The sequence below is a fragment of the Rhizobium sp. SU303 genome, assembly GCF_021052345.1.
GTDB classification, from domain to species: Bacteria; Pseudomonadota; Alphaproteobacteria; order Rhizobiales; family Rhizobiaceae; genus Rhizobium; species Rhizobium laguerreae.
The window spans coordinates 170359-227103 of sequence record NZ_CP088099.1; the positions used below are offsets into that span (position 1 = coordinate 170359).

Here is a 56745-nt window from a genome sequence, read left to right on the forward strand (position 1 = left end):
GGGCGTGACGAGGTGGCAAGCAGCCTTTCGGCCCGCCTCGATGGTGACGAGTTCGGGCGTCTCGACGCGGCAGCGCTCGATCGCATGGCCGCAGCGGGGATGAAAGGCGCAGCCGGCAGGCCGGGCAGCGGGATTCGGCGGTTCTCCCTGCAGGATGATACGGTCGCGCAGCGCCGTGCCGGGGACAGGAACGCTGGAGACCAGTGCCTGCGTATAGGGATGCAACGGGCTGCGGAAAATATCCTCCGAGGCTGCTTCCTCGACGATCCGGCCGAGATACATCACCGCGACGCGATCGGCGATGTTGCGCACGACCTTCAGATCATGGCTGATGAAGGCCATGGCGATGCCGCGCTTTTCCTGCAGGTCGCGCAACAGGTTGATCACCTGCGCCTGGATCGAGACGTCGAGAGCCGAGACCGGCTCGTCGCAGACCAGAAGCTCCGGATTGGTGGCGATGGCGCGTGCAATGACGACGCGCTGGCGCTGGCCGCCCGAAAGCTCGTGCGGATAACGCTCCGCCTGATCGCGCCGAAGACCGACGGCGACGAGCAGTTCATCGACACGTTCGCGCCGCCCCTCCTCGCTTCCGACGGCATGGATGGCAAGCGGTTCGCCGATCTGAGCGCCGATCGAGATCCGCCGGTCAAGGGCTGCCAGCGGATCCTGGAAGACGAGTTGCATGCGCGCCCTCAGGCTACGCCAGCGCGGCGTTCTGAGTGCCGGCATCGTCTCCCCGTCGAAGCGGACGCTGCCTTCGGTCGGAGCTTCGAGCCCGAGCAGCAGCCGGCCCATCGTCGATTTTCCTGAGCCGGATTCACCAACGATGCCGAGCGTCGTCTTCGGCGCGACCGACAGCGAAACGCCGTCGACCGCCCGGACATGGCTCGGCTTTCCGAAGACGCCGCGGTGCATCGTATAGGTCTTGACGAGGTCGTTCGCTTCGATCAGCTGGTGTTCGCTCATGCCCATGCCACTCCCTGCTGGACCTGCATGAGGTTCGGCTTCGATGCGGTCGCGCCGTCGCCGAGCGGATGGAAGCAGGCGGTTGCACGGTCGTCGTCAAGTGCGACGAGCGGCGGCACCTTGTTATGACAGAGTTCCGAGGCATGGCCGCAACGCGGCGCAAAGGCGCAGCCGCCAGGCATCCGGCCGGGCTGCGGCACGGTGCCGGGGATCGGTACCAGCCGGTCGCGGCCGGCATCGATACGCGGAATGGCATCGAATAGTCCGCGCGTATAGGGATGGCGCGGCGACCGGAACAACGATTCCGTCGGGCATTTCTCGACGATGTTGCCGGCATACATGACGCAGACTCGTTCGCAGATCTGCGACACCGCGCCGAGATCATGACTGATGAAGACGATCGCCATGCCGGTTTCCTCGCGGATCGAAATCAGGAGATCGAGGATCTGCGCCTGGATCGTCGCGTCCAGCGCCGTCGTCGGCTCATCGGCGATCAGCAGATCAGGATTGCCGGCGAGCGCCATGGCGATCATCAGCCGCTGGTTCTGGCCACCGGAAAATTCATGCGGAAAATTGTAAAAACGACGCACGGCGTCGGGAATGCCGACCATTTCCATCAGGCGGACGGCCTCGTTGCGGGCGGCCCTGCCGGTCAGGCCGCGGTGCAGTTCAACGGCTTCGGCGATCTGGCGCCCGGCGCGGATGACCGGGTTGAGCGAGCTCGACGGATCCTGGAAGATCATGGCGATGCGGCCGCCGCGAATGCTTTCGAGCTTCGTGCGCGACGCGCCGATCAGCTGATCGCTGCCGAGACGCACGCTGCCTGAGACGGAAGCCTTTCCAGGCAGAAGCCCGAGTGCCGCCAGCCAGGTGACCGACTTGCCGCAGCCGGATTCGCCGACGAGACCCACCGCCTCGCCCTTCTCGATCGCCAGATCGACGCCGTGCAGGACTTCGACACCGCTGAAAGCGACCTTCAAATTGGAAATTTCGACCAATGGCATTTCAGCCTCTCCTTCTTGCAACCCCGCCGGCCGCCAGATCCGAACGAGAGCATGATGTTGTCCGAAAACCGCTCACACTTTTCGGCATCATGCTCGTGCCTGCCGGGCTTGCCTGGTTTCCGGATAGCCGGTGCACCAAATGGCAGCGAGCCGGAGTTTCCCCCGGCTCGCTGATGTCGTCAGGTCTTGATCAGGACCAGTTGCCCTGGCGGAAGTCCATGGCGAAGGCCGATGCGGCCTTCCAATTGATCGACTTCGACTTGGCGGTGAACACGGCGTTCTGGTGGAGAACGGTATAGGCGGGGTCTTCGCGCTCGCAGATCTGCAGCATGCGGGCGAAAGCGTCGTGACGCTTGGCGCGATCGGTGCTGGTCTCGAGGAAGGTCGACAACGTGTTCATTTCGGCGTTGGTCCACTCGCCGACCTGCTGCTGCTGGCCGTTCGGACCGTGCTGGGCGACGATCGAGGAAACCGGATCGGGGAAGCTTGCGGAGTTCGACCAGTCGCGGACGGCGCGCGTCGGCGTCTTTTCGAGGATCTGCTGCCAGTTTTCCTTCATCTCGATCTGCACGTTGAGGCCGACCTGCGCCCACATTTCGACGAGGATCTGCGCCGTCGGGGTCTGGTTGGTATAGTAGTTGTTCAGCAGGCGATACGGGATCGGGTCGCCCTTGTAGTTGGCTTCCTTGAGGAGCTGGCGGGCGAGATCAGGATTGTATTCCGGCACGGTCCAATCCTTGACCAGCATGTCGCCATAGAAATCCCACTGCAGGCCGGCCGGAACGCGGGTGCGGCCCGCCCAGAGCGAGTCGACGATCGCCTGTCGGTCGATGGCATGCGTGAAGGCGCGGCGCACCAGCGGGTTACCGAGCTGAGCATGGGTCTTATCGAACACGGTCAGCCGGTGGTTGGTGATGATGCCGCCCTGGACTTCGAAGGCAGCGTTCTTTTCGATGCCTTCGATCTGGTCCGGCGGGATGTCGCTGGCGAGGTGATATTCGCCGGACAGCAGGCCATTGACGCGCGAGGCGACTTCCGGAACTTCGACGAAGCGGATCTGCTTCACCGGAGGACGGCCGCCCCAATATTCGTCATGCGCTTCGTAGATCAGGTAGGTGTCCGGCTTGAACTCGGCGACGCGGTAGGGACCGGTCGTGATCGGTGCGCGGGCCCAGTCGAGATAGCTCCTGGCCTCATCCCAGCCGCGGCGATTGGCGATGGCGCTGGCGGCAACGGAGATGCGGCCTTCCATCGTCACGTCAGGCGAACCGTTGACGAAGCGGACGGTATATTTGTCGACGATTTCGATGCCGAGCAGGGCTGGCCAGATACGGCGGGCGACGGCCGGAATTTCGACCGGCAGTTCCTTGCTTTCGCGGCCGAGCGGGTTCTTTTCGGTGACGAAGATCGTCTTGCCGGTGCTCGGCTGCGTATCGCCGAACATGCGTTCCTTGCTGAAGGAGAAGGCGACGTCTTCGGCAGTCATCTCATCGCCATTGTGGAATTTGACGCCCTGGCGCAGTTTCAGCTCGACTGTCTTGTCGTCGATACGGCGCCATTCGGTGGCGAGTGACGGAACGGCCGAGAGGTTGCCGAGCCAGTCGAGGCCGATCAGGCTTTCCCACAGCGACGAATTGAAGATGCGCTGGCCGACATTCGACTGTTCGCGCAACGTATCCAGCGTGTTCGAGTTCGAGATCTTCTGGACGGCGATGGTGATCGAAGGACGGTTGTCGGCCTGGGCGATGGAAAAGCGCGGCAGGATCAGCGAGCTGGCGACGCCGGTGGCAAGGCCGAGAGCACCGCGACGGGTGAAGGTGACCATGGGAATATCTCCTTGGGTTCTCTGGTAAGTCGGATCAATGGCTGCGTTCGATCAGGCCTTCGGGACCGGAGCGATAATGGGTCAGGGTTCTGTCGGCATGTTTCAGGCGCCAGGAGAGCGCCTTCTGCGCATAGTTCCGCACGAGCGCGGCATAGGCCGGATCGTCGGCGAGATTGGTGAATTCGTTCGGATCGTGCTGCAGATCGAAGAACAGCGGCGGCAGCGCTGCGAAATGAGCGTATTTGTATCGCTCGTCCCGGATGACGCAGAGGCTGCAATCATTCATGCCGAGGCCGAGAAAACTTTGCGGCTCGGAATAATAGACGTCGCGGAAGTCGTATTCGTAGTGCAGCTCAGTGCGCCAATCCTGCGGCCGGCCCTCGCTCAGGAAAGGCAGCAGCGACAGGCCGTCACAGGCGTGTGGGATCTTGCCGCCGAGCCAGTCGAGAATGGTCGGCATGACGTCGATGCTCTCGGTGAAGCCGCTTTCGATCGCGCCGGCGCGGGCATTTTCGCCGGCGTCCTTGATGACGAGCGGAATGCGGAAGCTCGGATCGTTGTAGCCGATCTTGCCGAGCAGGTGATGATCGCCGAGCTGCTCGCCGTGGTCGCTGGTGAAGATGATCAGCGTATCGTCCCACTGTCCGGTGTCGTCGAGATAGTCGAAGACTCGACCAAGGCAATCGTCGACCTCGGTGATCAGGCCGCAATAGGTCGCGCGCATCTGGCGCAGTTCCGCTTCGTCGAGCGTTGCGCCCGACCCTTCGGCGCCTTGGAAGAAGGAGCCGCGGCGGATGCTGTCGACATAGAATTTCATCAGCGGATGTTGTGCAGCCTCGATATCCGGGCTGGCCGCGCGGATCGGCGCCGGCATGTCTTCCGGCCGGTACATGGCGTGATAGGGAGCGGAGGCGACGAAGGGCGGATGCGGCCGGTAATAACCGAGATGCAGGAAGAAGGGCTTGCCGTCGCGACCCTTGAGATAGGTCAGCGCCCGCTCGGTGAAGAAGGTCGAGTCCGAAAATTCCTTAGGGATGCGTGACGGACGGTCGGTGGCGCCGGCAACGGCGTCCCCGCCCTCGGGCAGCCAGATATCAGGACGATGCTCCGGCAGCTCAAAGCCGTTCTGTGCCACCCAGCCGAAATAACCCTCCATATTGGGCTCGAAGGCGCCGACCGAATGGAAACCGTCCATCATGTCGCCGAGCACCGTGAAGCGCGGATCGTTCGACGAAGTGGTGCGCGGATCCGGCACCGTCGTCGTATAGCCGATCAGCGCCGGATCGTAGCCGACGCCGCGCAACGCCTTGCCGAGGTTGAGGTGGCGCTGGTCGAGCGGCACCGTGTTCTGCACGGCGCGATGGTTCATCAGATAGAGGCCGGTAAGCAGGCTCGCGCGGGCCGGACCGCAGGGAACGCAGGTCGTCACATGGTTCCTGAAGGTCACGCCCTCGCGGCAGAGCCGGTCGAGATTAGGCGTCTTCAGGAAATCGTTTTTCCCGTCGTCACGCAGAACGTGCGGAACGAAATCGGCTCGCCATTGGTCAACGACGATGAGTAGAACGTTTTTCTTTCGCATGGAGCCCCACTTGTGCGGGGCTGTTTGAACCGCGATTATTTCAGCGCGATGACCACTTTTTCAAAGTTCTATGACATTGAACGGATCGTGGGTTTCTTCGCTTTTATTCCGGAACGCCGCAAAACTGTAATATTTGCGACACAAAAGCCGTTCAACGCGTATGAGGCAATTCCTCCGGCGCCCCGCTATCGGTTTTCTCCATCTTGCGGCCCATGAAAGTTGCTTTCCCGCGCCGAAACAGCCGACGCTGCCTGATTGAATTTTCGGCGCGAGAAATTAGATCATCTCCATGAGCGGATCGCGAGCAGGCTCGGGGAAAGACTGGTTGACGGCGGGCAGGCTGGATCTGCCGGCGGGCGGTGGCGCGTTCGCGATTTCCCGGCTGGCCGTCGGCCTATTCCTGGTTGATCAGGATCGGCATCGGATCGCGGTCGGCTCCGATCGCAAGCGGGTCGTGCCGCTGCGTGCCGGTGACGGCTGGATTCTGCCAGCCGGTTCATCAGGCACCTGCGAATATGACGATGCGCTCTCGTTTCTGAGAGTGGATCTGTCGGATGCCTTGCTCGACGATGTCGGTTTCGAGAAAGCCGACTTCAATCCCGTCGTCGGTAGCCTCGATCCGCTGCTGGTTCAGTTCGTCCGCCACGCCGCCTCTCTGCGGGATGTGCCGCAATCCCTCTATCGCGATACGATGAACCTTGCGGTTGCAGCCCATCTGGCCCAGCTGCTCTCGCCTGCCCCGCTGTCATCCATTGGGGTCGAGGACCGGCGGCTGCGCCGTGCACTGGCATATATCCACGACAATCTCGCCGAGGATCTTTCCCTTGACGACATGGCTTCCGAAGCGGCAATGAGCCGGTTCCATTTCGTGCGCATCTTCACCGCTGCGCTCGGCACGTCGCCGCTACAATATGTCATCCGGGAGCGAATGGAACGGGCCAAGGTGCTGCTCAGGACCACGGGCGTTCCGGTTGCCGCCGTCGCCATCCGCGTGGGTTATGACGACGTGTCCCGCTTCGGTCGGCATTTCAGGCGCAGTACAGGGCTCACGCCGGCAGCGTTTCGCAGACGATAGCGCTCCGACCCAGAATGCCAATAAACACATAGCAAATGCCAAGAATCGCTCCGGCGCCTGCGCGCCGATGCTGCGAAACTCCTCCTCGTATCTGAATGAAACCGGCGATGACGGCGAGGAGACCTTCGATGAGACTATCTACCCTTTCTGCAATTGGCGTGGCCTTGCTGCATTCGACGGCCTTTGCGGCCGGCATCGAGACGCGTTCCGTCTCCTTCCAGAATGATGGAGTGACGCTTGCCGGCATGCTCTATCTCCCGGCCGACTACAAGGCCGACGAAAAACGCCCCGGCGTTCTGGTGACCGGCGCCTGGACCTCGATCAAGGAGCAGATGTCCGGCCTTTACGCAGAAGAGATGGCCGAGCGCGGCTTCGTCGCCCTCGCCTTCGATTTCCGCGGCTGGGGCCAGTCCGGCGGCAATATCCGCTTCAAGGAGGATCCGGCGGCCAAGACCGACGATATCGTAGCGGCGGCCGACTACATGACGACGCTGCCGGAAATCGACGCCGGCAAGATCGCCGGCCTCGGCATCTGCGCCTCCGCCGGCTATATGGCGGCGGCGGCCTCGGGCAATCCCGATTTCACCGCCATATCGCTGGTGGCGCCGTGGCTGCATGACAAAGCGATCGTCGAGCAGGTCTATGGCGGTGCGGACGGCGTCTCCAGGTTGATCACCTCATCCCGCGAGGCTGAGGAAGCCGAGCGTAGCGGCCAGCCCCGGGTGATCGTCGCCGCAAGCACCGACGACAGCACGGCGCTGATGTACCAGATTCCCTACTATACCGAACCCACTCGCGGCCTCATCCCGCAATATGACAACAAGTTCAATCTCGCCTCCTGGGAGCCGTGGCTGACCTATGATTCGGTTGCGACCGGTGACCGGCTTGACAAGCCGACACTGATCGTCCACTCGGAAGCAGCGGCCATCCCCCAAGGCGCACGTGCCTTTTTCGCGCGCCTGCGCGGCGACGCCTCCGAGATCTGGCTCGACGGTGTTACCCAATTCGATTTCTACGACAATCCCGAGGATGTCACGCGGGCGACCGATGCCGCGGCTGCGCATTTCGAACGGATCAACAAAGGCTCCTGATACCTGACAAGGAGATGACCATGAAAACCCTCATGCTCACAGCTGCCGCCGGCGTCTTGCTGGCGTCATTCACCGCCAGTGCCGAATCGATCGGTGCCGACGACCGCGCGGCCATCATCGATACCATTACCGACATTGCCGCTGGCGCCGACCGCCACGAGTGGGACCGCGTGCGCGGCGCCTTCGCCGACACGGTGACGCTGGATTATACCGGCCTCTGGGGCGGCGAGCCGACCACCCAGCCGGCCGAAGCCGTCATCCGGCAATGGTCTGCCTTTCTGCCGGGCTTCGATCGCACGCTGCATCTCGTCAGCAACCACGCCATCATCGAAAGTGCCGGCCCGACAGCGGTGGCCGAGGCCGATTTCCAGGCAGTCCATCGGATCGGCGCGGAGAGCTGGGTACTGATGGGACATTATCGATATGACCTCACCAAGATCGACGGCACCTGGAAAGTCTCCCGGCTGGTGATGACGCCCGCCCACGAGACCGGCGACCGGGCTCTGGTCAACAGGGCCGCGGAACGCGCCGGGCAGCCGGGCTGATCCGGCCTGCCACTCTCATTCCAATATACCTTCAAGGAGATCCGCATGCGCAGACCATCGCTCGTTCGAGCACTCTTCGTTTCAGTCGCACTCTTTTCCGGAGGAACCGTCATAGCCGCAAGCCCGGAAGAAAACCGCAAGGTCATCACCGACTACTACGCCGCCTACGGCAGCGGCGACATGAGCCGTGTCGCCGCGTTCTTCGCCGACGATATCGAATGGCACATTCCCGGCCATCATCCGCTGGCCGGCGTCAAACGCGGCAAGGAAGAAGTGGCGGCATTCTTCCAGCAGCTGGGCAAGGCCGGTTTCGGCGCCGAGCTGATCGCGTTGACGGCCGACGAGTACTGGGTGATCGACATGCATCGCGGCTGGTCGGGACGAGACGGCCTGGCCAATGTCGACACCATCTGGGTGCTCGCCTTCCGCATCGAGAACGGCAAGATCAAAGAGGCGCGCAACTTCTCCTATGATCAGGCGGCCGCCGACACCTTCTTCTGGCAGGCCTACCCGCTGAAACCCCTGCCCGACCGGCTGCTCGAATGAGCTTATACCAGGTGATTCGTCGACGCGTCGAAGAGATGGATCTGGCCCGGATCGATCGAAAGTCCGATCATGTCTCCCGCTTTGACCCTGTCGCGCCGCGTCTCGACGATCGTCAGCTCCGGCTCCGTCGCCGCGACGATGAAGGTTGACGAGCCGGTCGATTCGACGAAGGCGATCGGTACATCGAAGCTGCCATGCCCGGGCTCGACGACGCCGATATGCTCCGGCCGGATGCCCGCGACGAGCTTACGTCCGGGCTCGATGGCGCGGGTGATTGCAAGCGTCTGCTTCACTGCGCCGAAATCCAGGATGAGGCTCTTGCCGCCTTCCGCGGCAATCGCGGGAATGAAATTCATGGCCGGCGAACCAATGAAACCGGCGACGAACCGGTTCGCCGGCCGGTCGTAGAGATCAAGCGGCGCGCCCTGCTGTTCGATGATGCCGTCGCGCATCACCACCACATGGTCGGCCATCGTCATCGCTTCGACCTGGTCGTGCGTGACGTAGACGAAGGTTGCGTGCAGCCGGTCGTGCAGCGACCGGATTTCCTTGCGCATGTGGACGCGCAGCGCCGCATCGAGGTTGGACAGCGGCTCGTCGAACAGAAAGGCCTTGGGGTGGCGGATGATGGCGCGGCTCATGGCGACGCGCTGGCGCTGGCCGCCGGAAAGCTCGCGCGGATAGCGCTTCAGGAGATGCGAAAGACCTGTCGTCGCCGCCACGTCCTCGGCGGCCTTCTTGGCCTCGGCCTTGGCGATGCCGCGGATGCGCAGGCTGTAGGTCAGGTTCTCCTCGACCGTCATATGTGGATAGAGCGCATAGGACTGGAACACCATGGCGACGTCGCGCTTGCGCGGCGGCACGCCGTTCATCAGCTCGCCGGCGATCCTGAGATCGCCCGACGAAATGCTTTCGAGGCCGGCAAGCGAGCGCAGCAGCGTGGACTTGCCGCAGCCGGACGGGCCGACGAGCGCAACGAAAGTGCCCTTGGCGATCGAGAGGTCGATATTCTTCAGGGCGTGGAAGGCGCCGTAATATTTGTTGACGCCTCTGAGCTCGATCTGTGTGGTCATTTGAGGGCTCCAGAGGTGAGGCCGGATACGATGCGGCGCTGCAAGAGAACGAAGATGGCAAGGATCGGCGTCACATACATCGTGGCGTAGGCCATGATGTTGTTCCACTCGTTGGTGTTCGGCCCCATGAAGGAATTGAGGCCGACGCTTGCCGGCTGAAGCTCGGCCGCCTGGATCATCGACTTTGAATAGACGAATTCGCCGAAGGCCTGCATGAAGATCAGGATGGCGCTGACCAGGATACCGTTGCGAGCGAGCGGCAGCACGATATTGAAAAAGGCGCCGACGCGCGAATTGCCGTCGACGAGTGCTGCCTCCTCCAGTTCCTGGGGAACGCTCATGAAGGTGGCGCGCACCAGGATGACGAAAAAGGGCATGCTCTTTGCCGCGACCGCAATGATGACGGCAAGGCGCGGAGTGGAAAGCAGGCCGATCTGCGAGAAGCCGACGAAGATCGGCGTGATCATCAGCGAGGCCGGTAGGACCTGCAGCATCAGGATCAGGAACAGGCCGATATCCACCCAGACGTTGCGGTATCTGGCGAGCACATAGGCGCAGCCGACGCCGAGCACGGTGATCAGCGCCATGGAACCCAGAGCGATGACCAGTGAGTTCCAGAGGTAGCGGCCCATGTCGCGGCTTTCCCAGACATAGGTATAGGTGCCCCATTGGGGTGCTGCCGGCCAGAAGCTCGGCGGCGTCGCGAACATCTCCGAGCCGCTTTTCAGCGCGGTGATGTACATCCAGTAGAGCGGGAAGAGATAGATCGCCGCCATGACGATCGATATTGCGAGCATCAGCCGGTCGCGGTTCGTCGTATTCATCCGCGCACCTCGTGGCGTGTGGACCGGACATAGACGACGGATGCGAACATGACGAAGACGATCATGATGACGGAGATCGTTGCGCCCTTGGCGAAATCGTATTGGCGGAAGGAGAGATCCCAGGCCCAATATTGCGTGACGTTCGACGAGTTGTTCGGCCCGCCTGAGGTGATGGCGGCGAAAAGATCGAACTGCTGCAGCGTGAAGATCAGGCCGAGCGCGATGATGGCGCCGATGGTCGAGCGCATCATCGGCAGCGTGATCGTCCAGAAGCGCTGCCAGACATTGGCGCCGTCGAGTTCGGCCGCTTCGTAGAGGTCGGCCGGAATGCCTGCAAGACCGACGGAAAGCAGGATCATGTTGAACGAGGTGCCGAGCCAGACATTGGCGATGATGACGGCATAGAGCGAATAATGCGGGTCCGAGCGCCAGAAGATGTTGCCGGAGATGATGCCGCTTTCCTTCAGAATGAAATTCAACACGCCGAAATCGCCGGAGAGAATCCAGTTCCAGATGGCGCCGACGACAAGGCCGGGCATCACCCAGGAGACCAGAAACAGGCCGCGCATCCATGAGGCGCCGGGAAAATTGACCCAGAAGAACAGCGCCAGGCCGAAGCCGATCAGGAACTGGCCGGCGATGGAGCCAACGACGAAGATGACGGTGTTGTAGAGGATCGGCAGCGTTTCCGGCTGCGCGAAGAGGTCGGTGTAATTCTTGAAGCCGACGAAGGGACGCGAGAAGGTCCCGAGGCTGAACATGTCGACCTCTTGGAAGCTCATCACGACATTGTAGATCAGCGGCAGCCCCGCCATCAGGAACAGAAAACCGAGCGGGAAAGCGACCAGCACGATATCGAAACCGCGGCCGTCCCTGACGCTCATCAGGATCCTCTTCATGGGTCCTCCGATACTCCGAACGGGGCCGCCTGGCGCATGATGCGGAAGACGGCCCCTGCCGGGAGGAAATGGTTGGATGGCTGTTGAGCCATCGGTGGATCCCCTTCTCCCCAGCGGGGAGAAGGTGGCGGCAGCCGGATGAGGGGCAGCGAACTCGGCGTCTGCTGTTCTTCACTTGCGTTCAGAACATTCATCGCTGTCGCTCCTCACACCCTCATCTGCCCTTTGGGCATCTTCTCCCGCTGGGGAGAAGAGGGAGCAAGAGGCTGGCTCGACGCCAACTAGCCTAATACTGCCTTGATCTTGTCGGCTGCCTGGTCGAGCGCGTCTTTCGGGCTCATCTGGCCGGTCAGTGCTGCCTGGATAGCGTCCTGGATCGCCTTGGAGATCTTCGGCCATTGCGGATGCGGGCCGCGCGGCTTGGCGTATTTCAGCTGTTCAAGGAAGACCTTGAGGGCGGCATCCTTCAGCGGCTGGCCGGTTTCCGGGATCGAAATGTCGGAGCGCGCCGGAAGCTGGCCGAAATTCTTGAACATCTTGTCGTCTTGCGAGGCGAAATATTCGAGCGCCTTGAAGGCTTCGGCCGGATGTTTGCTGGTGGAGAAGATCGCCCAGTTGAAGTCGCCCATGGCCGAGGAGCGTTCAGCGCCTTCCTTGGGAACCGGAAGCAATGTGACGCCCCAGTCGAACTTCGCTTCCTGGCTCATGCGGTCGAGCTCCCACGGACCCGAGATCGCCATTGCCGCATTGCCCGAGTTGAAGGTGCCGGTCGAATCCCACTGGCCGCGCGTCAGCGTATCCGGAGAAGCGAGCTTCTCGTCCATGATCGTCTTCCAGACCTCAAGCGCCTTCACCGCGCCTTCGGCATTGATGTTCTCATAGCTGCCGCCGCCCATCTGAGCCCAGGGAAGGAACTGGAAGGTGCCTTCCTCATTGGCCTTGGCCGAGAAGGCGAGACCGTAGACGTTCTTGGCAGGGTCGGTCAGCTTGCGCGCATCCTCGACGAGCTCGTCCCAGGTCTGCGGTGGCTTGTTCGGATCGAGGCCCTTCGCCTTGAACATGTCCTTGTTGTAGTAGAGCGCGATCGTGTTCGTCGCCTTCGGCACGCCAAAATACTTGCCGTCCCACTCCACGGATTTCAGCGGTCCGGGGAAATAGTTTGCCGGCTTGATGACCGTCGACTTGGAGATCATGTCGGTGAGGTCGAGGAAGGCGCCGCGCGACGAGAACAGCGCATGCTCCGGATTGTCGACGGCGATGATGTCGGGCGCCTGGCCGGTTGCATAGGCGCGCATGGCCTCGGTGACGACGTCGTCGAACTGGATCAGCCGGTATTCGATCTTGATGCCGTTGTTCTGGGCGTTGAACTCCTTGACGAGGTTCGGCGCCGGCTGGATGTCCCTGTCCAGCGACCAGAGCGTCAGCGTGACGTCTTCGGCCCTGGCCGAAAGGCCGGTGAGCGAGATGCCTGCAAGCGCCAGAGCGCCCAGAATTGCATATTTGCGGATAGCCATGGTTCTCCTCCTTTGTGGTTATCCCCGTTTCCGGCAATTCCTCTTTGCCGGCCACGATATCATCAGACCGGATCGACGACGAATTCGCCGCCCCGGGCATGCTTGAGGTGGTTGAGCGCATAGACCTGGCCGGTCATTTCAAGCGCGTCGCGATAGACCGGGTCGTGCCAGCCTTCGATATCGATGGAGCCCGACCAGCCGGCAAGGCGCAGCTCGGAAATGATGTCGGTCCAGTTGCTGTCGCCGAAGCCCGGCGTGCGCATGAAGACGAACTTCTCCTTGCCGAAGATGCCGTGTTCCTTGATAACCTCCCAGCGGATGGTCGCGTCCTTGCCGTGGACGTGGAAGAACTTATGCGCCCATTTGCGGATCTGCGGCAAAGGGTCGATCAGATAGACCATCTGATGGCACGGCTCCCACTCCAGCCCGATATTATCGTCAGGCGTCTCGTTGAACATCAGTTCCCAGGCGTCGGGATTATGCGCGATATTCCAGTCGCCGGTCGCCCAGTTGCCGTCCATGGCGCAATTCTCGAAAGCGATCTTGATGCCCTTGTCGGCGGCGCGCTTGGCAAGCTCGCTCCAGATCTGCTTGTAGCGAGGCAGGCTGTCGGTCAGCGGCTTGCCGCGGATGCGGCCGGTGAAGCCGGCAACGCAGGTGGCGCCGAAGTGATGAGCATTGTCGATGCAGTCCTTCCAGCCCTGCAGCGTCTCGAGGTCGATCGCGGTCTCTTCCAGCGGATTGCCGAACATGCCGAGCGTCGAGATGGTGATGTCGCGGTCGCCGATCGCATCGAGGCAGCGCTTGCCGAGTTCGGCAAGGTCCTGGCCCTTGGTCGTCTGCCAGAAGAAGGGTTCGAAGCTTTCGAAGCCCATGCCGGCGATCTCGCCGATGCGGGTTGCGGCATCGCCCTTGTTGCCGCTGACCATGGTGCCGATACGAATGGATTTTGCAGGGTTGCTCACGTCACGTCATCCTATGCTGAAATTTCGACGCGCCTGCCCGTCTTGGCGCTTTCGATCGCGCCGAAGACCATGGCAAGGCTTCGGATATTGTCGGAATTGACCGTCTCGGGCCGTTTGCCGGTGCCGATCGCCGCGATGAAGTCGGCGATGACGCTGGCGTGACCATGGGTCTCCTCGTCATGCTCCGGACCCGGAACGTTTACGGCAGCGTGCCCACGCAAAAGGCCGGGCTCTTCACCGGCGATGGTCGCCTTGAAACTCTCTTCCCCATTCCAGGTGAGCATTCCCTTCGAGCCGACGAGGCGCCACTGGCTTTCCCAGCTGGTGCGCTCGCCCTCGGCGCACCAGGAGCCGCGATAGGTGAAGACGATGTCGTCGGAAAATTCGAAGATGGCATTGGCCGAGGCGCCGTGCCGGTACCACGAACCCTTCGGATTGCGCTCGACGCAATAGACGGCAAGCGGCTTCCTGTCGGCGACGTAGCGGGCCGCATCGAAAGTGTGGATCGCCATGTCGAGAAGCAGGACGTTGTCCATCTCTTCGCGGAAGCCGCCGAAATGCGGCGCCAGGAAGAAGTCGCAATGGATGCCGGTGAGTTCGCCGATCGCGCCGCTTTCGACGAAGCGGCGAAGGCGCCTGACGCCTGATATGAAGCGGCGGTTCTGGATGACGGCGTGGATGCGGCCGGTCTCGGCGGCAAGATCGACCAGCGCGGCACCCTCGGCAAGCGAGGCCGCCATCGGCTTTTCGCTGAGCACATGGCAGCCGGCCTTGAGTGCGGTGGAAACGACGTCGTAGCGCGCAGCCGGAATGACGATGTCGAAGACCAGGTCGGCCTTCGTGGCCGCGATGACGTCGGACAGGTCCGAACCGATGACGGCGCCATCAAGGCCGAATTCCGCGGCAAGCTTTTCCGCCGTCTCCCGGTTCAGGTCGACGAGGCCGACGATGGTGATGGAGTCGGCCAGCAGAGGATTGGAAGCGATGGCGCGCAACCAACCTTTGGACATAGCTCCGCACCCGCACAGAATGGCACTGAATTTCACGATTTCCTCCAGGGGAACGGTGTCAACTCTCCTCGTGACACGCACTCCGTAAACGTTTACGACTGTAGGCGAAAACATTTTGCGGTGTCAATAGACGCCAAATGGGAAACTACGGGCCCAGATCCGGACGGATCTGAATTATAGAAAAGGAGCATGATGTCGTCCGAAAACCGTGCACACTTTTCGGCATCATGCTCCGGGGAAAATCGTCAGCGATGAAGGGGATTCGCCAGCTTGCCGAACACTTGAATATCTCGATCGGCACGGTCTCCCGCGCGCTGAACGGCAAGCCCGATGTCAATCAGGAAACCCGCCGGCGCGTGCTGGCGGCGGCCGAGGAACTCGGCTATGTCGCCAACCAGTCTGGACGGAGCCTGAGGCAGGGGGAGACGAAGGTCATCGGGTTGATGATCGAATCCAGCAAGGAGACGGTCGAGAACGCCGACAACTTCTTCCTCGGTGTCACCAGCGGCCTGCAGAGCGTCTTTGCCCGCCACAAGCTCGACCTCCTCATGTTGCCCTGCCCGAGCGACGAGGACCCGCACGAATATCTGAAGCGGATGGTGGCGCGGCGCATCGTCGATGCGATGATCATCTCGGACACGCAGCGCGTCGACCGGCGCATCGACTTTCTCTCACGGGCGAAGATTCCCTTCGTCGCGCTCGGCCGCAGCCTTTCGGCCAGCAATTTTCCATGGATCGATCTCGATTTCGAGGGCGTGGCCGACCATGCCGTCGAGCGGCTGATCGCGCTGGGCCACCGCCGGATCGCGATCACCGCGCCGTCGAGCGAGGCCAACCTCGGCTATCTCTTTATCGAAAGCTATCGCCGGGCGCTCGAGCGGCACGATATTCCTTTCGATCCGTCGCTCGTCATCCGCGTCAGGTCGAGCGAACAGGGCGGATATCAGGCGGCCCATGAGTTGCTGCTGCTCGAAGAGCGGCCGACGGCGGTGATCCTGATCTACGAGCTGATGGCGATCGGCCTTTACCGCCGCCTGATGGAATCGGGCGTCATGCCCGGCCGCGACCTTGCGGTGATCGGCTTCCGCGACGCTCCGCGCGCACGGTTCCTGCAGCCGTCGCTGAGCTGCTTCCGCATCTCGCTCTACGATCTCGGTGTAGCGCTCGGCCGGATGCTTCTCGCCAACATGCCGGTCTATCGGGAGTTCTATCCAGGCGATGGGGGCAACATCATCTGGCCCCTTGAACTGATGCCGGGCGAAAGCGATGCGTTCGATCCCAAGACGGGCGAAAAGGAGTTTGAGCCCGCGCGGTTGAGCTTCGACAACAGGACCGTCGAGTTCTGATGGAATTCCTCCTCGATACGATTGCGTTTCCGCCGCACGAAGAGTCGAGCGGCCGGTAGCGATGCCTCATGTGCCAGCAGGAAAGAACCGGTTCTCCGGCCGCGGCAATCCGAGATGTTCGCGCAGCGTCGTGCCCTGATATTCGCTGCGGAACAGACCGCGGCGCTGCAGCTCGGGAACCAGCCGGTCGGTGACGTCGAGGAGACCCTGCGGCAGATAGGGGAAGACGACGTTGAAACCATCCGAGCCTTCCTCATCAAGCCAGCGTTCCATCTCGTCGGCGATGCTTGCCGGCGTGCCGACGAAGGCAAGGCCGGCATAGCCGCCATAGCGCTGCGCCAGCTGGCGCACCGTCAGATTTTCCTCCGCCGCAAGCTTCAGCACCTGGGCGCGGCCGGTCTTGCTGGCATTGGTGTCGGGAATGTCTGATGGCAGCGGCGCGTCGGGATCGAAGCCGGACGCGTCATGGCCGAGCTCGATCGAAAGCGAAGCGATGGCGCTGTCGTAATGCACCAGGCTGTCGAGTGTGGCGCGTTTGGCGCGTGCCTCGTCGATGCTGTCGCCGACGATGATGAAGGCGGCGGGCAGGATCTTCAGATGGTCACGGTTGCGGCCGAGGGCTTCCATGCGACCCTTGATATCGGCATAGAGCGCCCTGCCCGCGGCGAGATCGCGCGGCGAACAGAAGACCATCTCGGCGGTCTCAGCGGCAAGCTGGCGGCCGGGGTCCGACTGGCCGGCCTGGACGATGACGGGCCAGCCCTGCGGTGGCCGGGCGATATTGAGCGGCCCGCGCACGCTCAGTTCCTCGCCCTTGTGGCCGAGCACATGCATCTTGTCCGGATCGAAGAACAGGCCGCTTTCCCGGTCGCGGATAAAGGCATCGTCGGCGAAGCTGTCCCAGAGCCCCGTCACCACATCGTAGAACTCGCGGGCGCGATGATAACGCTCGCCATGCTCCATATGTTCGTCGAGGCCGAAATTGAGCGCGGCGTCGGGGTTGGACGTCGTGACGATGTTCCAGCCGGCGCGGCCGCCGCTGATATGGTCGAGCGAGGCGAAACGCCGGGCGATGTGATAGGGCTCGTCGAAGGTGGTGGACGCTGTCGCGACGAGGCCGATGCGCTCCGTCACCGCCGCCAACGCCGACAGTAGCGTGAAGGGCTCGAAGGAGGTCACGGTGTGGCTGCGCCTCAGCGCCTCGACCGGCATGTTGAGCACGGCAAGGTGATCGGCCATGAAGAAGGCGTCGAATTTCGCCCGCTCCAGCGCCTGCGCGAAGGACTTCAGATGGGCGAAATTGAAATTGGCGTCAGGATAAGAACCGGGATAGCGCCAGGCACCGGTATGCAGGCTAACGGGACGCATGAAGGCGCCGAGGCGCAACTGCCGTGGGGTCATGACTTTCCTCATGGATCGGGCAAGGCGGCCGCCTGCCCCGCATTGGGCGTTCTGTCTGAAGCCGCTGAGCGACGCATCGGATATCGGTTACGTAGGAACTCGACGAATTCAAATCGAGGCCGACTCCGCTAATTTCCGGTAGGGATTTCGGCGTTTCTCCGGCCACGTTTTCGCAGAACCGCTCGACTGAGACACTAATCGCGGCAGCCAGAAGCCGATAAGCAAACACTTTTTATTTTCTACCACATCTATAGAATTTGTACTCTTATCTCGGCGCGCGATTTCTTTCACCGATAGGGCCGTCAGAAATGGAGACATCGATGAACACCGTGCTGAGGCAAGCAGACCAGATCCGGCCCGTGGCCGACCGTATCGGCAGCGACGAGGAGGCGATCGCGACTGCCCGTAGACTGGCGGCCCAATTTGCCGCACGCGCCGCCGAGCGCGATGCCGACAGGATCCTGCCTTTTAGCGAACTCGATCTTCTCGCCCAGTCCGGCCTTCTGGCGATCACCGTGCCGGCGCAATATGGCGGCCTCGACGTCTCCAACGCCGTGCTTGCCGAGATCACCGCGATCCTGTCGGAGGCGGATGGCTCGATCGGTCAGATCCCGCAAAACCATTTCTATATTCTCGAGGCGCTTAGAACCGACGGCGGCGAGGAGCAGCAGCGTTATTTCTTCGGCCGGGTGCTGGCCGGCGATCGTTTCGGCAATGCGTTATCCGAGCGCGGCACCAAGACGGTCGGCCACTACAATACGCGCATCACCCGCGACGGCCCGGGTTACCGGATCAACGGCCGCAAATTCTATTCGACCGGCGTCCTCTTCGCCGACTGGATCACCATCTTCGCGCTCGATCCGGAGGATCGGCTGACCATGGCCTTCGTGCCGAAGGGCACCGAAGGCGTCGAGATCGTCGACGACTGGGACGGCTTTGGCCAGCGCACCACCGGCAGCGGCACGACGATCCTCGACAATGTCTATGTCAGCGCCGATTCCGTGGTCTTCCATCACAAGGGCTTCGAGCGGCCGACGACGATTGGCTCCGTTGGTCAGATCATCCATGCCGGCGTCGATCTCGGTATCGCACGGGCGGCCTTTGCCGAAACGCTGGATTTCGTCAGGACGAAATCGCGCCCCTGGATGGATAGCGGCCTTGAGCGTGCCTCAGACGATCCGCTGACGATCGCCAAGGTCGGCCAGATCGCCATTCGGCTGGAAGCCGCAACGGCTCTCGTGGAGCGCGCCGGGCACAAGGTCGATGCCGCGCAGGTCGAGACGACGGAGGAAAAGGTGATCGCGGCGACGCTTGCGGTTGCCGCTGCGAAGGTGCTGACGACCGAAGTGGCTCTCGAGGCCTCGAACACGCTTTTCGAGCTTGCCGGAACCTCGTCGGTACAAACAGGTCTCAATCTCGACCGCCACTGGCGCAATGCCCGCACCCATACGCTGCACGATCCCGTGCGTTGGAAATATCACGTTGTCGGCAACTACCATTTGAACGGCGTAACGCCGCCGAAGAACGGCGCTCTCTGAAATCTCACCTCTCCAACCGAAAACCCCACCGCCGGTGCTGGCAGTGGGGTTTTTGCGTTCGATGAAAGATGGCCGCTCAGCTATAGAGGCTGACCTCCGGTATCTTGTCGTTCAGCACGAATTCGCCGACTTCCCTCGCCTTGTAGAAGACCGGGTCGTGCAGCGTATGAGTGCGGACATTGCGCCAGAACCGATCGAAACGGTATTTGTCGGCCGTCGATCGAGCGCCCGTCAGCTCGAAGACGCGCGAGGTGATGTCGAGCGAGACATGGGTAGCGTGGACCTTGGCGGCATAGGCTTCCGCCGCCGCCTCGCCGCGCTCACGCGCGGTGACGTCGCGGCCGCGGGCAAGGCTTGCCTGCACGGCGGCTGCGGCACTGTCGGCAAGGGCCGCCGAAGCCTTCAGCGCGGCGGTGAATTCGCCGACGCGTTCGAGGATATAGGGATCATCGGCCGCCCGCTCGACACCGGAGGTGATCCACGGCCGGGTCGTGTTGCGGACGTAATCGACCGCCGCCTTGAGCGCGCCTTCCGCGGTACCGAGATAGAAATTGACGAAGACCAGTTGGATGAACGGCGTATTGAAAGTCGACAGCACCGGCGGCGCCACGTCGGGTGTGGCCGGTGCGCCGACGAAATCCTCCTCGTAAACGGGGAAATCATGAAATTCGACGCTGCCGCTGTCGGACAGGCGCTGGCCGATATTGTCCCAGTCGTCATTGGCGACGTAACCTTGACGATTGGTCGGCACGGCGAAACCGGCGATCTTGTCGTCGAGCGTCGCGTTGGCATTGATATAGTCGGAGACCCGAGCCGCCGTGGAGAAGGACTTGCGTCCGTTCAGCACATAGCCGTTGCCGCGACGGGTGAGCACCAGCCCGGGATCGCGCGGATTGACGGCCGCCCCCCAATAGAGGTTCCTGGCGACCGTATCGCTGCCCAGTGCGTGGGCGCGCGACGCATCGAGGGCCCAATAGATGTACTGGCTATTGACGTAGTGGTAGCCGAGCAGCTGGCCGATCGAGCTCTCGCCACGGGCGAGAATGCGCACCAGCCTCAGCCCGTCGACCCAATCGAGGCCACCGCCGCCGATTTGCGTGGGATGCAGCGCATTGAGCAGCCCGGCATTCTTCAATTTTACGATCTCGGCGAGCGGCGGACGGCCTTCGCGGTCGAGGTCGGCGGCGCGCCGCGACAGGTCGGCAGAGATCTCCCCGGCACGGGCAAAGAGGTCTTCGCGCGTCGGGTTGCGGCTGGCCGCAAAGATGACATTGGATTGGCTCATGGGCGGAACTCCAATTCTCCAAAAAGATGATCCGGCGGAAGCCGCAGAGGCTTCCGCCGGAAGGATCGAAGTGCGTAGTCTCAGAACAGCTTGTCCGGGATCCAGCTGGCGGTCGCAGCATCGCTCGTGCTGAAGGCCGGGATCTTTTCGGCCAGTTCCTCGATCGTCTTGACGCCGGCTGCGCGCAGGCTTTCCTGCGTCAGAAGCGTCGGCTTCACGGTGATTTGGTGGGGAACCGTCTGCCCGGCGATTTCGAGTGCTGCGGCGCGAATGGAGACGGCGCCGACGACGGCCGGATTGGTCGCGACGGTCGCAACCCAAGGGCTGCCTTCCTCGGTGATTTCCTGGATATCGGCCGTCGAGACGTCGGCCGAATAGATCTTGAGCTTGTTTGCAATGCCGAGGTCGTTGGCGGCAAGCTTCACGCCGCGGGCGAATTCGTCATAGGGGGCGAAGACGACTGAAATATCGGGATTGGCGGTCAGCACGGCCTTCGCCTGGTCGGCGGTCGAGGTCGCCGTCGTGTCGCTGACATTGCCGAAGCGGGCCTTTTCGACCACGCCTTTATTGTCCGACTTGAACTTGTCCCAGACCTCGTTGCGGCGGTCGAGCGGCGCAAAGCCGGCGACATAGACATAACCGGCGTTGAAGCTGTTGCCGTTGTCCTTCACCACCTGTTCAAGCGCCAATGATGCGAGTTCGTGATCGCTCTGCTCCACCTGCGGGATCTTGGGGTTGTTAAGGTTGACGTCGAAGGCCACGACCTTGATGCCCTTGTCGAGCGCCTGCTGCACGACGTCGCCGAGCGATTCCGGCAGACCGTGGTCGATGACGATGCCGGAGACGCCGAGATTGATCGCCTGCAGGATCTGCTCGCGCTGCTCGGCGGCATCCTGCCGGCCGGGGAAGATGCGCAGGTCGATAGCCAGCGCCTTGGCCTGGGCTTCAGCCCCCGCCTGGTAGGCCTGGAAGAAATCACCGGCCGAGATGTAGCTGATCAGAGCCACCTTGACGCCACCCTTGTCGAAGGGGGCCGGAGCGCCGGACAGGCCGTCGGCTTTTGCGCCTTGAATGAAAATGAACGGAATGACGGCGGCAGACAGTGCGAGCCGTGCGAGGGATTTCATCGTCGCGTTCCTTTTAGCAATCGGGAGCGTCGTCTGACAGGTCTGACAGCCCTTGCGACACGTCGGATTATTTAGATATAATCTCTATGTTTTTAGTAGAGTAAATGATCCGATTTTACGGGCTGCAGGAGATTCTTTGTTTCCCGAGGACAGTTTGTGAGGGAAAGGCGTGCCTGGAGTTCGACCGCCCGGACGGGGCACACTCCGGCTTCGAATGCAGTCCTGGACACTATCGATGCCGCTTCTTCACATTGAAAATATCACCCGCAGTTTTGGGTCGACGCGGGCGCTTGCCGGCGCTGATTTTTCTATGGAACGCGGCGAGATCGTGGCGGTGATGGGCGCAAACGGCGCGGGCAAATCGACGCTGGTCAAGATCCTTTCCGGCGTGCTTCCGGCCGATGGCGGCATGGTCAGCCTCGATGGCCGCGTCTTTGCGCCGCGCAGCCCGGCCGAAGCGGCAAGGGCCGGTGTCGTCACGGTGCATCAGTCGACGGATCTCGTCGGCGCGGCCGGTCTGACGGTTGCCGATGCCCTGCTGCTCAACCGGTTTGCCGATCGCAGCACACCCTTCTTCGTCTCGCGCGCCGGCATTCGCCGTGCCGCGCAGTCCATGCTCGACGCCGCCGGCTTCACCCTGCCGCTCGACCGCGATTTCGGCGAACTCGCCAGCGCCGACCGGCAACTGGTGGCGATTGCGCGGGCGCTTGCCAACCGCGCCGATCTCCTCATTCTCGACGAGCCGACGGCGAGCCTCTCCGGAGAGGAAAGCCGCCGCCTCTTCGATATTCTGCTGAGGCTTCGCAAGCGCGGACTGGCGATCCTCTATATCTCGCACCGTACCGCCGATCTCGAAGCCATCGCCGACCGCGCGCTCGTCATGCGCGGCGGCCGCGTCGTCGGCACCTTCTCACGGCCGATCGATTTTTCGAGCGCCATCGAGACGATGATCGGCCGCAGACTGGATGCGGCTCGGCCGGATGCGCGGCCTGCGACCGGACCAGTGATTTTCAAGATGCGCGATGCCCGCCTGCTCTCGGAAGCGGCCTCCTTCGATCTGTCATTGCATGAGGGCGAGGTGGTGGCGGTGACCGGTGTGCTCGGCGCCGGCAAGAGCCGGCTGCTGTCGGCGATCTTCGGCGTGACGGCGCTTGCCGGTGGTGCGATGTTCCTCGGCGGTCGGCCCTACCGGCCAAAAGGTCCGGCCGAAGCGATTGCATCAGGTGTCGCGATGGCGGCCGAAGACCGTCATCGTTCCTCGCTGATGCCACCGGCATGGCCCGGCCATTCGCTGTCGGCGACGATCAGCCTGCCGCATCTTGGCAAATGGTATCCGCGCGGTTTCCTTGTCGGCGGCCGTGAACGACGCGAGGCCGAACAGGCGATCACTCGTCTCGGCATCAAGGCCGCAAGTCCGCTCGCCTCGGTCTGGTCATTGTCCGGCGGCAACCAGCAGAAGGCGGTGATCGCCCGCTGGGAGGTGGAACCGAGCCGTTTGCTGCTGCTCGACGAACCTTTCCAGGGTGTCGACGTCGGCGCCCGTCATGACATCATCCGGGCAATCCGCGCCCGCAGCGACCGGGCGACGCTGATTGCGACCTCCGACCCGGAGGAGGCCTATGAGGTGGCCGACCGCATCCTCGTCATCGACCGCCACGTGTTGAAGCCCGCGGCAGGCGGAATTGCCTCTCCTTCCGCTATTCAGGGAATATCCGCATGACGACGATCGATGACGACACTCTTCCACAGACAAGCGCCCGGCCAAAGGCATCGCCGCAAGCCGATAGCGGTCTTCTTGCAGCACTCGGGGCGTTCCTCCGGGCAGGCGCAGTGTTCATCCTGTTGGCACTGCTCGTCGTCGGTTTCACCGTCGCCGAGCCCGCTTTCATCAATATCGCCAATCTGATGAGCATCCTGCAGGCGGTGTCCGTCGTCGCCATTCTCGGCGCCGGCGTCACCGTCACGCTGGCGGTCGGCGGTTTCGACCTGTCGATCGGCGCAGTCGCCGCATCGAGCGTGATGGCGGCGAGTTACGCGATGATCGTCTGGCATCTTGATGCCTATGCGACGGTGCCGCTGGTGCTCGCCTTCGGCGCCCTGATCGGTCTCGTCAACGCCTTCCTCATCGTCCGCCTGAAGGTGCCGGATCTGTTGGCGACGCTGGCGATGATGTTCCTGCTTTCCGGCCTGCAGCTGATCCCGACCGCCGGCCGGTCGATTTCGGCCGGCCTCACCCTGCCCGACGGCTCGAAGGCGACCGGCGCTTACGACCCCGCCTTTTTGCTGATCGGCCGCTACAGCATCCTCGGCACCCTGCCCGTTTCCGTGGTGCTGATGGCGGTGGTCGCCATCGCACTCTTCATTCTCACCGAACGCACCCGCATCGGCCGGCTGCTGTTTGCGACCGGCGGCAACGAGGTCGCGACCAGGCTTGCCGGCGCCTCGACGGTGCGGCTGAAGACGCTCGCCTATGTGCTATCGGGCACGCTGGCATCGCTCGGCGGCATTGTCATCGCCGCCCGCGTCGGGCGTGGTGATATCTCGTCCGGCGGCTCGCTGCTGATGGATTCGGTCGCCGCAGCACTGATCGGCTTTGCCGTCTTCAACCTGCGCCGCCCAAACGTGCTCGGCACCATTGCCGGCGCGGTCTTCGTCGGTGTGCTGCTGAACGGCCTCACCATGCTGAACGCCCCTTATTACACCCAGGATTTCGTCAAGGGTGCCGTACTCGTCGGCGCGTTGGCGCTGACCTACGGCCTCGGCCGCAGCAATCCCTAATTCCAAGGAAGAAAACATGACCCGCGAAATCAGGCTGAACGCCTTCGACATGAATTGCGTCGGACACCAGTCGCCGGGGCTCTGGCGCCATCCGCGCGACAAGTCCTCAACCTACAAGGATCTCGACTACTGGGTGCATCTGGCAAAGACGCTGGAGCGCGGCAGGTTCGACGGGCTGTTCATCGCCGACGTGCTCGGCGTCTACGATGTGCTGAACGGCAATGTCGATGCGGCACTTCGCCATTCGGCGCAGGTACCGGTCAACGATCCGCTGCAGCTCATTCCAACCATGGCCTACGAGACCGAACATCTCGGCTTCGGCCTGACGGCGTCGCTCTCCTTCGAGCACCCCTACACCTTCGCCCGCCGCATCTCGACGCTCGACCATCTGACCAAGGGGCGTGTCGGCTGGAATATCGTCACCTCCTACCTCAACAGTGGCGCGCTCAATATCGGCCAGCCGGCGCAGACTAAGCATGACGACCGCTACGACCTCGCCGAGGAATATCTCGAGGTCTGCTACAAGCTCTGGGAGGGAAGCTGGGAGGACGGCGCCGTCGTCCGCGACCGGGAAAGCGGTATCTTCACCCATCCTGATAAGGTCCACCCGATCCGCCATTCCGGCAAGCATTTCAACGTGCCCGGCATTCACTTGAGCGAACCCTCGCCACAGCGCACGCCGGTGCTCTACCAGGCCGGCGCCTCCAGCCGCGGCAAGGATTTCGCCGGCGCCCATGCCGAATGCATCTTCGTCGCATCCCCGTCGAAGCCCGTGCTGAAGCGTTACGTCGCCAATGTCCGCGAGGCGGCCGAACGCGTCGGCCGCAACCCGCGCGAAATCCTCGCCTTCAACCTGCAGACCGTGATCCTCGGCGAAACGGATGCGGAGGCACAGCGGAAGTTCAACGAATACCGCAAATACGCCTCCTTCGAGGGTGCGCTGACGCTGATTTCCGGCTGGACCGGCATCGATTTCGGCCAGTTCGGGCCGGACGAGGTGCTGCGCCACCGCCATACCAATGCGGTGCAATCGGCCGTCGAAACCTTCACCACCATCGATCCCACCAAGGAATGGACGGTGCGCGAAATGGCCGATTGGGTCGGCATCGGCGGTTTCGGCCCTGTTTTCGTCGGCTCACCGCAAACAGTCGCCGATCTGATGCAGGAATGGATCGAGGACACCGATGTCGACGGCTTCAATCTTGCCTATGCCGTGACGCCCGAGAGTTTCGAGGATGCCGTCAATCTGCTGGTGCCGGAACTGCAAAAGCGCGGCGTCTACAAGACGGAATATGCCAGGGGCACTCTGCGGGAAAAACTCGGGGGAGCGGGGCCGCGGCTCGTCGCGCCGCATCCGGGTGCCGCTTATCGCAATCTCTTCGGCGCGCCCGCGCGTGTTGCGGCCAACGGCTGAGCGAATAATGGCTGGGTGACAAAAAATATCTCGCCCAGCCCGACCATTCGAATCTAACCTCTATGACAATTGGCATTTCGCCCTGAATATGGGCACTAGAATTTCACCGATCAGGAGGGGTCATGACCGTACCATCTATCTCGCGGCGCACGCTGATGAAAGGCACTGCCCTGCTGCTTGCCTCGACGGCCCTCGCCCGGCAGGCACTTGCGCAGACCGCGTCTGGCGGCGGCCGGCTGATCGTTGCGGCCGATTCCGAGCCGAAGAACCTCAACCCTGCCATCGTCGCCTCGAACGGTGTCTTCTTCGTCGCAAGCAAGGTGATCGAGCCGCTCGCCGAAGCGTCGTTCGACGGCAAGGACGGGCTTTCACCGCGCCTCGCCACCTCCTGGGAGGGCTCGGATGACGGCCTCTCGGTCACCTTCAAACTGCGCGACGGCGTCACCTGGCACGATGGCAAGCCGTTTACCTCAGTCGATGTCGCCTTCTCCGCGCTTAACATCTGGAAGCCGCTGCAGAATCTCGGCCGCCTGGTTTTCGCCAATCTCGAAGCCGTTGATACGCCCGATGATTACACCGCCATCTTCCGCTTCTCCAAGCCGACGCCGTTCCAGCTGATCCGCAACGCACTGCCTGTCGTCACCAGCGTCGTTGCCAAGCACATCTTCGACGGTACCGATATCGCCACTAATCCGGCCAACAACACGCTTGTCGGCACCGGCCCGTTCAAATTCGCCGAACACAAGCCCGGCGAATATTACCGGCTGACGCGCAATGAAAACTATTGGGACAAGGAGCAGCCGAAACTCGACGAGATTGTCTTCCGCGTGCTGCCCGATCGCGAGTCGGCGGGTGCAGCACTCGAAGCAGACGAAATCCAGCTCGCCGCCTTCTCGGCGGTGCCGCTGGCCGATCTCGACCGGATTTCGAAGGTCGACGGCATCAACGTGATCTCGAAGGGCTATGAGGCTTTGACCTACCAGCTCGTCGTCGAGATCAATCATCGTCGCAAGGAATTGGCCGATCTCAGGGTCCGTCAGGCGATCGCCCAGGCGATCGACAAGAAATTCGTGGTCGACACGATCTTCCTCGGTTACGCCGCGGCCTCGACCGGCCCGGTGCCGAAGAATGCCCCGGAGTTCTATACGCCCGATGTCGCGACCTATGCGTTCGACCCTGCGGCCGCCAACGATATTCTCGACAAGGCAGGTTACAGCCAAGGGCCAGACGGCAACCGCTTTACGCTGAAGCTTCGTCCCGCGCCCTATTTCAACGAGACCCGGCAGTTCGGCGATTACCTTCGCCAGGTGCTCGCGGTGATCGGCATCAATGCGGAGATCGTCAATGCCGATGCGGCCGCGCACCAGAAGGCTGTTTATACCGACCACGACTTCGACCTCGCTGTCGGTCCCCCGGTCTTTCGCGGTGATCCGGCGATCTCCACCACCATTCTCGTCCAGTCCGGCACGCCAGCCGGCGTGCCCTTCTCCAATCAGGGCGGCTACGTCAATCCGGAGCTCGACAAGATCATCAAGCAGGCATCGGAGACTGTCGAGACGGCGGCGCGCACCGATCTCTACCGCAAGTTCCAGCAGCTCGTCGCAGCCGACCTGCCGCTGATCAACATTGCGGAATGGGGGTTCATCACCGTTGCGCGCGATACCGTGCAAAACGTCGCGGACAATCCGCGCTGGGCCGTCTCAAACTGGGGCGATACCGCGCTGCAATCGTGATAGAATCGGCGGCAATTCTCTTTCAGAGGCCCTGTCCGGCGTGAGACGTGCAATCATCCTCCTGAGGCGCAGGGCGATCAGCAGCATTCCGGTGCTGCTGATCGTGGTGATCTTCACCTTTTTCCTGCTTGAATCCGCCTCGGGCGATGCTGTCGACGCCTATCTCGGCTCGATCGGCGGTGGCGATGCCGCACTTAGGCAGTCGCTGCGCGAGAGCTACGGCCTCGACCAATCGATGTTCGCGCGCCTCTGGCTCTATCTTTCCTCACTCGCACGCTTCGATCTCGGCTGGTCGGTCGCCTTCGGCCGGCCGGTCGGTGCGCTCATTGCCGAACGTTTGCCCAATACGTTGCTGCTGATGGGCAGCGCCACCGCACTCTCCTTCGGCCTCGGCTCGGCGCTCGGCATTCTTGCCGGCGCGCGGCCGGCCAGCATGCGCGATCGGCTGCTGTCGATCGGCTCGCTGATCGTCTATGCCATTCCGAGCTTCTGGCTTGGGCTGGTCCTGAGCATCGCCTTTTCGGTGAAGCTACGCTGGTTTCCGATCGCCGGCGTCGAGACGATCGCTTCCGGCAAGACAGGATTTTCGCGCGCGCTCGATATCGCCGATCATCTGGTTCTGCCGGTCGGCGCTCTGGCGCTGATCTATCTCGCCTTGTTCCTGCGGGTGATGCGCAGCGGCATGGCCGAGGCCTGGAAGCTCGATTTCGTGCTCTTCGCCCGGGCCAAGGGCCTGTCGCGGAGCCGGATCGTGCTGCGCCATGTCGCGCGCAACGCGCTGCTGCCCCTCGTCACCATGCTCGGGCTGCAATCGGCGGCCATGCTCGGCGGTAGCGTGGTGATCGAGAGCATCTTTGCAATCCCGGGCTTCGGGCGACTGGCGCAGGAGGCGGTCAACGGCCGCGACGCGCCGTTGTTGATGGGCATCATCGTCACCAGCGCCGTCCTGGTCATTTCGGTCAATTTCCTCGTCGATCTCGTCTATGCCGCACTCGACCCGCGCATCGGCGCATCGGAGGGCGGCGCATGAGCTGGCTGCGGCGCCTGCTACGCACGCCGGAAGGTGCGGCCGGATTTGCGATCCTTCTCGTCCTGCTTTTGGCCGGGCTGCTCGCTCCCGTTATTTCGCCGGGCGATCCGCTGAAAATTGCCGGCCGCGCCCTGCTGGCGCCGTTCACCGATCCGGCTTTTCCGCTCGGCACCGACCGTCTCGGCCGCGACGTCCTGGCGGGCCTGCTCTATGGTGCCAGAACCTCGCTTGCCGTCGGCCTGGCGGCAGCGTTTGCGGCCATGGTGCTTGGGCTCTGCGTCGGCCTTGCGGCCGGTTTTGCCGGCGGGCTCGTCGACGAGGCGCTGATGCGAGTGGTCGACGCCTTCCAGATCGTGCCGGCTTTCCTGCTCGCCCTCGCTTTCGTCAGCACTATCGGCGTGTCGACGCCGGTTGTCGTCCTTGCCATCGCACTCGGGACCTGGGCCGATCCGGCGCGGGTGACGAGAGCGCAGGTGCTTGCGATCCGCGAGCAGGATTATGTCGCCTCGGCAAGGGTGATCGGCATGCATCCGGCCGAGATCGCATTCCGCGAAATCCTGCCGAATGCATTGCCGCCGGTGCTGGCGCTTTCGGCCACCATCGTCGCCGGTGCGATCCTCACCGAGGCAGCGCTTTCATTCCTGGGTCTCGGCAATCCCAATATCGCCACCTGGGGTTCGATGATCGCAGAGGGCCGCAGCGTGTTGCGGTCGGCATCCTATCTCTCGGTCATACCGGGTGCGGCACTCGCAGTGACCGTGCTTGGCGTCCATCTCTTCAGCGAGGGTCTCGGCAAGGCGCTCGGCGATAACGGTGCGAGGGCGGCATGAGCGTTTTCTGCAGCCTGCGGCAACTTTCAGTGACCTACGGGCGCGGCGCTGCCGCCGCACTCGACGGCGTCGATCTCGATATTGCAGCCGGCGAAAGGCTGGCGATCATCGGCGAAAGTGGTTCCGGCAAGAGCACGCTTGCCCGCGCGCTTGCCGGTCTGCTGCCGGAGGGAACGAAGGTCGGCGGCGAGATACTTTGGCCCGGCCTTGGTCATCCGCCTCGCCCAGGCCGCGACTTTGGCTTCGTCTTCCAGGATCCGGGCTCCAGCCTCAATCCCGTTTTGACGATCGGCGAGCAGATCGCCGAGGGCGCCAGGCGCCATCTCGGCCTCAGCTGGAGACAGGCCTATGCCAGGGCCGAGGAATTGCTTGAGCGGGTACGGATACCGCAGCCTGACAAGGCGATGCGGGCCTTTCCGCATCAGCTCTCCGGCGGCCAGCGTCAACGCGTGGCGATTGCGGCGGCCATTGCCGCGAAACCCGCTCTGCTGATCGCCGACGAGGCGACCAGCGCGCTCGACGTCGTCGTCCAGGCCGAGATCGTCCGCCTGCTCGACGGGCTGGTGCGCGAGGATGGCATGACGCTGCTCTTCATCACCCACGACATCGCGCTGGCCTCAGGCTTCGTCGATCGCATCGCCGTTTTCCGCAATGCGAGGCTGGTCGAAACAGGTCCCGTCCGTTCGGTGCTTTCGGCGCCTGAGAGCGACTATACCGCCGCTCTCATCGCCAGCCATCGCGATCTCGCGACGCCGCCGCTGATCGCGGAGGTGCCGTCATGAACGACAGGCTGCTTTCCATCGAAAACCTGTCGAAAGGTTTTTCGTCTGCGGGACGGCGGATTGCTGCTCTCGATAATGTGTCGCTCACCATAGCGGCGGGGGAAACGCTCGGTCTCGTCGGCGCCTCAGGCAGTGGAAAATCGACGCTATCGCGCATCCTGCTGCGGCTTGTTGCTGCCGATGCCGGCTCGATTCGCTTCGAGGGAGAGGATTGGCTGGCGCTGAATGGTGCGCCTTTGCGGCGCCGGCGGGCGCGTATGCAGATGGTGTTTCAGGATCCGCTCGCCGCCTTCAATCCGCTGGCGAGCGTCGGTGCAGTGCTCGACGATCCGCTTCGCATCCACGGCATCGCCGGCAAGGATCGGCGCCCCGGCGAGATCATCATGCTACTCGAGCGTGTCGGCCTCACCGCAGATCATGCCGCCCGTCCGGTGCGGGCACTCTCCGGCGGTCAGCGGCAGCGTGTAGCGATTGCGCGGGCGATTGCGACGCGGCCCTCGCTGCTGGTGCTCGATGAAGCGGTCTCGGCGCTTGATGTGACCGTGCGCGGCAGGATACTGGAGCTTCTGGTCGATCTGCAGAAAGAACAGGGCATTGCCTGTCTGTTCATTTCGCACGATCTTGCCGTGGTCCGCGCTGTCTCCCACCGCATCGCCGTCATGGATGGCGGACGGATCGTCGAGACCGGACCGGCAGCGGCGGTCGTTGCCGCGCCGCAATCGGCCGCCGCCCGCGCACTCGTTGCCGCCGTCCCCCGTCTCGTGACCGATCCTTGCTGAAGGAAGTGCCCATGTCCGATCTTGGTTGGAATCCACTGCATGGCGTGCCCTCCTATCCCGCGGAGCGCTACGCCGTCCTTGCCGACAGGATCGGCGGTATCTTGCGCAGCCGCAACGACATATTGCTGGTGCAGGCAGAAGCGGTGGTGGCGCTGGAGGCGGCGGCGGTCAGCCTTGCGCGCCCCGGCCTTTCAGCACTCAATATCATCACCAGCCCCTATGGCGGCTGGTTCGGGCAATGGCTGCGGCGAGGTGGCGCGACGGTACAGGATGTTGTCGCCGAACCGGGCCTGCCGATCGAGATCGAATCCGTTGCAAAAGCGCTCGACGCCGGTCCTCACATCGATGTGCTGGCGCTGGTTCATGCCGAATCCGCAAGCGGCATTCTCAACCCCCTGCCCGAAATACTGGCGCTTGCCCGGGCTCGCAACATCGTCACAGTTGTCGACGCAGTCGCCTTGGTTGGTGGCCATGAACTCAACGTCGACGATCTCGGCATCGACATCGCGGTGGCCGGCCCGCAGAAAGCGCTCGGCGGCCCGGCCGGCGTGTCCGCGCTCTCGGTCAGCCCTGGCGCCTGGGATCTGATCCTAAGGGATGGCGCACCGCGCGATTCGATCTTGTCACTGGCCGATCTGAAGACATGGGTCGATGGCGGCAGACCTGGCCTGCCGGGAACGCCGGCGCCGCTGGAATTCTTCGCACTGGAGGCGGCGCTCGACCGGATCGAGGCCGAGGGCATGGAGAATATCGTCGCCCGCCATGTGCTTGCGGCATCGGCGACACGGGCGGGGCTTGCCGCACTCGGAGCGCGGGCCTGGGTGCCGGCAGCAAAGGCTTCGAACCTAGTGACGGCGGTACCGGTGCCGGAGGCGCTGGCGCCTGCCGCGCTGATCGCAACCGCCGGGCAACTCGGGGTCGAGCTGAGCGAAGGCGTTGGAACCGCACCGGCCCGTCTCGTGCGGCTGAACCATACTGGTCCGCGCGCCGCATTCCAGACGGTGCTCTCGAATGTTGTGGCGTATGGCGCGGCCCTCAGGCAGGCCGGCCATCCCTCGGACATAGCAGCCGCTTCGGAGGCGATATCCGCAGCCTACCGCTCCTGAGAGGATGCTCTCAGGAGCGGGAAAGCATCGGCAATCCGCTTTCAGGGCGCCCTTGCTTACGCCGTCTGCCGGGTGCGCCAGCTGTCGGCATAGGCCTCGCGCGCATCGCGAGCATAAGGAACCGGCGCGACCTTGACGCGGATCTCAAGCTGCCTGTGACGTTCGACGGTGGTCTTGCGGGTCCCGCCATCCGGCTCGCCCCAGACGAGGGTCAGCACGTCGCCCACCTCTACATCAGGCTCGACCGTACCGAGCGAAAGCATGGTGCGTTCGTTGTGGCTGTAGCCTGAGAACATCGACAGGCCGATCGTCCTGCCGTTCTTCAGCACCTTGTCGTAGTTGGACGAAGCATAGTTCGACAGCGGCAGGTCGATATACTTGTAGTTATCGGCGGACGGGTCGAACAGCGACTGGAAGACTTTGGCGACATCGTCCTGGTTCCAGGCAAATGTCACCTTCCTGCGATGCGGCTTGTCGGCAATCTTTTCCAGCGCCGCGCGGCCGATGAAGTCGTGATCGAACCTGACGAACGGGCCATAGCCGAGTTCGTACGGGGTCAGATAATAGTCGTCGATATTGTCGGAGACGAAGCTGCCGCCGATCGAGCCGGTCGCTTCATAGCTGTCGGCGCCCAGCCATTCGCGGTAGGGTTTCATGCGCTCGTCGGTATACACTGCCGGTAGCGGCGACGGAATCCAGCCGGATTCCAGCGTGTTCGTCGCATAGGCACGGGCACCGACCTGGCGCAGGCCGAATTCTTCGCCCGCTTCCAGGATGACGTTGCGGATCTCGTCACCTTCTTCATAGGGTCCGAAAATCTCGAGGCCGGGGGCGCCTGACATGCCGTGGCGCAGCGTGCGCACGCGGCGCTCGCCGATGTTCATCGTATCCATGTTGAAAAACTTGACGTCGGCGAGCGGACCGCCGTTGACCTTTTCGAGGATCTTCCAGGCGTTTGGTCCCTGTATCTGGTAGCGGTACCGCCGGCGCACGACCGGTTTGCCGCCAGGGCGTGACGGTGACCGGTCGTCGCGGTCGAGCTTCACGTCGTAGCCGCCGGTCTGCCCGTGGAATTCTACCCAGTTGATCGTCGGTGCGCGGCCGACGATGAGATACTGGCTTTCGGCCAGATGGAAAAGAATGACATCGCCGATGACATGGCCGCTATGGCTGACCGGCACGAACTGCTTGGCGCGATTGACCGGGAAATTGGCAAAGCTGTTGATGCCGAGATGCGAGATGAGCTTCAGCGCATCCGGCCCCTCGATCATCAGTTCGGCCATATGGTGCGACTGGTCGAAGAGCACGGCGGTTTCGCGCCAGGCGCGCTGCTCGCCGCGCCAGTTGCTGAATTCCGGCGGTACGACGGGATAGATATAGGCGCCGATCTGCGAATTGCGCAACATATCCACCGTGTTGCCGGCGGCATTCAGCTTCTGCTCGAGGCTCTGTTTCGTCATGATATTCCTCCCATTGAAAAGATGCTTGTCGAGGCCTTGCAGCCGGTTTCGTCAGCGATCCACCTGCTGCTCTGCCCAGCGGATGGATTGGGCCGGATCGCCGAAGGTGAAGAAATGCACGCCGCTGATGCCGAGATCCGGTTCGGCCGTCTGTGCTGCGGCAATCTCCATCAGCAACTCTTCCGGCGTTTCGCCCGAAAGTACGTTGCGGGCGATCTCGCTTCTTTCGCGCAGCGCCCGCAAGGATGCGCCGACGCCGCAGCGAAGGGCATATTTGAGAAGCTTTGTGCGGCTGGCCGGCCCGGCGATGCCGACGCTCAGCGGCGCCGTCACACCCCGTTCGCGAAGCCGCCTTGCAAAGTTCAGGAGCGGTTTCGGATCGAACAGGAACTGGCTCACCAATAACACATCGAGCCCCGCACGTGCAGCCGCATCGACCTTTGCCGTCAGTGCCGCATCGAGGACGGCGCTGGCGATCCGGGGATGCCCTTCCGGGTAGCAGGCGATGGCGATACGGCCGATGCCGTATGTCTGGAAGAGCCCCGTGTTGATTAGGTCCAGGCTGGAGCCGAAGGCGCCGGCGGCATCGTCCCGATCACCGCCGAGGACGAGCGCATTGCGGACGCCGGCCTCTTCAGAAAGCCGGGCAAGCATGGTGTCGAGTTCCAGGCGGTTGCTGATGTTGCGGGCGACGATGTGGGGAACCGGCACGAAACCGGCATCTCTCAAACCCGCCGAGGCCCTTACCAGAAGGCCGATGTCCTCCTTCGGAAGATGGGCGACGAATACCTCGCAACCCTGCGGCAGGGTCGCCGTTATGCTCTCCAGCGACTGGAGGTCGCGCGACGTCACCTCGATGGAATAATGCGAGAGTAGATCGGCAAGCGGCGCCTTCTCCCGGCTCTCGCTTTGCGGCGCAATCATCATAAGCCTCTCTCCTCATCATGCGGAAATCTTATGTGTCCATGCTGTATACAATGATAGGCCAAAAATTATGCCGCCATCAAGTGACATAACGAATGTCGCGGAAAAATACCAAAAGTTAGCCTTATTAATAACTGTTTAGATATGAAATGACGTGGCATTGATCATGTAATAATCACTTGACAGGCGTTGGTATACACGTCGTACTCTTTTCGAAAAGGAATGGGGAATGTCGTCCGCGAGACCTGAAGGCCGGAGCGCCCGAATAGGCCGCGGACCCCAAATTCGGGATGGAACGGGAGATGGTTGCGGAAAAGGGAACCGTGGATCGCAAGCGCGACAGCCAGGCCTTGAAAGGCCTTCTTGGCGTGCGTGATCTCGTGCTTGGCGGCGGGGTCTCGCCGGGCGAACGTCTTTCGGAAGTTTGGCTCGCCGAAAAGCTCGGCATTTCGCGCACACCGCTGCGCGCTGCGCTTGCGCGTCTCGAACAGGAAGGCCTGCTCGAGCAGATCCCTTCCGGCGGTTACGCCGTGCGCGGTTTTACTACCGCGGATGTTTTCGACGCCATCGAGCTGCGTGGTGTGCTTGAAGGCACGGCAGCGCGTCTCGCCGCCGAACGCGGTGTCACGCCAGCCAAGCTCAAGGCGATCAAGGGTCTGATCCTCGAGCTCGACAAATGCTTTCGCGATCGGCCGGAGGACATGCTGTTTGCCCAGTATGTCGAGCTCAATGCGGAATTCCATTCCATGCTCGCCGGCCTTGCGGGCAGCGAGATGATGCGGCGCGAGGTGGAACGGGCGACGCAGCTGCCCTTTGCCTCGCCGAGCGCGTTTCTGGAAAAGCAGGAGGACGTGCTCGCCTTCCGCCTGTCGCTCGTGCATGCGCAGCGTCAGCACCGTGACATCGTTTCGGCGATCGAGATGCGCGAAGGCACCCGCGCCGAGGCGCTGGCGCGGGAACATGCGCGCCTTGCGCGGCACAATCTGGAATTCGTCATGGAAGAGGATCGCAGTCTGATCACCCGCGTTCCGGGATTGACGCTGATATCGACGTGAGACGCGGCCGGCGATCGAGGGCGAGGAGGCCCTCCGACTGACCGACGAGAATGCCGATGGAGAAAGAGGAGGCCGGCGGATCGCGCAGATCGCCGGTAAAAGGAGGAGAAAGCCGTGATTGCCAGAAGAAGTCTGATCGCCCTCTCTGCGGGGCTTGTCATGTCGGCCGGCCTTGGTCTGCCGTCCTATGCCGAAGATACATTCAAGGTAGGTCTCATCCTGCCGATGACCGGCCCCTTCGCATCGACCGGCCGCCAGGTGGAGGCCGGCGCCAAAGCCTATATCGCTGCGCATGGCGACACCGTCGCCGGCAAGAAGATCGAACTCGTGGTGCGCGACGATGCCGGTACCGCCGACCAGACCCGCCGTATCGCCCAGGAACTGATCGTCAACGACAAGGTCAATACGCTTGCCGGCTTCGGACTGACGCCGCTGGCGCTTTCCGTCGCGCCGGTGATCACACAGGCCAAGGTGCCAGCCGTCGTCATGGCCGCCGCCACCTCGTCGATCACGCAGGCATCGGAATATTTCATTCGCACCAGCGGCACCCTGCCGCAATATTCGGTGCCGGTCGCGCGCTGGGCGCATGAAAACAATATCAAGAAGGTCGTAACCCTCGTGACCGATTACGGCCCGGGCATCGATGCCGAAACCTGGTTCACCAAGGAGTTCAAGGCAAAGGGCGGTGAGGTCGTCGAGGCCGTGCGCATTCCCCTGCAGAATCCGGATTTCGCGCCTTTCCTGCAGCGTGTGCGCGACGCCAAGCCGGATGCGGTCTTCGTGTTCCTGCCATCCGGTGTCGGCTCGCTGTTCATGAAGCAGTTCGTCGACCGCGGCCTTGCCGAAGCGGGCATCAAGCTGATCGGAACCGGTGACATTACCGACGACGACATCCTGAACGGCATGGGCAAGCCTGCGCTGGGCACTATCACCGCGCATTTCTACGCGGCTGCACACGACAGCCCTGAGAACGCCGAATTCGTCAAGGCTTTCAAGGCCGCCAACAACAATATGCGCCCGAACTTCATGGCGATGGGCGGTTATGACGGCATGCATGCCATCTATGCCGCGCTCGAAGCCACCAAGGGCGATGCGGACGGTGCGGCGCTGATCAAGGCGATGAAGGGCCTTGCCTGGACGAGCCCGCGCGGACCGATCTCCATCGATCCGCAGACCCGCGATATCATCCAGAATATCTATATGCGCGAAGTCAAGGACGTCAACGGCGAACTGCAGAACGTCGAATTTGCGACCTACAAGGATGTGAAGGACCCGGTCAAGGCCGGTCAGTAAGCTTTACGATAAGATGCGGCGGAGGCAGCTCCGCCGTTTTGCTCCTGGAAAGTCGGGTTTGTCATGCTGACTATTCTGTTCGACGGCATCGCCTATGGAATGCTGCTGTTCATTCTCGCCTGCGGATTGACCATCACGCTTGGATTGATGAATTTCATCAACCTCGCCCATGGCGCTTTCGCCATGGCGGGCGGTTACATCACCGTCGTCCTGATGAACAGCTATGGCGTTTCCTTCTATTGGTGTTTGCCGATCGCCTTCCTCGCAGTCGCGCTTGCCGGCCTGGTTCTGGAGCGCCTGCTCTACCGACATCTCTATTCCAAGCCGCATCTCGACCAGGTACTGTTTTCCGTCGGCCTGGTCTTCATGTCGATCGCCGGCGCCCATTATTTCATGGGCGGCCAGCAGCAGATGATCCAGCTGCCACAGGAACTCTCCGGCCGCTGGGATCTCTCCGGCGTCGGCATCGGCCGCTACCGGCTCTTCATCATCCTTATCTGCATCCTTCTGACGATCACGCTGCAGCTCCTGCTGACGAAAACCCGTTTCGGCAGCCAGCTGCGTGCCGCTGTCGATGACGGACGGGTCGCCCGCGGGCTCGGCATCAATGTCTCGGCGGTCTTCGCGCTGACCTTCGCCGTCGGCTCGGGCCTTGCCGGCCTCGGCGGCGCGATGGGCACCGAGATTCTCGGGCTCGATCCAAATTTTCCGCTGAAATTCATGATCTACTTCCTGATCGTGGTGACCGTCGGCGGTACCTCCTCGATAACTGGGCCATTTCTCGCCGCCCTCCTGCTCGGCGTCGCCGATGTCGCCGGCAAATATTACGTGCCTGAGATCGGCGCCTTCGTCATCTACGGCGTCATGGTCACCGTGCTTCTCCTACGTCCGCATGGGCTGTTCTCGCGGGAGGGTGGCCGATGAGCGACGCGCGCAGCGAGGCGAGAAAACGCGCCATCCAACAGCTTCGCCGCGGCAACGCCTGGCGGCTCTATGAGATCGTCCTCTGGATCGCGGCGATCGCTGCCATCTTCGTGCTGCCTTCGAAGATGCTGCTGCTCACCGAAATCGCCATCACCGCGCTGTTTGCCTTATCCCTCGATCTGGTGCTCGGTTATGCCGGCATCGTTTCGCTCGGTCATGCCGCCTTCTTCGGCCTCGGCGCCTATGCTGCAGGTCTCTTTGCCAAATATGCCATCTCCGAACCCGTCACCGGCCTCTTTGCGGCAGCCGCGGTCTCCGGCCTTGCCGGCTTCGGAGCGAGCTTCCTCGTCCTTCGCGGCTCGGATCTCACGCGGCTGATGACGACGCTCGGCATCGCCTTGATGCTCGCCGAACTCGCCAACCAGATGGCATGGGTGACGGGCGGCGCCGATGGCCTCAGCGGTGTCACCATCGGGCCGATCCTCGGTGTTTTCGAGTTCGACCTCTGGGGCCGCACTGGCTACGTCTACAGCCTCGCTTCACTCTTCATCCTGACATTTGTCGCACGACATCTGGTGAATTCCTCCTTCGGCCTGTCGCTGAGGGCGATCAAGGCCAATCCGATGCGCGCCGCGATGGTCGCCATTCCGGCGAGGAACCGGATCATCGTCATCTATACGATCGCCGCCGCTTATGCCGGTATTGCCGGCGCACTGCTGACGCATACGACGAGTTTCGTTTCGCCCGATGTCCTCGCCTTCCATCGTTCGGCGGATGTGCTTCTGGTCCTGGTCATCGGCGGCGTCGGATATCTCTATGGCGGCATCATCGGCGCGGTCATCTTCACCGTGCTGCGCGACTGGCTCTCGGTCTCCACGCCGCAATATTGGATGTTCTGGATCGGCCTGATCCTAATCGCCATCGTGCTCGTTGGCCGCGAGCGCATCGCCCGCTGGCACACATTTCTGCCGGCCTCGCTGCAGGCCGGCATCAAGCGGCTGGTGACATGGCGGCCTGGCGTGAAGCTGAAAGAAAGCCGATGACCGTCGCCCTTGAAACCCGCAACCTCGTCAAGCGTTTCGGCGGCTTCACCGCCACCAACGATGTCTCGCTGGCGATCGAAAGCGGCGCACGCCATGCGCTGATCGGTCCGAACGGTGCCGGCAAGACCACACTGATCAATCTGCTGACCGGGGTATTGAAGCCGACCTCCGGACAGGTGATCGTCGACGGCGAGGATATCTCCAGCCTTTCCTCGCACAGGCGCGTGCGGCGCGGTATCGCGCGCACGTTCCAGGTCAACCAGCTCTTTTCGGGCTTTACGCCGCTGGAATCGGTCCTGCTGGCGATCAATGAGCGGGATGGTTTTGGCCGCTCCGCCTGGCGCCCGCTGGCGGCCCATCTGGATGCGACCGATGAGGCGGTGGACCTGCTGGAGCGTTTCGGCCTTTCCGGCGTCATGGGCGAGAAGACCGGCCGGATTGCCTATGGCAAGCAGCGGCTTCTTGAAATCGCGCTTGCCTTTGCGAGCCGGCCGCGGGTGCTGCTGCTCGACGAGCCGGCGGCCGGCGTCGCCGAAGAAGAGCGCAGCGAGGTGCTCGCCATCGTCCGCAGCCTGCCCGCCGAGGTGACGGTGGTGCTGATCGAACATGACATGGATCTCGTCTTTTCCTTTGCCGACCGCATTTCGGTTCTGGTTGCAGGCGCGGTGATGGTCGAGGGAACGGTCGGCGAGATCGCCGCCGATCCGCGCGTCAAGGCGGTCTATCTCGGGGAAGACGCGACATGACGGCGCTCTTGCGGATCGACAGGCTCGTTTCCGGCTATGGTGAGGCCCGGGTTCTCGGCGGTGTGAGTTTCGAGCTCGATGAAGGTCGGTCCCTGTCGCTGCTCGGCCGCAATGGTGCGGGCAAGACGACGCTGGTCGATACGATCGTCGGCGTCACCACCCATCATTCCGGGACGATCAGCTTTGCCGGCGCCGATCTGACGCGCATGCGGCCGGAACGACGGGCCGTCGCCGGCATCGGCTGGGTGCCGCAGGAGCGCAACATCTTCAGGTCGCTCACCGTCGAGGAGAACCTGACGGCGCCCGCCCGCCCCGGCTTATGGTCGGTCGAGCGCGTCTATTCCATGTTCCCGCGGTTGAAGGAGAGGCGCTTCAATCGCGGCAACCAGCTTTCCGGCGGCGAGCAGCAGATGCTGGCGCTCGGACGGGCGTTGATGCTCAATCCGAGGCTGCTGCTGCTCGACGAGCCGCTCGAAGGACTGGCGCCGATCATCGTCGACGAACTGCTGGCGGCGCTCCGGAAGATCGTCGACGGTGAAGGCATGTCGGCAATCATCATCGAGCAGAAGGCGCGCAAGATCCTGCCGCTGACCGACCGCACCGTGGTTCTGGAGCGTGGCCTTGTCAGCTACGCCGGCGAGAGCGCGACCTTGCTGGCCGACAGCGAGATGTTCGACAGGTATCTGGCGCTCGGCGACCATAAGGCCGCTAGCCCGACTTAGGCCCGGCCTGACGAAAACTTTCCGGCACCCGATGAAAGCCGTATTCGGCCCTTGATAATCACGGCTCGTCAAGGCAGGAAAGTGGCATCGCGGAGACTTGGTGTAAATGACGAGATTGCTGGATGCGCAGGGGCTGGAGATTTCGCATGAGGGGCATCGCACCCGCCTGAAATGGCACCGATTGCGCAAGCAGTTTGCCGATCCGCTGTTCTCAGCCGAAGTGATGGCGGAGGGCTTTGCGGCGGGCGCCTCGATGGAGCTCGATCTGCGCGTGCGCGCCGACGGCGGTTTCGTCGTGCTGCACGACAAGGAACTCGAAGGCGAGACGACAGGACATGGACCGGTCGCCGAAAAGAGCGTCAGTGACCTCAGCGATATCAGGATGCAAGAGGGCGACCGGCCGCTGATCCTCAGCGAGGATCTTGCCGCCATGATGCAATCGACGCATCCAGCCGCATTGCTGCAATTCGACATGAAGGACGACTACGAAGCGATCGGCGCCAGGGGCGTCGCGCATTTGGCCACGCATTTCCGCGATATCGCCGCCTCGGTGATCGTCAGTGGCGACAGTCTCGATCTCATCGTCGCGGTCAAGGAGAAGCTTCCCCATCTCCTGCGCGGCATCGATCCGACCGAGAAGCTCTACGTTATCAGCAAGGCCAACGGCTGGAAGGCGGTCGAGGCGGAATTGCGCGCCGACCTGCGCGGCCCGACCGAACCGGACACGATCTATCTGCACTGGCCGCTGATCCTTAATGCCGCCAATGCGGGGCTGGATATGATCGCGCTCTGCCAGGACGAAGGCAAACGTGTCGATGCCTGGACCTTCACCCTGAAGGATCCGGAGGCCGGTTTCAGCGAAGAAGAATGGCTGAATATCTCAGCGCTGATGGCGCTCAAGCCGGATCAGATCACGACTGACGAGGCACCGGCGACAGAACGCGCCTGGCGCCACCGTATGGCGCTTTAACCGGGAGCCGCCGCCAACCCTTCAATGTCGAGGATGAAGGCAAACTCGCCGGCAAGACCCGGCGAGTAGGCAATGACAGGCCCGCCGTTCATAAGCAAACTATCCACCGGCGGCATTGCCACCACTGCGCCGGCCTCTTCGGCAATCAGCGCGCCGGCGAGCATGTCCCAGGCATTGAGGTGGCGTTCATAGTAGAGATCAGCGGCACCCTCGGCGACGCGCACGAGGTCGATCGCGGCCGCGCCCATGCGGCGATAATCCATGCCGCGTTCATGAAGCCGCTTGGAGAGCGCGAGATGATCGTCGAAGCTTGTCTTGCGGGAATGGCCGAGAATGACAAGCGCATTGACCGGATCGACGGTCGCAGCCGAATGCACCGGAAGCCCGTCCTTGAACGCGCCGCCGCCGCGGACGGCGTGAAAGACCTTGTCTTCGGCCGCGTCGTAAACCACGCCGATCTCCACCTTGCCGCCGACCACGAAGGCGATCGAGACACCCCAGTGCCGGAAGCCTCTGATATAGTTGGTCGTGCCGTCGATCGGATCGACGACCCAAGTGCCGCCCTCGCCCGATCTTCCGCCGCTCTCTTCTCCCATGAAAGTATCATCCGGAAAACGCGAGAGCAGTCCGTCACGGATCGCCTGCTCGGCATTCTTGTCGGCGATGGTGACGAAATCCTGCAATCCCTTGTTTTCGACGCCAAGCGTTCCGAAATTCGAGTCGCGCCGGAACCGGGCAGTCTCCCGTCCGGCCTCGAGGGCAACGGTAATCGCGACCTCCGCCCGTGCGCGGATGGCGGCGGCATCGAATGCGGAATTCATCAGGCGGTCCTTCTTCTGATCAGTGTCACAGGCGTGAATTCGACACGCGCCGTCAGGTCCGGCTCGACTATGCGGCTCATCAGCAGGTCGACCGTCTTTTCGGCCTGGACGTCGCAGGGTTGGCGGATGGTCGTGAGATCGTAGGCGGTCCAGCTCGCCTGAGGAATGTCGTCATGGCCGATGATGGAGAGTGGTGGCGCATCATCCCGGCCGCGGCCCTGCATGACGCGGTCGATGACGCCGCAGGCCATGTAGTCGTTGGCGCAAAACAGTCCGTCGATGCCGGATGCGGCAAGTTCGGCGGCGGCATCATAGCCGCTTCGGTAGTCGTTGATTTTGAGATGCAGAAATTCCGGCTCGACGCCAAGTTGCTTGCAGCGTGCGACGAACGCCTCACTGCGCCGCCGCGCCGTGTAGGATATGGCGGGTGCGGCCATGACAGCGGGCTTTCGCACGCCGCTGTCGATCAGGTGGCTGGCGGCGAGATGGCCGGCCATGCGGTCGTCGGAAATGATGCGGTCGACGAAGGGAATGTCGTTGCCCTTGTTGATCAGCACAATCGGCACGCCCTCGGCCGCGCATTGCTCGCAGATCGCGGTCGGCGGCGCGTCCGAGGTGACGATGACGCCCGAGACGGCGTAGTGCAGCAGCTGACCGATGACCGTCGAGGTATCGGCCTCCGGCGAGGTCGGCAGCAGGATGGGGCGGAAATTGCGGGCGAGCAACACTCTTGCCAGATGCTCGATCTGCAGCGTGCGGAACGGATTGTCGAGGCCGGCAGCGACGAGGCCGACGAGATCGGAGCGTTTGTTGGTGAGGCTTCGGGCAAGATAATTGACCCGGTAGCCGAGTTCCTTGGCCGCCTGATAGACCTTCTCGCGCGTTTTCGGCGAGACGCTGGCATCCGGCGTGAAGGCGCGCGACACAGCAGCGCGCGAGACGCCGGCCACACGCGCCACGTCGAAGGAGGTTACCTTGCGCGGTCCCTTATCCCTGTCTGCCAACTGCTTTTTCCTTAACCGCAGGCGGCCGCATCAGATCGGGCAGATCCGTGCAGATGCCGAGAACCGGAAGCTTCATGATGTCATCGAGAACAGCCGGCCGTTCCTCGTGCCAGAGCACGATCTCGCGGCCCGCATCGAAGGCGCGGAGCATCAGCGTGTCGGTCACCAGATCCTGCGGACGTTCGCCTGCCCTCTCCCAGCAGAGATGCAGGATATCGGCGCCGGCCTCGTCGCCGAGCGCATGCGGATCGTGGCCGACACGGATCAGCACCGACAGCGGAAAATTGCAGGCCGCATCGCAGAGTTCGCGCACCTGTGCCGTGTCGAAGGAGCCGAGACAGGCGAAACGCTGGTTCATCTCGACAAGGTGCTGCCAGCAGCGCATGCCGGTCCCAGGCGCCTTGAGCTCGACATAGAGGCCGGTTCCGGTCTCGCGGCCAAGTGCGGCGACCTCGGAAAAACTCGGTACGTCGACGCCGTCGAGTCCGGCAAGCTCTGCCACCGTCATTTCGGAAATGCGACGGTCGATGCCGAAGACGCGCTGGAGGTGATCGTCATGCGAGACGACGACCACGCCGTCCTTGGTTAGCTGCGTGTCGAGCTCCCACATTTCCGCGCCGAGTTCGGCGGCGCGGCGGAAAGCAGCGATCGTGTTCTCGCGTTCATGGCCGCTGGCGCCGCGATGGCCGATGCAGAAGGGAAGCCGGCCCTTGCCCGATGGCCAGCCGTAACGCTCGAAAAATGCCGAAAAATCGCGGGTCATCAGAGCCTCCTGCCATTTTCGTCGAAGATGAACACGCCGCGGCTGTCGATCGCCCAGCGGACGTCGTCGCCCACATGGATATCGCTGCGCACCGGCTGGATCGAGCGCAGCAGCGGTCCGCCGGCAAGAGCCACGTCGTAGAGGTTCTCGCGACCCTGCGTTTCGGCAAAGGTGACCTTGCCCGGCACGGCGATGTCGCCTGCCGGCGTGAAATGCTCCGGCCGGACGCCGAGCATCAGCTTGGTGCCGTCGGCGGCACCGACAGAATCCGGCAGCGGCACGCGGATCTCACTTTGCGGGATGGTGAAGGCGCCCTTGTCCACGACGCCGCGCAGGAAGGTGATCGGCGGATTGCCGAGAAAGCCGGCAACGAAGGCGGTCTTTGGATCATTGTACATTTCGGCCGGCGTGGCGATCTGGACGATCTCGCCTTCCTTCATGATGGCGATGCGGTCGCACATGCTCATCGCCTCCACCTGGTCGTGGGTGACGAGAATGGCGGTGATGCCGGTTTCGCGCTGAAGGCGGCGGATTTCCGATCGCATTTCGAGGCGCAGCTTGGCATCGAGATTGGCGAGCGGTTCGTCGAGCAGCAGCACATCGGGCTTGCGGATCAGCGCGCGCGCCAGCGCCACGCGCTGCTGTTGGCCGCCGGAAAGCTCGGCTGGCCGGCGGCCCATCAGGTTGCCGATCTGGACAAGGGCAGCGATGCGGTCGACTTCCTTGCGGATATCGGCAACAGGCATGCCCTTCACCTTCAGCGGAAAGCCGATGTTCTCGGCAACCGTCATGTGCGGGTAGAGCGCATAGGATTGGAAGACGACCCCGACATTGCGGGCCTGGCTCGGCAGGTCGGTGACGTCACGATCGCCGAAGAGGATGCGTCCGCCGGTCGGCCGGTGGATACCGCATACCGCAAACAACGTCGTCGACTTGCCGCAGCCGGAAGGACCGAGCAACGCCAGCATCTCGCCGTTGCGGACTTCGAGCCGCATGTTCTCGATGACCTTGGTGGAGCCGAAGCTCTTCGAAAAATTGTCGAGGAGGATGCGCATCAGCCTTTGCTCCCACCGCCATAGATGTTCATGAGGTATTTGTTGAAGAGCGCGTAAACGAGCAGCACCGGAACGAGGTAGAAGACGCCGACCGCTTTGAACATGTTGAAGTCATAATTGTTGTCATCGGCGAGGAAGCCGGCGAGATAGACCGAGAGTACCTGCACCTGATTACCAGGCGCCAGCACCTGCGGCAGGATGAATTCGCCCCAGCCGGAAAGGAAAGAGAACAGGCCGAGCGCCATGATGCCGGGCTTGACCTGTGGCAGCACGAGGCTGCGCCAGACCCGGAAACGCGAGGCGCCGTCGACGACGCCCGCCATTTCGATTTCCCAAGGCACGGTGTCGTAGAAGCCCTTCATCAGCCAGATGCCGAGCGGCAGGTCGATCGCCGCCTTTACCAGGATGACGCCGATCAGCGAATTGTAGAGGCCGATCATCTGCAGCACGATGAAGATGGCGATGATCAGCGTCACCGACGGGAAAGCATGCAACACCATGACGCCGGCAAGGAAGAAGCCGCGCGCCGGCACGTTCAGCCGTGACAGCACGTATCCCGCCATTGACGAGACGATGAGCACGACGCTGGTGGTGCAGGCCGCAAATAGCAGCGTATTCAGCGTCACCTGCCAGATGTTCGCCTTTCCCTCCGTCGTTTGCCACAGAAAGCGCCAGTGATTGAGCGTCAAGCCCGAAGGCAGCAGCGCGTCCGCCTGCTTCACCGTCACGGTGTCGAGGAAGAGATAGACATACATCAGGAGAAGCGGCAGGCTGACGATAGTTAGCGCCGTTATGACAGGCCAGCTGCGGTAATTTGCAGAGGGCTGCGATCGTTCGGCCATGGTCAATCCTCGATCAGGGGCTTGGCGACAAGCGTGCCGTAGTTGAAGACGCGCAGATAGAGAAGCGACAGGGTCACGCCGATGACGACGAGGACGAGCGCCATGGCCGCGCCGAGGCCGTATTCCAGATTGCCGGCATAGTTCCTTAGCGCAGTGTGATAGGCCGATAGCGCCCAGACCTCGGTCGCATTGCCCGGTCCGCCATTGGTCGCAAGCAGGATTTCATTGAAGGAGGCAAGCAGCGACAGCGTCTGGTAGCAGGTGACGAACAGGATCGGCCAGCGCATCTGCGGCAGAAGGATGTAGCGGATCTGCTGCCAGCGCGACGCGCCGTCGACCTCGCTCGCATAGAACTGGCTTTTCGGAATGGCCTTCATCGCCGAGGAGAAGACCAGCATGCCCATCGAGGCGCCGATGAAGCCATTGATCAGCACGACGAAGAGCCAGGCGTTATAAGCGTTATCGAGAAGATAGTTCTTCGGCGGATAGCCGAATTTACCCATCAGGATAGAGATGAATCCGCTGTCCCAGGCGAGCCACTTCCACAACATGACGTAGATGACGACGGGCGTAATGCGCGGCAGGAGCCAGATGCCGCGAAAGATCGAGGCGGGCGTCGGCGGCATGTAGTGCGTCAGGATGGCGAGCAGCAGCGCATAGCCGACATTGAACAGCATCAGCACCAGCGCAACGTAGAGCACTGTATTGAAAAGCACACGTGCCATGTCGGGCGAGGTGGCCATGCGTGAGAAATTGTCGGTGGTCCAGGTCCAGCCGGTATAGGTGACCCTCGCGACGGTTTCCTTCTGTTCCGGGGTGAGCTTGAATCCCAGACTGTCCAGTGCCGAAAAGAGCTGCTCCTTGCTGTCGAAACGGGTGTTGAGGACGGAGCGGTTGAACTGTTCGGAGATCTGCTTGACCTCGCGTGTCGAAGGTCGCTCGGGAAGATCCTTGATCATGCGCTCGACGTCGCGGCGTGTCGGGAAGACCTCACCTGTATGCTTGGCGCGCAATTCCGCGGCAATTCCCGGCGCAAGCCCGAGGCCCTCGACGGCCTTGAGGCCTGCATCGTCGATTGTGTAGCGCGGTTCAGCCATCTCGGCTGCGATGTCTGGCATCGCCAACTTTAGCGCGATCAATGAATTGGGCGCGATCTGGTAGACACCGCCTGATATGCCGGTCGCGGTCGTCATGCTGGTCATCGAAAAGACCGCCGTCAGAACGACCGGCATCAGGAAGAAAAGAACGATCATGATCGCCGCAGGCGCGATCATCACCAGTCCGAGCGTCCTGGACGATTTCATGGAAGCCTCCTCGCGGACCGACCGGGCAGCGTTGCCGCCGCCCGGAAGAGTGCTTCGATCCTAGAGCATGATGCCGAAAAGTGTGAGCGGTTTTCGGACGACATCATGCTCTAACCCTTTAATTTAGAACAGGATCTTCCTGTTCTAGCGGATGACGATCTTGTCGCCGAGCGTGCTCTTCAGCTCGCTTTCGGCGTCACCGATCGCAGCATCGGCGGTCTTGGCGCCGGTCCAGGATGCTTCGAGGTTCTTCCACATGATGTTCCAATATTTGCCGAAGTCGGAATTGTTCGGCATCGCATTGGCATGTGGCAGCAGACGCTCGGTGGCTTCGCGGGTCCAGCGGTCGGCCGAGTAGAAGTCGACGGTGGCTTCCGACTTGGAGATGCCGAGATGGGCCGATTTGACCGCATGCAGCGCGTTGGTGCGCGGCTCGGAAGCGATCTTGACCAGCTGGGCGGCGATCTCGGTGTCTTCCTGGTCGTGACCTGCGGTCAGCAGGTAGACGAGCGGATGGGTCAGCGTGTTGGCCTTGCCGCCTTCACCGGCGGGAATCAGCGTGAAGATCACGTTGCCGAAGAAGTCCTTCAGACCTTCCTGGTTGACCAGGCGGGCATAGTGCCAGGTGCCGCCGTCCCAGATGCCGGCCTTGCCGGTAGCGACTTCCTTCCACCACTGGTCGCCCGGCATGCCGATGTGGTTTTTCTTGGTAACACCGGTCTTCACGGCATCGGCGAAGAACTGATAGGTGCGGGTCATCGCGGCCTTGTCGAAAACGAGCTTGCCGCCTTCTTCCATCGTGCCGCCGAAGCTGGTGTAGAACTGCCAGTAATCAGGGCCGTTGCTGGGGCGCGGATAGAAACCGTAGCCGGCCTGGACGAGGCCCTTGTCCTGCATCTTCTTGGCGTCTTCGAGCAGGTTCTTCATGGTGTACTTGCCCTCCTGGACGCTCTGCGGCAACGCATCCAGATCGGCGTCGCTGTAACCGATCGCCTTCATGTAAGGCTTCCAGAAGAACATCGGACGGGATTCGGAGTCCTGCGGGATGCCGTAGACGGTGCCGTTATAGGACGCGATCTGCAACAGGTTTTCATAGATGTCGCTGAGCGGCCAAGAGTCGAGATCGACATAATCCTCGATCGGAACGATCAGCCCGGCCTGCGACCAGGGTGCGATGTCTTCATGGCCGCTGACGACGATATTCGGTGCGGTCTTGGCTTCGGCGGCAAGGGTCAGCGCCTGCTTGAAGTCCTCCCAGGCCGAATAGGGCTTCTTCTCGACGGTGATCTTCAGCTCTTCGCCCTTGAGGGCGGCTTCACGCTGCAGCTGCTGGGCTGCGATCTCGATGGCGTCGAGGCGATAGACGTCGTTCGGGCCGGTACCGCCGGCCCAGACGCTGATGTGAACGTCCTTGGCGAGTGCAATTGCGGAGGTCGAAGCCAGGATCGCGGCTGCGACGGCGAGGGATTTCAGTGTCGGCAAAATGGTCATCTTCTTCGTCTCCCTGGAAGAGCAGTGTGAGGCCTCTTGACGGGTCATCACTGTTGCGTGACGGCCGTTCCGAAACCCCACGAAAACGTGGCGTATCCCGCTCTAGGGGGCGAACGTAACGGCCGAATGACAATATTGAGCACGTGTGCAAAATTATTATGACCATGTCCCAGCGACTTGCAAGCGGCGGGTTCTTGGTCGCCATCATTTGCGCTTCAAATTGCGTATTTCCTGGGCTAGCATCGCGTCATGAGCCTTGAATCTGTCCGCGCCTTCCTCAGCGCCCACGCACCCGATATCGAAATCATCGAAACCGCCGAGAGCTCCTCGACGGTGGCGCTTGCCGCCGAAGCCCATGGCGTCGAGCCGGCCCAGATCGCGAAGACGATCTGCCTGCGTGTCGGCGAGCAGATGATGCTGGTCGTTGCCGGCGGCACGGCGCGGCTCGACAATCGCAAGTTCAAGGACACCTTCGGAGCCAAGGGGCGAATGCTCGATGCCGAAGAGGTTGTGGCCGTCACCAGCCATCCGGTCGGCGGCGTCTGCCCCTTCGGCCTTCCCTCGCCGTTGCCCATTTATTGCGATATCTCGCTGAAACGCTTCGATGAAGTCGTGCCGGCCGCAGGCTCGACGAACTCGGCCGTCCGCATCGAAACCCGACGGCTGGCCGAGTTGACCGGCGCCAGCTGGATAGACGTCTGCCAGTAATGGCGCCGAAGAGCTTCACACTTGGGAAAGAGTCCCTATATTACATCTCGACATGCCGTGATTGCGCATGACAGGAGATCAGGAATGCCGAGTGCCATTTCGCGTTTTGCCAAGATCGCGGCCATTGCCGCTCTGACGAGCGCTACCGTTTTTGCTTCCCTTAACGATGCCGAGGCGCGCCGCGCCGGCAGCGGCGGTTTCGGAAGCCGCGGCACGCGCACCTTCCAGGCGCCGCCTGTCACCAGCACCGCGCCTGGGACCGCAGCACCGATCGAACGATCGATGACGCCGCGTCCGCAGACCACGGCACCTGCTACCGCGCAACAGCCCCTCGGCGCTCAGCGCCCCGGTTTCTTTGGCGGGTTCGGCCGTTCGATGATCGGCGGTCTGATTGCTGGCGGCCTTCTCGGCATGCTGCTCGGTCACGGTTTCGGCGGCGGCTTCGGCTTGCTCGGCATGCTGTTGCAGATCGCGCTGATCGGCGGCGCCGTCATGCTCGCCATGCGTTATTTCGCCAACCGCCGCCAGCCTTCCTACGGCGTCGGCGGCGGCCAGAGCCGATCCTATAACATGACGCCCACGAATAATTCGTCCTTCCAGATCCCGACGATCGGTTCGGGCAGCGGTTTCGGCGGGCAGTCGCGCGGCGATCGGCCGAGCGACGAGATCGGGCTGGCGCAGGCTGATCTCGATCAGTTCGAGGAATTGCTGACCCAAGTGCAGACCGCTTACGGTGCCGAGGATTACGGCACCTTGCGCCGGCTGACGACACCCGAGGCTATGTCCTATCTCGCCGAAGAGCTTGGCGAAAATGCCACCAACGGTGTGCGCAACAGCGTCTCCGACGTTAAGCTGCTGCAGGGCGATATTGCCGAGGCCTGGCGCGAGGACGGCCAGGAATATGCGACGCTCGCCATGCGTTATTCCTCGATCGACGCGATGGTCGAACGCGACAGCGGCCGCCTGGTTTCTGGCGACGACCACCGTCCGAGCGAAAGCACCGAGGTTTGGACCTTCGTGCGCAAGTCTGGCGCCGATTGGAAGCTTGCGGCGATCCAGGGTGCCGAGCAGCGCGCCGCTTGATGCGGTGCTCAAAACCAATGCTCTGTTTTAATTCACCGCGACCGGTTTGGAACGCATGCGGGAGACCGTCTCGCGTTCCGCCCGTTTGCAACGCATCGGCGGCAGTCCGCGATCCATCAGGTCCATGTCTTCCAGCACCATGTCGCCCATCTTCTTGAAAGCGCTGTCGAGCGCGCCGGCCCTATGCGCCGAGCGGATGAAACCTTTCAGGCTCCGCACCGGATGATTGGGCGGCAGCGGTTCCTCGGGGTAGACGTCGCTCGCCGCGACGATATGGCCTGACGAAACCGCCGCCATCAGCGCATTGAAGTCGACGACATCGGCGCGGCTGAGCAGGATGAAGGCCGCGCCCTTGCGCATGCTTGCGAATGACTCAGCGCCGAGAAATCCCCTGTTTTCACTGGTGACGGCCGCGACGACGAAGATGAAATCGCTCTTCGTCAGGACATCGTCCAGGCTTGCCGGCTCAACGCCGTTTTCCTCGAGGATCGATTGCGGCAGCCAGGGATCGAATACCCTGATGCGGGCTCTGAAGCCGGACAGTACCCGGCGCAGCGCCTTGCCGAGATCGCCGAAGCCAACGATGCCGATCTCGGAACCGGCGAGCAGCCGCGCACTCGAATTCCCCTCCCCTCCCCAGAGTTCGTTGCCTTGGCGAAAAGCGACATCCGCGTCGACGATGCCGCGCGCCAGGGCCAGTGCGAAGCCGAGACCCATTTCGGCGACCGGCTCGGCAAAGACTTGGCCCGTCGTCACGACGTGGATACCGCGCTGGAAGAGTACCTCATAAGGCATGTTGTTGAGAAGATTGCTTTCGACGTTGAGGATCGAGCGCAAGGCCGGCATACGTCCCAGCGTGTCCGCCGAAAGCGGCGGCTGGCCGATGATGTAGCGTGCCCTGCCGAGGATTTCGTCGCCGAGCCCGGCGATATTCTCGGGGTCGGCCTCGACGATCTCGTATTTCGTATGCAGTTCGGCGCGCGCCTTGTCGCTGAAGATCAAATCAAGCGTACGCGGCTCGGGCGCGCTGATCGCCAGCGGCCGTTCGGTATTCATCATGGCGTCTCCTCCATCGCGGCGGTCTGCGCCGTCTCTGCCGGACGATTGATAGCCCCTGTGGAGGACGGTTTCCAGCGCGATCTTCAGTCCCTGAGCGCTGGGAGAAGCCACCGAAAGTGGCATCTGCCTATCAGATAAGCAGTTGAATCGGCTCAGTATTTCATGGAATTGTCGTTGACGGCGCAAATTCTTTGAACTAGCGTGATGCCCGCCACTTGGCCATCCCGGTGTTCGGCGGCCGCGGGATATTCGAAAATTCACGAGGGGAATGAGCAATGAAATCAGCAATCAAGAGCGGCCTGCTTGCCTTGGCTGCCGCAGCGCTTCCGGCCGTCGCCTCCGCCCATCCCGCTATCGGCGAAGCTGCAGGCTTCAGCCATGGCTTTGCCCATCCGATATCTGGCCTCGATCATGTCCTCGCCATGGTGATGGTCGGTGTTTTTGCATTCCAGCTCGGCGGCCGCGCCATCTGGCTCGCGCCGACGACCTTCGTTCTGGTGATGGCACTCGGTGGTGCTCTCGGCGTTGCCGGCATCAACGTTCCCTTCGTTGAAATTGGCATCGCGCTTTCCGTTGTCGTCCTCGGCGCCGTTGTCGCGCTCAATATCAAGGCGCCGCTCGCCGCAGCACTCGGCATCGTCGGTCTCTTCGCCATCTTCCACGGTCATGCACATGGCGCCGAAATGCCGGAAGATGCCGCCGGTGCCGGCTATGCCGCCGGCTTCATGGCCGCGACGGCGCTGCTGCATGTCGCCGGTCTCGCCGTCGGTTACGTCATCGGCCGCGCCGGTGAACGTCAGGGCCTCTTCGTGACGCGCACGGCCGGCGGCCTTGCCGCTGTTGCCGGTGTCGGCATTCTGGCCGGCTTGATCTGAGCCTGACAGCATTCCTGAACAAAAACTGGGCGGCATCGGCGGCCTAGACATTTCGTTCCGACAGGACGCCCGGCTTGCGTAACGCATCGCCGGGCGTTTCTGCGTCATCGCTGCAAAGTGCTGTGGACTTGACCCAAGTCAAATCCAGCCACGTCGCGTCCCGCTATATCTACCCCACGATCAACGAACGGACATCCAAATTGACGCAGGCATGCCTTGCCGATTGCCGGCGAGACGCGAAAGTCAGTATAGTGATTTCAGAAATTTCTGAAATCACAGACGCAACGGAAATGACCATGAACCTTCCGCCTCTCGTCCAGTCCTTCGTTCTCCACTTCGGCGAAATGGGGTCGCGCTGGGGAATCAACCGCACGGTTGGCCAGATCTACGCCCTGCTCTTCGTCTCGCCCGCGCCGGTCTGTGCGGAGGAGATCGCCGAGTCGCTCGGCATCTCGCGCTCCAATGTGTCGATGAGCCTGCGCGAACTGCAGGCATGGAACCTCGTCATCCTGAAACATAAGCCCGACGACCGCCGCGATTTCTTCACCACGCCTGATGATGTCTGGCAGATATTGAGGACACTTGCCGAGGAGCGAAAGAAGCGCGAAGTCGATCCGACTCTGTCCGTTTTGCGTGAGATCCTGATGCAGCGGCCGGCCAGCGATGCCGAGCGGCATGCGCAGCAACGGATGAGCGAGATGCACACGCTGATCGAGCAACTGACGCATTGGTATGAAGACGTAAAACAACTTGAAACAGAAAGGCTCGCAACGCTCCTCTCGCTTGGCGCGAAAGTGACGAAGCTTCTGGAGGCCAAGGACCGGGTCGTTTCGCTCGGCCGCAGCCGCCGGCCAAATCCTGCGAACAAGAGTTAGCGCCATGAGCACTGATTTCTTCGACGCGAAGGACGGACGCGGCGCCGAGCCGGCGCCGGACGGTGATACGGTCTCTCCTGTCACCCGCCCCTATGCGAAAGGCGGGCTGCGCAGAGCGGCAATGCTGCAGGCGCTGGCCGCCGCCGTCTGGATCCCGCAGGCCGCATTGCTGGCCGTCTCGGTCGGCCGCATCGCCGATGGCGGCGGATTGCATGATGTTGTCTGGCCAGCCCTTGGCATCCTCGCCCTTGGATTTGCAAGAAGCTGTCTCGACGCGGCTGGTGGCCGCCTGGCCTTTCAAGCCGCCCGTGCCGAGCTCAGCAGCCGGCGGCAGATCGCCGCCTCGGCACTTTCCATGTCGTCGCCGGTTGATCGCGGCCGGCCTGCCTCCGGCAAAGCCGCAAGTGTCATTGGCGAACAGGCCGAACTGATCGTGCCCTACCTCGCCCGTTTCCAGCCGGCGCGGATGAAGGCCAGCCTCGGGCCGCTCATTATGCTTGCCTCCATCCTGCCGGTCTCCTGGATCGCCGCGCTAGTTCTGCTGTTCGCCGCGCCGCTGATCCCGATCTTCATGGCGCTGATCGGCTGGCGCGCCCAGGCGGCCAGCGAAAGGCAACTCGTCGCCACCGGCGGCCTCAACGGCTTCCTGCTCGATCGGCTGCGCGGACTGGCGACCATCCGTGCGCTCGACGCTGTCGATGCAACGGCACTCCGCCTGCGGTCGGAGGCGGAGTCTCTGCGTGCGCGCACCATGGCGGTGCTGAAGATCGCCTTCCTGTCCTCGGCGGTGCTCGAGCTTTTCGCCGCGCTCGGCGTGGCGATGATTGCCGTCTATGTCGGCTTCAGCCTGCTCGGCGAGATCCGCTTCGGCACCTGGGTAAGCCGGCTCGACCTGACCGAGGGACTGTTCATCCTGCTGCTCGCACCGGCCTTCTTCGAACCGCTGCGCGAACTCTCGGCTGTCTGGCACGATCGGACCGCCGGCGAAGCGGCGCTGAAAGCCCTGGACACCCACGCTGCTGGCGGCCTGTCGATCCAAGGAGCAGCCGAGGTCGCGCCAGCAATATCTGCCGTCGCCGAAGCACCGTCCATCCGCCTTGAGAATGTCGATTTCCGCTACAACGCCGCCGAGCCGTTGATCCTTGACGGTTTCAACCTCGATATCGCGGCCGGCGAACATCTGGCGCTTCTCGGCGCCAGTGGTTCCGGCAAGTCGACGCTTCTTTCGCTGATTTCAGGACTAGCGCCCTGCACTGGTGGCCGGATCGTCATCGGCGGCATCGAACTTGCTGATGACAGTGCCGACGCCTTGCGCGCCAGCATGGCATGGATCGGTCAGAGACCGCATATTTTCGCGGGCACCATCGCCGGCAATATCGCGCTCGGCAGGCCCGATATCCCGCGCGTCGACGTGACGGATGCGCTCGACGCCGCCAGGCTCGGAAAAGTCGCCGCCGCCTATGGCAACCGGCCGCTCGGCGAAGGCGGGATCGGGCTTTCCGGCGGCGAGGCGCTGCGGCTGGCGATCGCGCGGGCGGCCTGCAATCCGCATCTCCGGATCATCCTGGCCGACGAGCCGACCGCACATCTCGACGCCGCCACCGCCGCCGAGGTGACCGAGAGCCTGCTTTCGCTCGCCAGGGGCCGCACCCTTATTGTTGCGACCCACGATCCGCTGCTTGCCGCCCGCATGCATCGCACCATGCGCGTCGATGCCGACATCGTTATGAGGGAGGCCGCCGAATGAGCGGATTTGCTGCGGACCTCAAGCCGATCCTGCGTCTGTTCCTTGCCGAGCGCCGACGTGCGCTGCTGCTCGGCGCAGCACTTTCAGCGGCGACGGTAACCGCCGGAATCGCCCTGCTCGGCCTGTCCGGCTGGTTCATCACCGCCACCTCGCTCGCCGGCCTTTCGGCTGCTGCCGCCATCACCTTCGACGTCTTTGCGCCGTCAGCCGGCATCCGCCTGCTCGCCATCGTCCGTACGGCCGCGCGCTACGGCGAAAGGCTTGCGACCCATGATGCAACGCTCGGCGTGCTCGCCGCCCTGCGCGAAAAGCTGTTTCGCGGCTTTGCCGAACCGGGTGCTGCCCGCGCCCTGCTCCATCGTCCCGCGAGGCTGCTTTTCCGGCTAACCGCCGATATCGATGCGCTCGATTCTCTTTACCTCCGTATCTTGGTGCCGGCCGCAGTCGCGATCGGCGCAGCACTTGCGGCAAGCGTTGTACTGGGGCTGATGCATCCATTGTTGGGCCTGTGCTTCGGTCTCTTCCTCGCGGCTTCCGGCCTCGGTCTGCCTGTCATCGCCGGGCGAGCGGCGCGCAAACACGCCCGCAGACGCACCCATGGCATCGAGGCGCTGCGGTCGCGGACGATCGATCTCGTCGCCGGTCAGACCGATCTGCTGATGGCCGGCCGGCTTGCCGCGCAGAGGGAGGCGATTGCCGCGGCAGACCATTACGCAGCCCGCGCCGACAATCGGTTGAACCGCGTCGAAACCGGCCTGACATTCGGCTTCGGCCTCGTCTCGACCTTGCTGCTGACGGCATCGCTGCTAGCCGTCGCAACCCTTGCTGAAACGAAGGTGATCACCGCGCCCGTCGCCGCACTCGGTCTGCTCGTCGCCTTCGCGGCGGTCGAACCCTTCGCAGCGCTGCGCCGCGGTGCCCTGGAACTTGGGCGGACGCTGCTTGCGGCAAGGCGCATCGCGCCGCGGCTTGCCGTCGCGGCGGCACCCGAACCATTGGCGGTGCCGTTGCCGGGATGCGCTTTTTCGCTGGTGAAGGTGTCAGCCTTCCATGAAAACTCCGCCGTCCCAGCGCTCGAGGATATCGAACTCGCGCTTCAACCGGGCGAACGCCTCGCTGTCATCGGCAGCAGCGGCGCTGGCAAGTCGAGCCTGCTTGCCCTCCTTTCCGGCGAATTGCCGGCGCGGACGGGAAGTATTGCAGTGGCAAAAGCGACCCTGCTGACGCAACGGACAGAGCTTTTCGAGGACGGCCTGCGCGACAACCTCCTCCTTGCAAACCCGGATGCGAACGAGGCCCATCTTCGCGAAGCGCTCGCCGCCGCCGGCCTGCTTGCCGATATCGAGGCCATGCCGCGGGGGATCGATACGCCGCTTGGCGAAGGCGGGCTCGGCCTTTCGGGCGGCCAATCGCGCCGGCTGGCGCTTGCCCGGCTCTTCCTGCGCGACACGCCACTCTGGCTGCTCGATGAGCCGACAGAGGGCCTCGACGGCGTCACCGCCCGCGACGTGCTCTGCCGGCTGTCGGCAATGGCGGCGGGCCGTTCGCTGGTGATTGCCACGCATATCCGCCGGGAGGCGGCGATCGCAGACCGCATCGCCGTCATCAACGGCGGTCGCATCATAGAAATTTCGCGCCGCGGAGAGGCGGCGTTCGAAAAGGCGCTCGACCGGCTTCGGCCGGACTAGAGCAAGATTGCATACCCTCACGCGCCGGCCGGTGCTGAGGAACGCCTTGTACCCCGTGGGACCGTGGGAGAAAAACAATGGAACTAGATATCGTCGCGTTATCGCGCTTCCAATTCGCGCTGACGGCGCTTTACCACTTCCTGTTCGTACCTCTGACGCTCGGCTTGTCCGTGCTGCTGGCGATCATGGAAACCGTCTATGTCATGACCGGCCGCCAGATCTGGCGGC

52 protein-coding genes (2 of these 52 cut by a window edge) are annotated in these 56745 nt (G+C 62.7%); 29 read left to right on the forward strand and 23 right to left on the reverse strand.

Annotated features, from left to right (window positions below; all coding sequences use genetic code 11):
- From RlegSU303_RS33780 to pehA, 4 genes are all read right to left on the reverse strand, one after another.
- On the reverse strand, window positions 1-972 hold the 5' portion of the coding sequence (locus RlegSU303_RS33780) for an ABC transporter ATP-binding protein (RefSeq protein ID WP_131719466.1). 30 nt of this gene lie to the left of the window's left edge; the window shows 972 of its 1002 coding nt (coding positions 1-972); its start codon is at window positions 970-972; its stop codon lies off the left edge, out of view.
- A complete protein-coding gene (locus RlegSU303_RS33785) occupies window positions 963-1970 on the reverse strand; it encodes an ABC transporter ATP-binding protein (protein ID WP_131719465.1) in 1008 nt (335 codons plus the stop codon). Before RlegSU303_RS33785 ends, RlegSU303_RS33780 begins: the two co-directional genes overlap by 10 nt.
- A gap of 190 nt (window positions 1971-2160) precedes the next feature.
- On the reverse strand, window positions 2161-3795 hold the full coding sequence (locus RlegSU303_RS33790; RefSeq protein ID WP_131629832.1) for an ABC transporter substrate-binding protein: 1635 nt from the start codon (window positions 3793-3795) through the stop codon (window positions 2161-2163).
- Between the two features lie 34 nt (window positions 3796-3829).
- Window positions 3830-5374, reverse strand: coding sequence for a phosphoric/sulfuric ester hydrolase PehA (pehA, locus tag RlegSU303_RS33795; protein ID WP_131719463.1), 1545 nt, complete (start codon window positions 5372-5374; stop codon window positions 3830-3832).
- A gap of 289 nt (window positions 5375-5663) precedes the next feature.
- On the opposite strand from pehA, the gene RlegSU303_RS33800 reads away from it, so the two are divergent.
- From RlegSU303_RS33800 to RlegSU303_RS33815, 4 genes are all read left to right on the forward strand, one after another.
- A complete protein-coding gene (locus RlegSU303_RS33800; protein WP_231284153.1) occupies window positions 5664-6449 on the forward strand; it encodes a helix-turn-helix domain-containing protein in 786 nt (261 codons plus the stop codon).
- 128 nt (window positions 6450-6577) lie between these two features.
- Window positions 6578-7540, forward strand: coding sequence for an alpha/beta hydrolase (locus RlegSU303_RS33805; protein WP_131719462.1), 963 nt, complete (start codon window positions 6578-6580; stop codon window positions 7538-7540).
- Between the two features lie 20 nt (window positions 7541-7560).
- The gene (locus RlegSU303_RS33810) at window positions 7561-8085 is read left to right on the forward strand and encodes a nuclear transport factor 2 family protein (RefSeq protein ID WP_131643619.1); all 525 of its coding nucleotides are present in this window, start codon (window positions 7561-7563) and stop codon (window positions 8083-8085) included.
- A gap of 45 nt (window positions 8086-8130) precedes the next feature.
- Entirely contained in the window at window positions 8131-8631 is a 501-nt protein-coding gene (locus RlegSU303_RS33815) for a nuclear transport factor 2 family protein (protein WP_131643618.1), read from the forward strand.
- A 2-nt stretch (window positions 8632-8633) separates the two neighbouring features.
- On the opposite strand, the gene RlegSU303_RS33820 is transcribed toward RlegSU303_RS33815, so the two are convergent.
- From RlegSU303_RS33820 to RlegSU303_RS33845, 6 genes are all read right to left on the reverse strand, one after another.
- Window positions 8634-9704, reverse strand: coding sequence for an ABC transporter ATP-binding protein (locus tag RlegSU303_RS33820; RefSeq protein WP_094088994.1), 1071 nt, complete (start codon window positions 9702-9704; stop codon window positions 8634-8636).
- A complete protein-coding gene (locus RlegSU303_RS33825; RefSeq protein ID WP_017957468.1) occupies window positions 9701-10528 on the reverse strand; it encodes a carbohydrate ABC transporter permease in 828 nt (275 codons plus the stop codon). Before RlegSU303_RS33825 ends, RlegSU303_RS33820 begins: the two co-directional genes overlap by 4 nt.
- A complete protein-coding gene (locus RlegSU303_RS33830; RefSeq protein WP_003552007.1) occupies window positions 10525-11427 on the reverse strand; it encodes a carbohydrate ABC transporter permease in 903 nt (300 codons plus the stop codon). Before RlegSU303_RS33830 ends, RlegSU303_RS33825 begins: the two co-directional genes overlap by 4 nt.
- A 281-nt stretch (window positions 11428-11708) precedes the next feature.
- A complete protein-coding gene (locus RlegSU303_RS33835) occupies window positions 11709-12941 on the reverse strand; it encodes an ABC transporter substrate-binding protein (protein ID WP_017957466.1) in 1233 nt (410 codons plus the stop codon).
- 62 nt (window positions 12942-13003) lie between these two features.
- Entirely contained in the window at window positions 13004-13906 is a 903-nt protein-coding gene (locus RlegSU303_RS33840; RefSeq protein WP_017957465.1) for a sugar phosphate isomerase/epimerase family protein, read from the reverse strand.
- 11 nt (window positions 13907-13917) lie between these two features.
- Window positions 13918-14952, reverse strand: a complete 1035-nt coding sequence (locus RlegSU303_RS33845; RefSeq protein ID WP_017957464.1) for a Gfo/Idh/MocA family protein — start codon at window positions 14950-14952, stop codon at window positions 13918-13920.
- A gap of 215 nt (window positions 14953-15167) precedes the next feature.
- Here RlegSU303_RS33845 and RlegSU303_RS33850 point away from each other — a divergent pair, with 215 nt between their 5' ends.
- Complete coding sequence (locus RlegSU303_RS33850) at window positions 15168-16262, forward strand: substrate-binding domain-containing protein (RefSeq protein WP_131719461.1); 1095 nt, start codon at window positions 15168-15170, stop codon at window positions 16260-16262.
- A 66-nt stretch (window positions 16263-16328) separates the two neighbouring features.
- Here RlegSU303_RS33850 and RlegSU303_RS33855 read toward each other — a convergent pair whose 3' ends face one another.
- Complete coding sequence (locus RlegSU303_RS33855; protein WP_131719460.1) at window positions 16329-17663, reverse strand: LLM class flavin-dependent oxidoreductase; 1335 nt, start codon at window positions 17661-17663, stop codon at window positions 16329-16331.
- Window positions 17664-17983: 320 nt separating this feature from the next.
- Here RlegSU303_RS33855 and RlegSU303_RS33860 point away from each other — a divergent pair, with 320 nt between their 5' ends.
- Window positions 17984-19201: an SfnB family sulfur acquisition oxidoreductase gene (locus tag RlegSU303_RS33860; RefSeq protein WP_131621700.1), complete on the forward strand. Its 1218-nt coding sequence runs from the start codon at window positions 17984-17986 to the stop codon at window positions 19199-19201.
- A 76-nt stretch (window positions 19202-19277) separates the two neighbouring features.
- Here RlegSU303_RS33860 and RlegSU303_RS33865 read toward each other — a convergent pair whose 3' ends face one another.
- Together RlegSU303_RS33865 and RlegSU303_RS33870 are read right to left on the reverse strand one after the other, a co-directional pair.
- Entirely contained in the window at window positions 19278-20486 is a 1209-nt protein-coding gene (locus RlegSU303_RS33865; protein ID WP_131719459.1) for an acyl-CoA dehydrogenase family protein, read from the reverse strand.
- An 80-nt stretch (window positions 20487-20566) separates the two neighbouring features.
- Complete coding sequence (locus tag RlegSU303_RS33870) at window positions 20567-21613, reverse strand: substrate-binding domain-containing protein (RefSeq protein ID WP_017957459.1); 1047 nt, start codon at window positions 21611-21613, stop codon at window positions 20567-20569.
- Between the two features lie 235 nt (window positions 21614-21848).
- Between RlegSU303_RS33870 and RlegSU303_RS33875 the strand changes: the two genes are divergently transcribed.
- From RlegSU303_RS33875 to RlegSU303_RS33915, 9 genes are all read left to right on the forward strand, one after another.
- Complete coding sequence (locus RlegSU303_RS33875; protein WP_131719458.1) at window positions 21849-23333, forward strand: sugar ABC transporter ATP-binding protein; 1485 nt, start codon at window positions 21849-21851, stop codon at window positions 23331-23333.
- Window positions 23330-24391, forward strand: a complete 1062-nt coding sequence (locus tag RlegSU303_RS33880; RefSeq protein WP_131719457.1) for an ABC transporter permease — start codon at window positions 23330-23332, stop codon at window positions 24389-24391. Before RlegSU303_RS33875 ends, RlegSU303_RS33880 begins: the two co-directional genes overlap by 4 nt.
- A 16-nt stretch (window positions 24392-24407) precedes the next feature.
- Entirely contained in the window at window positions 24408-25805 is a 1398-nt protein-coding gene (locus RlegSU303_RS33885; RefSeq protein WP_131719456.1) for an LLM class flavin-dependent oxidoreductase, read from the forward strand.
- 122 nt (window positions 25806-25927) lie between these two features.
- On the forward strand, window positions 25928-27538 hold the full coding sequence (locus RlegSU303_RS33890) for an ABC transporter substrate-binding protein (RefSeq protein ID WP_131719455.1): 1611 nt from the start codon (window positions 25928-25930) through the stop codon (window positions 27536-27538).
- Window positions 27539-27578: 40 nt separating this feature from the next.
- Window positions 27579-28568, forward strand: coding sequence for an ABC transporter permease (locus tag RlegSU303_RS33895; protein WP_131621495.1), 990 nt, complete (start codon window positions 27579-27581; stop codon window positions 28566-28568).
- Window positions 28565-29398, forward strand: coding sequence for an ABC transporter permease (locus RlegSU303_RS33900; protein WP_131629841.1), 834 nt, complete (start codon window positions 28565-28567; stop codon window positions 29396-29398). Before RlegSU303_RS33895 ends, RlegSU303_RS33900 begins: the two co-directional genes overlap by 4 nt.
- Window positions 29395-30180, forward strand: coding sequence for an ABC transporter ATP-binding protein (locus RlegSU303_RS33905; protein ID WP_131621499.1), 786 nt, complete (start codon window positions 29395-29397; stop codon window positions 30178-30180). The genes RlegSU303_RS33900 and RlegSU303_RS33905 overlap by 4 nt, the downstream gene beginning before the upstream one ends.
- Window positions 30177-30959: an ABC transporter ATP-binding protein gene (locus RlegSU303_RS33910; RefSeq protein ID WP_094088983.1), complete on the forward strand. Its 783-nt coding sequence runs from the start codon at window positions 30177-30179 to the stop codon at window positions 30957-30959. Before RlegSU303_RS33905 ends, RlegSU303_RS33910 begins: the two co-directional genes overlap by 4 nt.
- A gap of 11 nt (window positions 30960-30970) precedes the next feature.
- Window positions 30971-32065, forward strand: coding sequence for an aminotransferase class V-fold PLP-dependent enzyme (locus RlegSU303_RS33915; RefSeq protein ID WP_131719454.1), 1095 nt, complete (start codon window positions 30971-30973; stop codon window positions 32063-32065).
- A gap of 56 nt (window positions 32066-32121) precedes the next feature.
- Here RlegSU303_RS33915 and ligM read toward each other — a convergent pair whose 3' ends face one another.
- Both ligM and RlegSU303_RS33925 read right to left on the reverse strand, forming a co-directional pair.
- Complete coding sequence (gene ligM, locus RlegSU303_RS33920; RefSeq protein WP_131719453.1) at window positions 32122-33525, reverse strand: vanillate/3-O-methylgallate O-demethylase; 1404 nt, start codon at window positions 33523-33525, stop codon at window positions 32122-32124.
- Window positions 33526-33576: 51 nt separating this feature from the next.
- Window positions 33577-34452: a methylenetetrahydrofolate reductase gene (locus RlegSU303_RS33925; RefSeq protein WP_017957448.1), complete on the reverse strand. Its 876-nt coding sequence runs from the start codon at window positions 34450-34452 to the stop codon at window positions 33577-33579.
- Window positions 34453-34751: 299 nt separating this feature from the next.
- Between RlegSU303_RS33925 and RlegSU303_RS33930 the strand changes: the two genes are divergently transcribed.
- The 7 genes from RlegSU303_RS33930 (at window position 34752) to RlegSU303_RS33960 (ending at window position 41202) form a co-directional block, all read left to right on the forward strand.
- Window positions 34752-35504, forward strand: a complete 753-nt coding sequence (locus RlegSU303_RS33930) for a GntR family transcriptional regulator (RefSeq protein ID WP_026158322.1) — start codon at window positions 34752-34754, stop codon at window positions 35502-35504.
- 114 nt (window positions 35505-35618) lie between these two features.
- The gene (locus RlegSU303_RS33935) at window positions 35619-36797 is read left to right on the forward strand and encodes an ABC transporter substrate-binding protein (RefSeq protein ID WP_003549244.1); all 1179 of its coding nucleotides are present in this window, start codon (window positions 35619-35621) and stop codon (window positions 36795-36797) included.
- Window positions 36798-36860: 63 nt separating this feature from the next.
- Window positions 36861-37721: a branched-chain amino acid ABC transporter permease gene (locus tag RlegSU303_RS33940; RefSeq protein ID WP_131719452.1), complete on the forward strand. Its 861-nt coding sequence runs from the start codon at window positions 36861-36863 to the stop codon at window positions 37719-37721.
- Window positions 37718-38764, forward strand: a complete 1047-nt coding sequence (locus RlegSU303_RS33945) for a branched-chain amino acid ABC transporter permease (protein ID WP_131719451.1) — start codon at window positions 37718-37720, stop codon at window positions 38762-38764. Before RlegSU303_RS33940 ends, RlegSU303_RS33945 begins: the two co-directional genes overlap by 4 nt.
- On the forward strand, window positions 38761-39510 hold the full coding sequence (locus RlegSU303_RS33950) for an ABC transporter ATP-binding protein (RefSeq protein WP_131719450.1): 750 nt from the start codon (window positions 38761-38763) through the stop codon (window positions 39508-39510). The genes RlegSU303_RS33945 and RlegSU303_RS33950 overlap by 4 nt, the downstream gene beginning before the upstream one ends.
- Window positions 39507-40232 carry an ABC transporter ATP-binding protein gene (locus RlegSU303_RS33955; RefSeq protein WP_131719449.1) on the forward strand — a complete coding sequence of 242 codons (726 nt, stop codon included), beginning with the start codon at window positions 39507-39509 and terminating at the stop codon, window positions 40230-40232. The genes RlegSU303_RS33950 and RlegSU303_RS33955 overlap by 4 nt, the downstream gene beginning before the upstream one ends.
- A gap of 106 nt (window positions 40233-40338) precedes the next feature.
- Window positions 40339-41202 (forward strand): glycerophosphodiester phosphodiesterase, encoded by an 864-nt coding sequence (locus tag RlegSU303_RS33960; protein ID WP_131719448.1) that lies wholly within the window; start codon window positions 40339-40341, stop codon window positions 41200-41202.
- On the opposite strand, the gene RlegSU303_RS33965 is transcribed toward RlegSU303_RS33960, so the two are convergent.
- The 7 genes from RlegSU303_RS33965 to RlegSU303_RS33995 all read right to left on the reverse strand — a co-directional run bounded on the left by RlegSU303_RS33965 (window position 41199) and on the right by RlegSU303_RS33995 (window position 48482).
- Window positions 41199-42023, reverse strand: a complete 825-nt coding sequence (locus RlegSU303_RS33965; protein WP_017957659.1) for an inositol monophosphatase family protein — start codon at window positions 42021-42023, stop codon at window positions 41199-41201. The genes RlegSU303_RS33960 and RlegSU303_RS33965 overlap by 4 nt on opposite strands.
- Window positions 42023-43027, reverse strand: coding sequence for a LacI family DNA-binding transcriptional regulator (locus RlegSU303_RS33970; RefSeq protein ID WP_131621516.1), 1005 nt, complete (start codon window positions 43025-43027; stop codon window positions 42023-42025). Before RlegSU303_RS33970 ends, RlegSU303_RS33965 begins: the two co-directional genes overlap by 1 nt.
- Entirely contained in the window at window positions 43011-43790 is a 780-nt protein-coding gene (locus RlegSU303_RS33975) for a glycerophosphodiester phosphodiesterase (RefSeq protein ID WP_131719447.1), read from the reverse strand. Before RlegSU303_RS33975 ends, RlegSU303_RS33970 begins: the two co-directional genes overlap by 17 nt.
- Window positions 43790-44845, reverse strand: a complete 1056-nt coding sequence (locus tag RlegSU303_RS33980) for an ABC transporter ATP-binding protein (protein ID WP_017957657.1) — start codon at window positions 44843-44845, stop codon at window positions 43790-43792. Before RlegSU303_RS33980 ends, RlegSU303_RS33975 begins: the two co-directional genes overlap by 1 nt.
- On the reverse strand, window positions 44845-45687 hold the full coding sequence (locus RlegSU303_RS33985; RefSeq protein WP_131621518.1) for a carbohydrate ABC transporter permease: 843 nt from the start codon (window positions 45685-45687) through the stop codon (window positions 44845-44847). Before RlegSU303_RS33985 ends, RlegSU303_RS33980 begins: the two co-directional genes overlap by 1 nt.
- Window positions 45688-45689: 2 nt before the next feature.
- Window positions 45690-46991: a carbohydrate ABC transporter permease gene (locus RlegSU303_RS33990; RefSeq protein ID WP_131719446.1), complete on the reverse strand. Its 1302-nt coding sequence runs from the start codon at window positions 46989-46991 to the stop codon at window positions 45690-45692.
- A gap of 144 nt (window positions 46992-47135) precedes the next feature.
- On the reverse strand, window positions 47136-48482 hold the full coding sequence (locus tag RlegSU303_RS33995; protein ID WP_131719445.1) for an extracellular solute-binding protein: 1347 nt from the start codon (window positions 48480-48482) through the stop codon (window positions 47136-47138).
- A gap of 249 nt (window positions 48483-48731) precedes the next feature.
- Between RlegSU303_RS33995 and RlegSU303_RS34000 the strand changes: the two genes are divergently transcribed.
- Entirely contained in the window at window positions 48732-49190 is a 459-nt protein-coding gene (locus RlegSU303_RS34000) for a YbaK/EbsC family protein (protein WP_094088969.1), read from the forward strand.
- An 84-nt stretch (window positions 49191-49274) separates the two neighbouring features.
- The gene (locus tag RlegSU303_RS34005) at window positions 49275-50273 is read left to right on the forward strand and encodes a Tim44 domain-containing protein (protein ID WP_131719444.1); all 999 of its coding nucleotides are present in this window, start codon (window positions 49275-49277) and stop codon (window positions 50271-50273) included.
- A gap of 27 nt (window positions 50274-50300) precedes the next feature.
- Here RlegSU303_RS34005 and RlegSU303_RS34010 read toward each other — a convergent pair whose 3' ends face one another.
- Window positions 50301-51332, reverse strand: a complete 1032-nt coding sequence (locus tag RlegSU303_RS34010; RefSeq protein WP_131719443.1) for a hydroxyacid dehydrogenase — start codon at window positions 51330-51332, stop codon at window positions 50301-50303.
- Between the two features lie 275 nt (window positions 51333-51607).
- On the opposite strand from RlegSU303_RS34010, the gene RlegSU303_RS34015 reads away from it, so the two are divergent.
- From RlegSU303_RS34015 to RlegSU303_RS34035, 5 genes are all read left to right on the forward strand, one after another.
- Complete coding sequence (locus RlegSU303_RS34015; RefSeq protein WP_131719442.1) at window positions 51608-52207, forward strand: HupE/UreJ family protein; 600 nt, start codon at window positions 51608-51610, stop codon at window positions 52205-52207.
- A gap of 296 nt (window positions 52208-52503) precedes the next feature.
- The gene (locus RlegSU303_RS34020) at window positions 52504-53082 is read left to right on the forward strand and encodes a GbsR/MarR family transcriptional regulator (RefSeq protein WP_026157699.1); all 579 of its coding nucleotides are present in this window, start codon (window positions 52504-52506) and stop codon (window positions 53080-53082) included.
- Between the two features lie 4 nt (window positions 53083-53086).
- A complete protein-coding gene (gene cydD / locus RlegSU303_RS34025; protein ID WP_131719441.1) occupies window positions 53087-54829 on the forward strand; it encodes a thiol reductant ABC exporter subunit CydD in 1743 nt (580 codons plus the stop codon).
- Window positions 54826-56517 carry an amino acid ABC transporter ATP-binding/permease protein gene (locus tag RlegSU303_RS34030; RefSeq protein WP_131719440.1) on the forward strand — a complete coding sequence of 564 codons (1692 nt, stop codon included), beginning with the start codon at window positions 54826-54828 and terminating at the stop codon, window positions 56515-56517. Before cydD ends, RlegSU303_RS34030 begins: the two co-directional genes overlap by 4 nt.
- A gap of 77 nt (window positions 56518-56594) precedes the next feature.
- A protein-coding gene (locus RlegSU303_RS34035) for a cytochrome ubiquinol oxidase subunit I (RefSeq protein WP_131719439.1) crosses the window boundary here: on the forward strand, window positions 56595-56745 show its start. 1430 nt of this gene lie beyond the right edge of the window; 151 of the gene's 1581 nt are visible here — the first part of the coding sequence; it begins with the start codon at window positions 56595-56597; the stop codon falls past the right edge of the window.

Bases quoted from the DNA above. Each gene is read 5' to 3' on its own strand.
- RlegSU303_RS33890 (WP_131719455.1), top strand. From the start codon at position 25,928: ATGACCGTACCATCTATCTCGCGGCGCACGCTGATGAAAGGCACTGCC.
- RlegSU303_RS33880 (WP_131719457.1), top strand. From the start codon at position 23,330: ATGACGACGATCGATGACGACACTCTTCCACAGACAAGCGCCCGGCCA.
- RlegSU303_RS33815 (WP_131643618.1), top strand. From the start codon at position 8,131: ATGCGCAGACCATCGCTCGTTCGAGCACTCTTCGTTTCAGTCGCACTC.
- RlegSU303_RS33905 (WP_131621499.1), top strand. From the start codon at position 29,395: ATGAGCGTTTTCTGCAGCCTGCGGCAACTTTCAGTGACCTACGGGCGC.
- RlegSU303_RS33850 (WP_131719461.1), top strand. From the start codon at position 15,168: ATGAAGGGGATTCGCCAGCTTGCCGAACACTTGAATATCTCGATCGGC.
- RlegSU303_RS33960 (WP_131719448.1), top strand. From the start codon at position 40,339: ATGACGAGATTGCTGGATGCGCAGGGGCTGGAGATTTCGCATGAGGGG.
- RlegSU303_RS33900 (WP_131629841.1), top strand. From the start codon at position 28,565: ATGAGCTGGCTGCGGCGCCTGCTACGCACGCCGGAAGGTGCGGCCGGA.
- RlegSU303_RS33965 (WP_017957659.1), bottom strand. From the start codon at position 42,023: ATGAATTCCGCATTCGATGCCGCCGCCATCCGCGCACGGGCGGAGGTC.
- RlegSU303_RS33915 (WP_131719454.1), top strand. From the start codon at position 30,971: ATGTCCGATCTTGGTTGGAATCCACTGCATGGCGTGCCCTCCTATCCC.
- RlegSU303_RS33835 (WP_017957466.1), bottom strand. From the start codon at position 12,941: ATGGCTATCCGCAAATATGCAATTCTGGGCGCTCTGGCGCTTGCAGGC.
- RlegSU303_RS33940 (WP_131719452.1), top strand. From the start codon at position 36,861: ATGCTGACTATTCTGTTCGACGGCATCGCCTATGGAATGCTGCTGTTC.
- RlegSU303_RS33805 (WP_131719462.1), top strand. From the start codon at position 6,578: ATGAGACTATCTACCCTTTCTGCAATTGGCGTGGCCTTGCTGCATTCG.
- ligM (WP_131719453.1), bottom strand. From the start codon at position 33,525: ATGACGAAACAGAGCCTCGAGCAGAAGCTGAATGCCGCCGGCAACACG.
- RlegSU303_RS33810 (WP_131643619.1), top strand. From the start codon at position 7,561: ATGAAAACCCTCATGCTCACAGCTGCCGCCGGCGTCTTGCTGGCGTCA.
- RlegSU303_RS33975 (WP_131719447.1), bottom strand. From the start codon at position 43,790: ATGACCCGCGATTTTTCGGCATTTTTCGAGCGTTACGGCTGGCCATCG.
- RlegSU303_RS34020 (WP_026157699.1), top strand. From the start codon at position 52,504: ATGAACCTTCCGCCTCTCGTCCAGTCCTTCGTTCTCCACTTCGGCGAA.
- RlegSU303_RS33985 (WP_131621518.1), bottom strand. From the start codon at position 45,687: ATGGCCGAACGATCGCAGCCCTCTGCAAATTACCGCAGCTGGCCTGTC.
- RlegSU303_RS34000 (WP_094088969.1), top strand. From the start codon at position 48,732: ATGAGCCTTGAATCTGTCCGCGCCTTCCTCAGCGCCCACGCACCCGAT.
- RlegSU303_RS33865 (WP_131719459.1), bottom strand. From the start codon at position 20,486: ATGAGCCAATCCAATGTCATCTTTGCGGCCAGCCGCAACCCGACGCGC.
- RlegSU303_RS33820 (WP_094088994.1), bottom strand. From the start codon at position 9,704: ATGACCACACAGATCGAGCTCAGAGGCGTCAACAAATATTACGGCGCC.
- RlegSU303_RS33945 (WP_131719451.1), top strand. From the start codon at position 37,718: ATGAGCGACGCGCGCAGCGAGGCGAGAAAACGCGCCATCCAACAGCTT.
- RlegSU303_RS33830 (WP_003552007.1), bottom strand. From the start codon at position 11,427: ATGAAGAGGATCCTGATGAGCGTCAGGGACGGCCGCGGTTTCGATATC.
- RlegSU303_RS33930 (WP_026158322.1), top strand. From the start codon at position 34,752: ATGGTTGCGGAAAAGGGAACCGTGGATCGCAAGCGCGACAGCCAGGCC.
- RlegSU303_RS33990 (WP_131719446.1), bottom strand. From the start codon at position 46,991: ATGAAATCGTCCAGGACGCTCGGACTGGTGATGATCGCGCCTGCGGCG.
- RlegSU303_RS33980 (WP_017957657.1), bottom strand. From the start codon at position 44,845: ATGCGCATCCTCCTCGACAATTTTTCGAAGAGCTTCGGCTCCACCAAG.
- RlegSU303_RS33925 (WP_017957448.1), bottom strand. From the start codon at position 34,452: ATGATGATTGCGCCGCAAAGCGAGAGCCGGGAGAAGGCGCCGCTTGCC.
- RlegSU303_RS33995 (WP_131719445.1), bottom strand. From the start codon at position 48,482: ATGACCATTTTGCCGACACTGAAATCCCTCGCCGTCGCAGCCGCGATC.
- cydD (WP_131719441.1), top strand. From the start codon at position 53,087: ATGAGCACTGATTTCTTCGACGCGAAGGACGGACGCGGCGCCGAGCCG.
- RlegSU303_RS34015 (WP_131719442.1), top strand. From the start codon at position 51,608: ATGAAATCAGCAATCAAGAGCGGCCTGCTTGCCTTGGCTGCCGCAGCG.
- pehA (WP_131719463.1), bottom strand. From the start codon at position 5,374: ATGCGAAAGAAAAACGTTCTACTCATCGTCGTTGACCAATGGCGAGCC.
- RlegSU303_RS33875 (WP_131719458.1), top strand. From the start codon at position 21,849: ATGCCGCTTCTTCACATTGAAAATATCACCCGCAGTTTTGGGTCGACG.
- RlegSU303_RS33950 (WP_131719450.1), top strand. From the start codon at position 38,761: ATGACCGTCGCCCTTGAAACCCGCAACCTCGTCAAGCGTTTCGGCGGC.
- RlegSU303_RS33800 (WP_231284153.1), top strand. From the start codon at position 5,664: ATGAGCGGATCGCGAGCAGGCTCGGGGAAAGACTGGTTGACGGCGGGC.
- RlegSU303_RS33785 (WP_131719465.1), bottom strand. From the start codon at position 1,970: ATGCCATTGGTCGAAATTTCCAATTTGAAGGTCGCTTTCAGCGGTGTC.
- RlegSU303_RS33855 (WP_131719460.1), bottom strand. From the start codon at position 17,663: ATGACCCCACGGCAGTTGCGCCTCGGCGCCTTCATGCGTCCCGTTAGC.
- RlegSU303_RS33870 (WP_017957459.1), bottom strand. From the start codon at position 21,613: ATGAAATCCCTCGCACGGCTCGCACTGTCTGCCGCCGTCATTCCGTTC.
- RlegSU303_RS33860 (WP_131621700.1), top strand. From the start codon at position 17,984: ATGAACACCGTGCTGAGGCAAGCAGACCAGATCCGGCCCGTGGCCGAC.
- RlegSU303_RS33825 (WP_017957468.1), bottom strand. From the start codon at position 10,528: ATGAATACGACGAACCGCGACCGGCTGATGCTCGCAATATCGATCGTC.
- RlegSU303_RS33955 (WP_131719449.1), top strand. From the start codon at position 39,507: ATGACGGCGCTCTTGCGGATCGACAGGCTCGTTTCCGGCTATGGTGAG.
- RlegSU303_RS34005 (WP_131719444.1), top strand. From the start codon at position 49,275: ATGCCGAGTGCCATTTCGCGTTTTGCCAAGATCGCGGCCATTGCCGCT.
- RlegSU303_RS34030 (WP_131719440.1), top strand. From the start codon at position 54,826: ATGAGCGGATTTGCTGCGGACCTCAAGCCGATCCTGCGTCTGTTCCTT.
- RlegSU303_RS33885 (WP_131719456.1), top strand. From the start codon at position 24,408: ATGACCCGCGAAATCAGGCTGAACGCCTTCGACATGAATTGCGTCGGA.
- RlegSU303_RS33790 (WP_131629832.1), bottom strand. From the start codon at position 3,795: ATGGTCACCTTCACCCGTCGCGGTGCTCTCGGCCTTGCCACCGGCGTC.
- RlegSU303_RS33910 (WP_094088983.1), top strand. From the start codon at position 30,177: ATGAACGACAGGCTGCTTTCCATCGAAAACCTGTCGAAAGGTTTTTCG.
- RlegSU303_RS34010 (WP_131719443.1), bottom strand. From the start codon at position 51,332: ATGATGAATACCGAACGGCCGCTGGCGATCAGCGCGCCCGAGCCGCGT.